This is a genomic window from Actinomyces sp. zg296 (assembly GCF_009829695.1).
In the GTDB taxonomy this organism is placed as follows: domain Bacteria; phylum Actinomycetota; class Actinomycetes; order Actinomycetales; family Actinomycetaceae; genus Actinomyces; species Actinomyces marmotae.
Genome location: NZ_VWPG01000001.1, coordinates 57,672 through 99,898 on the forward strand (window position 1 = coordinate 57,672; position 42,227 = coordinate 99,898).

General features: G+C 71.4%; 35 protein-coding genes (1 of these 35 only partly in view). 13 read left to right on the forward strand and 22 right to left on the reverse strand.

Translation table 11 applies throughout. The features are described from left to right. Positions 1 to 1,086 carry the 5' portion of a protein kinase domain-containing protein gene (locus GVV76_RS00225; RefSeq protein ID WP_159624056.1) on the reverse strand. It extends 1,035 nt beyond the left edge of the window, so only the first 1,086 of its 2,121 coding nucleotides appear in the window; the start codon lies at positions 1,084 to 1,086; its stop codon lies beyond the left edge, outside the window. A gap of 270 nt (positions 1,087 to 1,356) precedes the next feature. On the opposite strand from GVV76_RS00225, the gene GVV76_RS00230 reads away from it, so the two are divergent. Both GVV76_RS00230 and GVV76_RS00235 read left to right on the forward strand, forming a co-directional pair. Then, positions 1,357 to 2,484 carry an ABC transporter ATP-binding protein gene (locus GVV76_RS00230; protein WP_159522516.1) on the forward strand — a complete coding sequence of 376 codons (1,128 nt, stop codon included), beginning with the start codon at positions 1,357 to 1,359 and terminating at the stop codon, positions 2,482 to 2,484. 779 nt (positions 2,485 to 3,263) lie between these two features. Further along, a complete protein-coding gene (locus GVV76_RS00235) occupies positions 3,264 to 4,637 on the forward strand; it encodes a DUF4032 domain-containing protein (protein WP_159522515.1) in 1,374 nt (457 codons plus the stop codon). Between the two features lie 187 nt (positions 4,638 to 4,824). Here the strand turns inward: GVV76_RS00235 and GVV76_RS00240 are convergent, their stop codons facing one another. From GVV76_RS00240 to ispF, 4 genes are all read right to left on the reverse strand, one after another. Further along, entirely contained in the window at positions 4,825 to 6,060 is a 1,236-nt protein-coding gene (locus GVV76_RS00240; RefSeq protein ID WP_159522514.1) for a hypothetical protein, read from the reverse strand. Between the two features lie 185 nt (positions 6,061 to 6,245). Further along, positions 6,246 to 7,241: a 23S rRNA (guanosine(2251)-2'-O)-methyltransferase RlmB gene (gene rlmB, locus GVV76_RS00245; RefSeq protein WP_159624058.1), complete on the reverse strand. Its 996-nt coding sequence runs from the start codon at positions 7,239 to 7,241 to the stop codon at positions 6,246 to 6,248. An 82-nt stretch (positions 7,242 to 7,323) separates the two neighbouring features. After that, the gene (cysS, locus tag GVV76_RS00250; protein WP_159624061.1) at positions 7,324 to 8,850 is read right to left on the reverse strand and encodes a cysteine--tRNA ligase; all 1,527 of its coding nucleotides are present in this window, start codon (positions 8,848 to 8,850) and stop codon (positions 7,324 to 7,326) included. A gap of 60 nt (positions 8,851 to 8,910) precedes the next feature. Further along, positions 8,911 to 9,474: a 2-C-methyl-D-erythritol 2,4-cyclodiphosphate synthase gene (ispF, locus tag GVV76_RS00255; RefSeq protein WP_159624063.1), complete on the reverse strand. Its 564-nt coding sequence runs from the start codon at positions 9,472 to 9,474 to the stop codon at positions 8,911 to 8,913. Between the two features lie 243 nt (positions 9,475 to 9,717). Here ispF and GVV76_RS00260 point away from each other — a divergent pair, with 243 nt between their 5' ends. Further along, positions 9,718 to 10,902, forward strand: coding sequence for a methyltransferase domain-containing protein (locus GVV76_RS00260; protein WP_159624105.1), 1,185 nt, complete (start codon positions 9,718 to 9,720; stop codon positions 10,900 to 10,902). A gap of 342 nt (positions 10,903 to 11,244) precedes the next feature. Then, positions 11,245 to 12,210 carry a hypothetical protein gene (locus tag GVV76_RS00265; RefSeq protein ID WP_159624065.1) on the forward strand — a complete coding sequence of 322 codons (966 nt, stop codon included), beginning with the start codon at positions 11,245 to 11,247 and terminating at the stop codon, positions 12,208 to 12,210. A gap of 221 nt (positions 12,211 to 12,431) precedes the next feature. On the opposite strand, the gene GVV76_RS00270 is transcribed toward GVV76_RS00265, so the two are convergent. Further along, positions 12,432 to 13,889 (reverse strand): chemotaxis protein, encoded by a 1,458-nt coding sequence (locus GVV76_RS00270; protein WP_159624067.1) that lies wholly within the window; start codon positions 13,887 to 13,889, stop codon positions 12,432 to 12,434. A gap of 187 nt (positions 13,890 to 14,076) precedes the next feature. On the opposite strand from GVV76_RS00270, the gene GVV76_RS00275 reads away from it, so the two are divergent. Then, the gene (locus tag GVV76_RS00275; protein ID WP_159624069.1) at positions 14,077 to 14,532 is read left to right on the forward strand and encodes a GNAT family N-acetyltransferase; all 456 of its coding nucleotides are present in this window, start codon (positions 14,077 to 14,079) and stop codon (positions 14,530 to 14,532) included. A 128-nt stretch (positions 14,533 to 14,660) separates the two neighbouring features. Here GVV76_RS00275 and GVV76_RS00280 read toward each other — a convergent pair whose 3' ends face one another. The 9 genes from GVV76_RS00280 to GVV76_RS00320 form a co-directional block, all read right to left on the reverse strand. Continuing rightward, positions 14,661 to 16,217, reverse strand: coding sequence for an NlpC/P60 family protein (locus tag GVV76_RS00280; RefSeq protein ID WP_159624071.1), 1,557 nt, complete (start codon positions 16,215 to 16,217; stop codon positions 14,661 to 14,663). A 98-nt stretch (positions 16,218 to 16,315) separates the two neighbouring features. After that, entirely contained in the window at positions 16,316 to 16,957 is a 642-nt protein-coding gene (locus GVV76_RS00285) for a hypothetical protein (RefSeq protein ID WP_159624073.1), read from the reverse strand. A 37-nt stretch (positions 16,958 to 16,994) separates the two neighbouring features. Continuing rightward, on the reverse strand, positions 16,995 to 17,792 hold the full coding sequence (locus GVV76_RS00290) for an HAD family hydrolase (protein ID WP_159624075.1): 798 nt from the start codon (positions 17,790 to 17,792) through the stop codon (positions 16,995 to 16,997). 145 nt (positions 17,793 to 17,937) lie between these two features. Further along, positions 17,938 to 18,783 (reverse strand): PTS system mannose/fructose/sorbose family transporter subunit IID, encoded by an 846-nt coding sequence (locus GVV76_RS00295; protein WP_159522497.1) that lies wholly within the window; start codon positions 18,781 to 18,783, stop codon positions 17,938 to 17,940. A 19-nt stretch (positions 18,784 to 18,802) separates the two neighbouring features. Further along, complete coding sequence (locus GVV76_RS00300; RefSeq protein ID WP_159624077.1) at positions 18,803 to 19,735, reverse strand: PTS mannose/fructose/sorbose transporter subunit IIC; 933 nt, start codon at positions 19,733 to 19,735, stop codon at positions 18,803 to 18,805. 38 nt (positions 19,736 to 19,773) lie between these two features. After that, on the reverse strand, positions 19,774 to 20,265 hold the full coding sequence (locus GVV76_RS00305) for a PTS system mannose/fructose/N-acetylgalactosamine-transporter subunit IIB (RefSeq protein WP_159624079.1): 492 nt from the start codon (positions 20,263 to 20,265) through the stop codon (positions 19,774 to 19,776). Continuing rightward, entirely contained in the window at positions 20,265 to 20,705 is a 441-nt protein-coding gene (locus GVV76_RS00310) for a PTS sugar transporter subunit IIA (RefSeq protein WP_159624082.1), read from the reverse strand. The genes GVV76_RS00305 and GVV76_RS00310 overlap by 1 nt, the downstream gene beginning before the upstream one ends. Before the next feature lie 377 nt (positions 20,706 to 21,082). Beyond that, positions 21,083 to 23,296 (reverse strand): NAD(+) synthase, encoded by a 2,214-nt coding sequence (locus GVV76_RS00315; protein WP_159624084.1) that lies wholly within the window; start codon positions 23,294 to 23,296, stop codon positions 21,083 to 21,085. A 121-nt stretch (positions 23,297 to 23,417) separates the two neighbouring features. Beyond that, positions 23,418 to 24,428: a LacI family DNA-binding transcriptional regulator gene (locus GVV76_RS00320; RefSeq protein WP_328703552.1), complete on the reverse strand. Its 1,011-nt coding sequence runs from the start codon at positions 24,426 to 24,428 to the stop codon at positions 23,418 to 23,420. An 88-nt stretch (positions 24,429 to 24,516) separates the two neighbouring features. Here GVV76_RS00320 and GVV76_RS00325 point away from each other — a divergent pair, with 88 nt between their 5' ends. Continuing rightward, positions 24,517 to 25,296, forward strand: coding sequence for an HAD family hydrolase (locus GVV76_RS00325; RefSeq protein ID WP_159624086.1), 780 nt, complete (start codon positions 24,517 to 24,519; stop codon positions 25,294 to 25,296). Continuing rightward, positions 25,293 to 26,132, forward strand: a complete 840-nt coding sequence (locus GVV76_RS00330) for a glycerophosphodiester phosphodiesterase family protein (RefSeq protein WP_201292162.1) — start codon at positions 25,293 to 25,295, stop codon at positions 26,130 to 26,132. The genes GVV76_RS00325 and GVV76_RS00330 overlap by 4 nt, the downstream gene beginning before the upstream one ends. A 585-nt stretch (positions 26,133 to 26,717) precedes the next feature. Here GVV76_RS00330 and GVV76_RS00335 read toward each other — a convergent pair. Then, positions 26,718 to 29,465 (reverse strand): ATP-dependent Clp protease ATP-binding subunit, encoded by a 2,748-nt coding sequence (locus GVV76_RS00335; RefSeq protein WP_159624088.1) that lies wholly within the window; start codon positions 29,463 to 29,465, stop codon positions 26,718 to 26,720. Between the two features lie 256 nt (positions 29,466 to 29,721). On the opposite strand from GVV76_RS00335, the gene GVV76_RS00340 reads away from it, so the two are divergent. From GVV76_RS00340 to GVV76_RS00355, 4 genes are all read left to right on the forward strand, one after another. After that, complete coding sequence (locus tag GVV76_RS00340) at positions 29,722 to 30,429, forward strand: hypothetical protein (protein WP_159624090.1); 708 nt, start codon at positions 29,722 to 29,724, stop codon at positions 30,427 to 30,429. A gap of 165 nt (positions 30,430 to 30,594) precedes the next feature. After that, positions 30,595 to 31,551 (forward strand): hypothetical protein, encoded by a 957-nt coding sequence (locus GVV76_RS00345; protein WP_159624092.1) that lies wholly within the window; start codon positions 30,595 to 30,597, stop codon positions 31,549 to 31,551. A 137-nt stretch (positions 31,552 to 31,688) separates the two neighbouring features. Next, positions 31,689 to 32,114, forward strand: coding sequence for an MmcQ/YjbR family DNA-binding protein (locus GVV76_RS00350; protein ID WP_159624094.1), 426 nt, complete (start codon positions 31,689 to 31,691; stop codon positions 32,112 to 32,114). A gap of 179 nt (positions 32,115 to 32,293) precedes the next feature. After that, positions 32,294 to 32,518: an Rv0909 family putative TA system antitoxin gene (locus tag GVV76_RS00355; protein ID WP_159522486.1), complete on the forward strand. Its 225-nt coding sequence runs from the start codon at positions 32,294 to 32,296 to the stop codon at positions 32,516 to 32,518. Positions 32,519 to 32,674: 156 nt separating this feature from the next. Here the strand turns inward: GVV76_RS00355 and GVV76_RS00360 are convergent, their stop codons facing one another. The 4 genes from GVV76_RS00360 to GVV76_RS00375 all read right to left on the reverse strand — a co-directional run bounded on the left by GVV76_RS00360 (position 32,675) and on the right by GVV76_RS00375 (position 38,050). After that, positions 32,675 to 33,508 carry an alpha/beta fold hydrolase gene (locus GVV76_RS00360; protein ID WP_159522485.1) on the reverse strand — a complete coding sequence of 278 codons (834 nt, stop codon included), beginning with the start codon at positions 33,506 to 33,508 and terminating at the stop codon, positions 32,675 to 32,677. After that, positions 33,501 to 34,130, reverse strand: a complete 630-nt coding sequence (locus GVV76_RS00365; RefSeq protein WP_159624096.1) for a DUF998 domain-containing protein — start codon at positions 34,128 to 34,130, stop codon at positions 33,501 to 33,503. Before GVV76_RS00365 ends, GVV76_RS00360 begins: the two co-directional genes overlap by 8 nt. After that, positions 34,127 to 37,339 carry a bifunctional lysylphosphatidylglycerol synthetase/lysine--tRNA ligase LysX gene (lysX, locus tag GVV76_RS00370; RefSeq protein ID WP_159522481.1) on the reverse strand — a complete coding sequence of 1,071 codons (3,213 nt, stop codon included), beginning with the start codon at positions 37,337 to 37,339 and terminating at the stop codon, positions 34,127 to 34,129. The genes GVV76_RS00365 and lysX overlap by 4 nt, the downstream gene beginning before the upstream one ends. A gap of 243 nt (positions 37,340 to 37,582) precedes the next feature. Further along, positions 37,583 to 38,050, reverse strand: coding sequence for a hypothetical protein (locus tag GVV76_RS00375; protein WP_159522479.1), 468 nt, complete (start codon positions 38,048 to 38,050; stop codon positions 37,583 to 37,585). 642 nt (positions 38,051 to 38,692) lie between these two features. Here GVV76_RS00375 and GVV76_RS00380 point away from each other — a divergent pair. Both GVV76_RS00380 and GVV76_RS00385 read left to right on the forward strand, forming a co-directional pair. Next, positions 38,693 to 39,352 carry a response regulator transcription factor gene (locus GVV76_RS00380; RefSeq protein ID WP_159522477.1) on the forward strand — a complete coding sequence of 220 codons (660 nt, stop codon included), beginning with the start codon at positions 38,693 to 38,695 and terminating at the stop codon, positions 39,350 to 39,352. After that, positions 39,349 to 40,581: a sensor histidine kinase gene (locus GVV76_RS00385; protein WP_159624098.1), complete on the forward strand. Its 1,233-nt coding sequence runs from the start codon at positions 39,349 to 39,351 to the stop codon at positions 40,579 to 40,581. The genes GVV76_RS00380 and GVV76_RS00385 overlap by 4 nt, the downstream gene beginning before the upstream one ends. Before the next feature lie 5 nt (positions 40,582 to 40,586). Here GVV76_RS00385 and GVV76_RS00390 read toward each other — a convergent pair whose 3' ends face one another. Both GVV76_RS00390 and GVV76_RS00395 read right to left on the reverse strand, forming a co-directional pair. Next, positions 40,587 to 41,030 (reverse strand): heat shock protein transcriptional repressor HspR, encoded by a 444-nt coding sequence (locus GVV76_RS00390; RefSeq protein ID WP_159522473.1) that lies wholly within the window; start codon positions 41,028 to 41,030, stop codon positions 40,587 to 40,589. After that, positions 41,027 to 42,058, reverse strand: coding sequence for a DnaJ C-terminal domain-containing protein (locus GVV76_RS00395; protein ID WP_159522471.1), 1,032 nt, complete (start codon positions 42,056 to 42,058; stop codon positions 41,027 to 41,029). The genes GVV76_RS00390 and GVV76_RS00395 overlap by 4 nt, the downstream gene beginning before the upstream one ends. Between the last annotated feature and the right edge of the window lie 169 nt (positions 42,059 to 42,227).

Sequence of the window (42,227 nt, forward strand, 5' to 3'; positions counted from 1 at the left end):
CGGCGCGGGGACCCTCCCATAGGCTCCCGGGGCGGCGCCGTAGCCGGAGGCCGCAGGGGTCATCGTGGGGCTGCCCCCCGGCCGCTGGACCGACGTCAGGCTCGGCCCGCTCGCCGGCGGCACCCCGTAGGCGCCGTCCGACGCTCCCGAGGATGGCAGCGGCGCGGCGCCACCGGCCCCGGGAAGAACCGCGGCGAGCGCCCGGGAGCCGTCCCCGCTGTCGGCGATCTCATCGAGGACGGAGAGAAGCCCGTCGATCGAGAGGCGGTCCGCCACCTTGGGCTCCAGGGCGGCGCGGAAGGCCCGCGCCAGGGCCGGGCACTCCTCGGGAAGATCGCCGAGCTCGGGCGTGCCGGCGTAGACACGGCGGAAGACCACCTGCCAGGGGCCGGAGCCGAAAGGCGCGCGCCCGGTGACCGCGAAGAGGAGAACACCCGCGCAGGCGTACCAGTCGACCCCCGGGGAGGGCTCATCGCCGTCGAGCATCTCGGGCGGGATGAACCCGGGAGTCCCGGTGACCTGGCCGGTCTGGGTGAGGCGGACGTCGTCGGCAACCTGGGCGATGCCGAAGTCGATGAGGACCGGGCCCTGGGCGCCGAGCATGACATTGGAGGGCTTGAGGTCCCTGTGGATGACTCCGGCGTCATGCACGGCACGCAGGGCGTCGACCAGGCCATGGGCGAGATCGGACAGGTCACGGGCGTCGGTGACGAGGTCGTAGGCCCCCTCGCGGTCGACCTCGCGCTGGAGGGTGGGGCCCTCGACGAGCTCGGTGATGACGAAGGTCATGCCGTGAGCGGACTCGGAGTCGCCGGTCTCGATGTCGAGGATACGGGCGACGCGGGCGTCCCGCACCCTGGCCAGGACCTGGGCCTCCCGATCGAGGCGGCGCCTCGCCATGGGGTCGGCGGCGATCTGAGGATGGAGGATCTTCATGGCGACGCGGTCGCCGGCCTCATCGGTCACCTCCCAGACCGCACCCATGCCCCCGGCGCCAAGGCGCCGCAGGAGCCGATAGCCGCCGACGGTGGCGCCCGCCCGCAGTCCGCTGATCGACGGAGGAAGAGAGACAGGCGGCTGCGTCATGCGGCCAGGGTACCGGCCAAGCAGGACCGACCATAGTATGTGATGTAGTTCACAGGTGTTTGTCCAGGTCTCATTCTGACAGGTGTCGCGCTCGGGAGTGCGCCATGACACTATGTCTCCCGTCGAGGGCTTCCGCCCCGGCACCGTGCCAAGGACGCCACGCGCTGCCCGGCTCGACCGATCTCCGTCATCCTCCGTCAACGCTCACATCCCGGCACCTCTCCACCACGGATCGTCCGGCACGTACCTGCCGGTGAAGGGAATAACTCCATGGCTACCGTGACCTTTGATCACGCCACCCGCATCTACCCGGGCAATGACCGCCCCTCGGTGGACCAGCTCAACCTCGAGATCGCCGACGGCGAGTTCCTCGTCCTCGTCGGCCCGTCCGGCTGCGGGAAGTCGACGTCGCTGCGCATGCTCGCCGGCCTGGAGGACGTCAACTCCGGCCGCATCCTCATCGGCGACCGGGACGTCACCGATGTCCAGCCCAAGGACCGCGACATCGCCATGGTCTTCCAGAACTACGCCCTGTACCCGCACATGAGCGTGCATGACAACATGGGCTTCGCCCTGAAGATCGCCGGCACCCCCAAGGAGGAGATCGACAAGCGCGTCCGCGAGGCCGCCAAGATCCTGGGCCTGACCGAGTACCTCGACCGCAAGCCCAAGGCCCTGTCCGGCGGCCAGCGCCAGCGCGTGGCCATGGGCCGCGCCATCGTGCGCAAGCCCAAGGTCTTCCTCATGGATGAGCCCCTGTCCAACCTGGACGCCAAGCTCCGCGTCCAGACCCGCACGCAGATCGCCTCCCTCCAGCGCTCGCTGGGCGTCACCACGGTCTACGTCACCCACGACCAGACCGAAGCCCTCACCATGGGAGACCGCATCGCCGTCCTCAAGGACGGCCTCCTCCAGCAGGTCGGCACCCCTCGTGAGATGTACGACAAGCCCGCCAATGAGTTCGTGGCCGGCTTCATCGGCTCCCCCGCGATGAACCTGGGGCACTTCACCGTCAACGGCGATGTCGCCTCCATCGGCTCCGCCAAGATCCAGTTGAGCCGCGCCACCCTCGACGCCATCAAGCCAGAGGACGGCGGCAAGATCACCATCGGGTTCCGCCCCGAGTCCCTCGAGGTGGTCTCCGCCTCCGATGAGCACTCGATCCCGGTGCGCGTGTCCTTCGTCGAGGAGCTCGGAAGCGACGCCTACATCTACGGCGAGCTCGTGGGCGCCGAGGGCTCGGAGGACAAGCTCGGCAGCGGCGAGGACTCCAGCCAGATCATCGTCCGCGTTCCCCCGCGCACCGCTCCGGGCGCTGGCGAGACGGTCAACGTGCGCATCAAGCCCGGCCAGGAGCACATCTTCTCCGCGGCCACCGGTGAGCGCCTGCCCGCTTGATCACAAGCCCCACGACCCTCTCAGGTCATCGTCGGAGCCCCGTTCCCGCCACGGCGGGGGCGGGGCTCCGCCGTGGCGCAGCGGAGAGCGCTGGCGCGGCTGTCGGTCGTGCGCCGTCGGGTGGCGCCATCCGCACCGACGGGCGCCATCCACACCCAGTGGAGCGCCCCAACCCACACCCACAGGCGCCATCCACACCCACAGGTGCCATCCACACCCAGTGGCGCGCCCCAACCCACACCCACAGGAGCCACCCACACCCAGTGGCACGCCCCAACCCACACCCACAGGAGCCACCCACACCCACAGGCGCCATCCACACCCAGTGGAGCGCCCCAACCCACACCCACAGGCGCCATCCACACCCACAGGTGCCATCCGCACCCAGTGGAGCGTCCTACCCGCACCAGTCGGTGATTTCCGCACCAGTGGGTGCGAGAAGCACCGGTCAGGGCGAAAACGCTTGTTATCGCGGGGCGCCGGGGCGTGAACTCCGGGACGGGCGGGGACGCCCCGGCAGCCAGGGGCCTCCTCAAGGCCTACGGCGTCGAGCCCGGTGCGGGTCATCACCGACAACGCCGCCCTCAACCACCACGGCAGCTGCCATCGGCCCCGCACCGCCCACCACAACCGGCCACCCACCACAACCGGCCACCCACCGCCCGCCTCGCCCACCCGCCTCGACCAACTGCCCGCCTCTCGGCTCACCACCCGGGCAGCGTCATGCCCTCAGGCATTTGGTCGGCCCGACAGCACGGGATTCCTGCAAGAATCGTCGCATGCTCATGTCCATGCAGATCTCGGCCGCGACGATCGATCCGGCCCTCCTCGACCTGCCCTGGGAGCTCCCCCTGGAGGAATGGCCCCAGGATGTTCTCGCCGCCCTGCCGCGCGGCCTGTCCCGGCACGTCGTGCGCTTCGTCAACCTCTCCGAGCGCGTCATCGCGGTCAAGGAGATCGGCGAGGCGGTGGCGCACCGCGAGTACCAACTGCTGCGCGACCTCGTGCGGCTGGGCGCCCCCTGCGTCACCCCGACGGCAGTCATCACCGGCCGCATGAGCGCCGACGGCGAGCGCCTGAACTCGGCCCTCGTCACGGAGCACCTGTCCTACTCCCTGCCCTACCGAGCCCTGTTCAGCCAATACATGAGCCCCGACACGGCCACGCGCCTCATCGACGCCCTCGCCGTGCTGCTCGTGCGCCTCCATCTGCTGGGCTTCTACTGGGGGGACGTCTCCCTGTCGAACACGCTGTTCCGACGGGACGCGGGAGCTTTCGCCGCCTACCTCGTGGACGCCGAGACGGGAGAACTCTACCCCGAGGGCGGCCTGACGGAAGGCAAGCGCCTGTACGACATCGACGTCGCCCGAACCAACATCATCGGTGAGCTCATGGACCTGCAGGCCGGAGCCCTCCTGGAGCCGAGCGTCGACACGATCGAGGTCGGGGACCGGATCGTGGAGCGCTACCACGATCTGTGGGAGATCCTCACCGGTGAGGAGTCCTTCTCCATGAGCGAGCGCTGGCGGGTGCGCCTCCGCATCGAGCGGCTCAACGAGCAGGGATTCGACGTCGGGGAGCTGACCATGCGCACGGACGAGACCGGGGAGCACCTCGTCATCCAGCCCAAGGTGGTCGACGCCGGCTACTACCACCGCCGCCTGCTGCGCCTGACGGGACTGGATGTCCAGGAGCGCCAGGGGCGCCGCATGCTCAACGATCTGGAGGCCTACCGGGTCACCCGCGGGATGCGGGATCGGCCGCTCGAGCAAGTGGCGCATGCCTGGCTCGCCGAGGTCTTCGAGCCAACCATCCAGTCCGTGCCGATCGAGTTGCGCCGCAAACTCCAGAGCGCGGAGATCTTCCACGAGGTGCTGGAGCACCGCTGGTACATGTCCGAGGCGCAGCGACGGGATATATCCATCGATGAGGCCGCTCAGGACTACATCGCCAATGTGCTTCCCCAGCACTGGGACGAGGAGTCCTACCTGTCGCTCGGGGACAGCCAGGAGATGGAGGCGATCTTCACCGATGACGACGAGCCGCTCATCGAGGACGACGCCGAGTTCGCGGCCCGCGACGAGGAGACGGCCGAGGCCTACAGCGCCAACCCCTTCGGCTTCACCGCCGGCATGAAGTTCAAGGGCGAGTAATCACCTCCCCCTATATGCGAGACCGGTCGAAAATAGGAGCGAGACCGGTCAGTTATCCACAGGCCGCTCCGGTGCGCCAAGGGCGCCGCCACCCTGCGCACCGCGGACCGGTCTCGTGCCTGATATCGACCGGTCTCGACGCCGTTTTCGACCGGTCTCGCTCCTATTTTCGACCGGTCTCGGCGGATTAGTCGGAGACGAGCTCGGTCTCGACGAGGCGCGTCTCCTCGTCCGCGCGACGGCGCAGCTCGCGATGACGCACGACGGAGGCCAGCGAGGCCTGGAGGACCGCGTCGACGAGCACCATCGCGCCCACCGCCGCCACCCCCTTGTTGATCCCACCGCGCCGGCGCAGCGCCGCCCCGAGCAGCGCCCCGCCGATCCCGCCCTCCAGCACGAGCGCGGCTCGCACCGTCCACGGCTTCTCCGTGACGGTCTCCACGTAGGCCTGCCGGATCGCCTGGCCGGGTGTTCCCGGATCGCTCACCATGAGACCGACGGAGCGGGTCACGGCATTGGCCAGGCCGCGGGGCTCATGGACGACGACGCCCGGTACCTCCACGGGCGCCAGCGCCCCGGAGAGCACGCTGTCCACCCAGCCCGGCAGGCCCAGGGCCTTGATCATCGCGGTCAGACCCGCGGCGCCCGGGGTGGCCAGGGCCTTGGCAACGGCCTCTGCATCGGCTCCCGGGACGGCGGCGGTGATCGCCGACGCGTCCGTGACGTCGGTGAGGAGGCCGTCCACCACGGCGCTCAGCGCGGGCCCGGGCTCGGCGACCCCGCCCCACACGTACTGGGAGGTCATGCCCCAAGAAAAGACGGCGTCATCCTCGGACTCACCGGTGGTCACGGCGCGAACGGTCATGTCGCCCTCGTCTACCGTCAGGACGAGCGCGGGCAGGGACTCCTCGTCCCAGCCGAACATCCCGAGCGACAGGCCCTCACCGGAGTGCAGGACGATGCGCCGATCGATCTCCGGGACAGTGGCCACCGCCAGCGGCCGCTCGAGGAGCGTGGCCTGCAGGGGCACCATATAAGCACTGATCGGGGAGACGATGACGGTGCGGGCCGTCGGCGTGCCATGGCGGGCGAGCCCGGGCAGCTCTGTGTCAGCGGGGAGCGCGTTGAAGGAGGCGGGGCCGATCGTCACCGAGGCGCCGAAGGCGCGCGCGAGGGACTCGGCCAGCTCGCTGACCCCCATGCCGGGAACGACGCCGCCGCGACTGGGCGGGGTGACGGCGACCCGCGCCTCGGCGTCGGCGAGCAGGGTGATGGACAGCAGGTGGGGGGTGCTCGGGTACCACTCGAGGCGCGCGACGACGCGCTCGGAGTCCAGGCGCTCGGCCACTTCCTGGGGCGCTGTGCCGGGGGCGATGACGACGCCCTCCGTGCGGTTCCAGCGCTGCGATGCGTCCTGTGCCATGGCGGTCTCCTCGAGGTTGGCTGCGGCCCATTGTGGCAGTAATACGGCCCGCGTGTGAATGAGGGCGGCTCCAGGGCCCGCGCCAGGGGCGCCGCGCCTGAGCCCGGTCGCGACGCCCGGTCGCGGCGCCCGGTCGCGGCGCCCGGCCGCGATCAGCCAGGGATGGTGAGCCCCGAGCCGCCCACTCAGCCCTCGGCCGCCGCGCGGCGCAGGCGGTCCACCTCGTACAGGGTGATACCCGTGGCCACGGCGGCGTTGAGGGACTCCACGCTCGTGGAGATCGGGATGGAGGCGATGACGTCGCAGGTCTCGCGCACGAGTCTGGATAGCCCCGAGCCCTCGGCGCCAGTGACGACGACGAGGGGGGCATCGGCCAGGGAGAGCCCCCCCACCGGGGTGTCGCCCCCGCCGTCGAGCCCGACGACGAAGCACCCCTCCTTCTTCAGTTCCCGCAGGGCCCGCACCAGGTTGGTCTCGCGGGCCACGCGCACGCGGGCGGCCGCGCCGGCGGACACCTTCCAGGCGGTGGCGGTGACCCCGGCGCTGCGGCGCTCGGGGATGATCACGCCGTCGGCCCCGAAAGCCCCGGCCGAGCGCAGGACTGCCCCCAGGTTGTGGGGGTCGGTGACCTGGTCGAGGGCGACGAGCAGGGGCGTGCGACCGAGCGAGCGGGCGCGGTCGAGGAGGTCAGCGGCGGTGGTGTACTCGTAGGCGGGGACCTCAATGGCCACCCCCTGGTGGGCGGCGCGGTCGGTGAGGGCGTCGAGGTCGAGGCGGGTGGTCTCCAGGACGGGGGCGCCCAGCAGCGCCGCGCGACGCACGACGGCGCCGAGCCGGTCATCGGAGGAGGCCGAGACGGCCATGAAGACCCGGCTGATGGGCACGCCCGCGCGGGCGGCCTCGGCCACGGCGTTGCGACCGCAGACGATCTCGAATCCCTCGGGCACGCGGAAGCCCCTCTTGAGGCGCTCCATCTGGTTGACCCGCTGATTGGCCCCGGAGGCGCGGGCCTCGGCGCGGGCCTTGGCGAGCGCCTTGGGGTGGCCGACGCGGTTCTCGGCCTTGGGCGTGGGGCCCTTGCCCTCCAGGCCCTGTCGGCGATTTCCGCCCGAGCCCTTTGTGGGGCCCTTCTTGGATCCGGGGCGGCGCCGGGGGCCGGGGTACTGCTCGTTGCCGGGCATCGCGTGCCCTCCTGTCTTACGTTTCGTGGGGTTGCGGCGCGGGCGGTGATCCGCGCCCGGGCCGGGATGGTTCAGGCGGTGGTCACGCGAGGTGCCAGCGGGCGCCGCCCGCGGAGTCCTCGACGACGACGCCGGCCGCCGCGAGCTGATCGCGCAGGGCGTCGGCGCGGGCCCAGTCCTTGGCGGCGCGCGCGGCGGAGCGCTCGTCGAGGAGCGCGGTCACGAGGTGGTCGAGGGCGCCCATGGCGGCGTCGGAGCCGTCTGCCCCGGCACTGCCGAGCGTGCCCGCCCGCCAGGGCTCGGAGAGGGGGTCGAGGCCGAGGACGTCGAGCATGGCGCGCAGGTCGAGGGCCGCGGCGGCGACTGCCGTCGGCTCGGGGGTGGGGGCGGCGAGCGCGGCGTTGAGGGCCTTGAGGGCGGCGTGGACGCAGGCCATGGCCCCGGCGAGGTTGAGGTCCTCATCCATGGCCGCGGTGAACTCGCCGGGCAGGGGCCGCGAGCGCAACTCAAGGGCGGGGGCGTCCACGGAGCCGGCCGGGCCGGCCGCCTCGCCGAGGACGAGCTCGAGCGCGCGGGTGATCGCGCCGGCCAGTCGCTCCCACAGGGCGGCGGCGTCGGCGAGGGTCTCCTCGGAGAACTCGACCGTGGAGCGGTGGTGGACGGCGCCCAGCGCCAGGCGCAGCACGGGGGCGGGGTAGGCCTTGAGCAACTCGGCCACGACCAGCGAGTTGCCCAGGGACTTGCTCATCTTCTCGCCCTTGACGGTCACCCAGGCGTTGTGGACCCAGTGGCGGGCGAAGCCCCAGCCGGCGCCGTGGGACTGGGCCTGCTCATTCTCATGGTGGGGGAACCTCAGGTCGATGCCGCCACCGTGGATGTCGAACTCGTCGCCGAGGTAGCGCCGGCTCATGGCGGAGCACTCCAGGTGCCAGCCGGGGCGGCCGCGCCCCCAGGGGGTGTCCCAGGCGGCGTCGTCGGGCTCGCCGGGCTTGGCGGCCTTCCACAGGGCGAAGTCGCGCGGGGAGCGCTTGTCCGCCTCGACGTCGGCGTCGATCTGGGCCTCATCCTCTGTGGTGGCCAGGTCCTCAGGGCGCTGGTTGGTCAACGAGCCGTAGTCGGGCAGGGAGGCGACATCGAAGTAGACGTTGCCGGGCGAGCCGACATAGGCGTGACCGGCGTCGATGAGGCGGGAGATGAGGTCGATCATCTCGGGGATGTGGCCGGTGGCGCGCGGCTCGTAGGTGGGCGGCGCGATGCCCAGGGCGCGGTAGGCGGCGTCGAACTCGCGCTCGAAGCGCTGCGCCCAGGCCCACCACTGAACCGGTGGCTCGGCGGCGGCGGACTTGGCCAGGATCTTGTCGTCGATGTCGGTGACGTTGCGGATGAGGACGACCTTCTGCCCGCAGCGCTCCAGCCAGCGGCGCAGCACGTCGAAGGCGATGCCGGAGCGCATGTGGCCGATATGCGGGGAGCCCTGGACGGTGGCGCCGCACAGGTAGATGCCGACCACCCCGGGGGTGACGGTGGGGGCCAGGGGAACGACGTCACGCGCGGCGGAGTCGTACAGGCGCAGGGCCAGTGCTGGGGCGTCGGTGGTCTCGGTGCTCACGGGGGCAGCCTATCCGGTGGGCGCGTCGAGGGCCGGGGCGGCCCGGGGCGGGGACCTGGGTCAGGGGCGCGCGGACGGGTCGACAGGGTAGACGAGGGCGGTGGCGATGGCGAGCAGCCCCTCAGCCCGGCCAAGAAAACCGAGGTGGTCGGTGGTGGTGGCGGAGAAGTGGACGGGCGCGGCAGCGGCCCGGCTGAGCGCGGCGGTGGCCTCGGCCATGCGGGGGGCGATTCGGGGGCGCTCGCCGACAAGTTGGACGGCGATATTGCCGATCTCGAAGCCGGCGGCCCGCACCCGCCGCGCCGCCTCGGCCAGGAGCGCGCTGCCCGCCGCGCCCTTCCACTGCGGCTCGGCGGTGCCGAAATTGGAGCCGAGATCGCCCAGGGCGGCGGCGGAGAAGAGGGCGTCGCAGCAGGCGTGGGCGACGACGTCGCCATCGGAGTGCCCCGCCAGCCCGATCTCACCGGGCCAGTCCAGGCAGGCCAGGCGCAAGGGCGTGCCGGAGTCGGCGGCGGCGAAGGCGTGGACGTCAGTGCCGATCCCGGTGCGCGGGAGCACGAGGGGGGCAGAGGTGGGGGCAGAGGTGGCGGGCGGGGAGCTGGGGGTGGCGTCGGATGGGCTCATGGGAGCAGTGTGCCGCGCGCGGGCGAGGCGGGATAGGCGGGCGGGGCGGCGGGGCCGGCATTGACCCCGGCGCTGACGCCAGCCCTGACCCGGACGACCGGGATATCCTCGGGCGTGCCCATCGACCGTCATGTCGACCGTATCGTCGGCGCCCTCGGCCCGGACGCGCCGCCCGCGCCGGCGACGCCGTCGGGAGCCTCATGCGCGCTGCACGACTCGGGCGACTGCCGCTCCTGCCCGCGGATGGGCATGGAACTTCCCGATCAACTGGCGACCAAGCAGGGCGACGTCGCCCAGCGACTGGGCGCGCGCGTGCCCAACACCGCCTGGGCCGCCCCGGCCATGAGCGAGCCCTCGCGCTTCCGCAACAAGGCGAAGATGGCGGTCAGCGGGACGGTGGACGCGCCGATCCTGGGCCTGGCGGATCGCTGGGGCGGCGCCGTCGACCTGCGCTCCTGCCCTCTCCATGCGCCGGCGATCGAGGAGGCCCTGCCGGTGCTCGCGGGCTTCATCAGTTGGGCGGGCCTGGAGCCCTACTCCATCCTGAGCCGGCGCGGCGAGCTCAAGCACCTCCTCGTCACCGCCTCCCCTGACGGCGACCTCATGGTCCGCTTCGTCCTGCGCAGCCGACGCCTGGTGGGGAGGCTGCGCGACGGACTGGCGCGCCTGCGGGGCCTCCTGCCAACGCTCGCCGTGGCCAGCGCGAATATCCAGCCCATCCACCAGGCCATCCTGGAGGGGGATGAGGAGATCGTGCTCACCGAGGAGGACAGCCTTCTCATGCGCCTGTCACTGCCAGACGGGGCACGGACGGCCCCGGGAGGGGCGACGGCATCCGCTCCGCGCGAGCTGGCGCTCTATCTGCCGACGCGCTCCTTCTTCCAGACGAATACCGCCGTTGCTGAGGCGTTGTACGCGACGGCCCGCGACTGGGCGGGAGACTCCCCCGATGGCGCGGCGCCGGCGCGGCGAATATGGGACCTGTTCTGCGGAGTGGGCGGTTTCGCGCTGGCGCTCGCGGGGGCTGCGAGTCAGGGAGGGGATCCCGGGCCAAGCGTGCTCGGGGTGGAGATCTCGTCGTCGGCGATCGACGGGGCACGGGCCTCGGCGGCGCTGGCGGGACTGCCCGCTGATCGGGTCCGGTTCGAGGCTGGCGATGCCCGCGTGCTCGATCCCTCGGCAGCGCGTGAACTCGGCGGCCTTCCGGATCTTCTCGTCGTCAACCCGCCGAGGCGCGGGATCGGGGAGGAGCTAGCGGGGCGGATCGAGGCCTCGGGGGTGGAGCGGGTGCTGTACTCCTCATGCAATCCGGCGACGCTGGCCGTCGATCTGGAAAGGATGCCGTCGCTGCGCGCCCGCCGCGCGCGCCTATTCGACATGTTCCCGCACACCTCGCACGCCGAGGTGCTCGTCGAGCTCGCGCGCTAAGGCGGCCCATCCGCGCTGAGAGGTGCCACCCGCGCACCCGCGCCCAGCACCGCCACCCACACCCAGAGGTGCCATCCACACCGAGAGGTGCGGCCCACACCGAGAGGTGCGTCCTGCCCGCACCGGTCGGTGATTTCGGCTCCTGTCAGTGCGAAACGCGCCAGTCGGCATCGCGATCCACGCCGTCCCACCGGCATCCGCCCGATCTCATAGAGACCTCCCACCAATGCGCGGCAACGGTCACGGCGGATCGGGAACCACAGGGAGCGCCGCGCACACTCAAGGCCCGCTTCTGGGGAAGGGATACCCAAGAGCCGCGGAAGACGCCGCACGCTCGACTCCATGAACGCAGCCCAACCGGGACCCGCCCGGCTCACTTCCCCACCAGCGCCGGTCATCGTGATCGCCAAGGAGACGGCGACACTGGACAACGGTCCCCGGCACCCCGAGCGGATCGATGGCCTGATACGGATCGCCTCGGGGATCTACACGGAGGCGGCCTCCTGGGGGACGATGGCGCCGCGAGAGCGCCACGAGGTTCTCATCGAGGCGGTGCGGCGCATCGAGCAGGGCACGATCCTGATCGGGGCCTCGGCCGCGGTCGCCTACGGCCTGCCGATCGTCGGGATGCGCCTGGGCCGAGTGGAAGCGCTGCGCGTGTCCGGCCAGCGGAGCGCGACCACGCTGCTTCACCGCCGCCATAGGGAGGGGCTGACGGGCATCTCGGAGAACCAGGGCCTCCTCCTGTCGTCGGTCGCGGACACCGTCATCGACATCGCTCGCTGGGGCGGTCTCATCCCGGGCGTGTGCGCGATGGATGCCGCCCTCCATGAGGAGCTGTGCGTCTGGGAGGAGATCCAAGAGGCGCTGGAGCGGCTGCCGGCCGGCAGCCGGGGAGTGCGGACCGCGCGGACCGCCCTCGGCCTGGCCGATAAGCGCTCCGAGTCGCCGGGCGAGTCCGTGTCGCGGGTGCGTCAATGGCAGGGGCGCTTGCCGCGGCCGGTCCTGCAGTACGTGCTGGACGTCGGTGGCCGGGTGATCCGCGTCGACTTCTTCTGGGCCCAGATCAACCTGGTCGGCGAGTACGACGGCAGGATCAAATACGACGCCGCATCCTTCGGGAAGGACCCGCGGGCGGTGCTGCTCGATGAGAAGGACCGGCAGAACGACCTCGAGGACCTGTACGGCGTCAAGGTGCGGCGGTGGCGCTGGGCCGACGCCTGGTATCACGACGGCGCGGCGATGATCGAGCGCCTGGTCAGAGCCGGTCTGGAACAGATGCCCGCGCCATGGCCGTTGCGCGCGTGACCCTGGCGGCACTCCTCACCAGTGCTGCTCAAGAAGGGCCAGGGCCCAGCGCGGCCGAACCGAGCGGTGCCGCCTCCACCCAGCGGTGCCATCCGCGCCGAGCGGTGCGTCCTACCCGCACCGGTCGGTGATTTCGGCTCCTGTCAGCGCGGAACGCGCCGCACGGCTCAGCGCGGAACGCTCCGCACGGCTCAGCACGGCTCGGGGCAACCCGACGCAACTCAGCGCAACTCAGCCAGGGCGCGCCGCACGGCGGTGATGCGCTCCTGGATCTCGGCGGCCAGCATGGGGATCTCCAGATCACGGATGGCACCGGCCAGATCCGCCAGGTCGCGCGCCTCGGGGAAGCCGTCCTCGCAGAGCGAGGCGGCCCTCCGCACAACCTCGCTCTCCCCGACGCTCGCCGCGGCGGCCTCGGCCAGGAGTTCGGTAAGTGGGCCTCGCGTGGCCGTGAGTTCCTCGGCGACGGCGTCGAGCTCCCCACCGACGAGCTCTCGCCGGGCCTCCAGCAGGGCCCGGTGATCGGTGAGCCGCGTGATGCCCTCGCTCAGGGCGCTCGTCAACTCCTCGAGGGAGCCGACGGCGTCGTTCTCAGCCACGTCGTCATCCCCGGCGAGGATCTGGGCCGCGAAGAACCCCGAGGCGAGGTTGTGCAGGCGCATGAGGGCGATGGCGAAGCGCACGGAGTAGGCATCGCCGCGCAGCTCGGAGACCTGCCCGGCCAGGGGCCGCAGTTCCTCGGCGCATTCCAGGACGAGGGCGTCGACCCTCCGGTAGCGCTCCTCGAAGCCCGCGGCACCAGCGCCCGCACCGATGGCGCTGGCATCCCCGCCCGCATCGGGCCGCAACGCGTCGAGGCGCGCGACCTCGTCGCGCGTGGCACGCAGGGCGGCGCGCAGCTCGGCCAGCCTCGTCGAGAGCGCCTGGATGTCGGTGGCGCGGCGCTCCAGGAGGCGCACGAGGCGGGCAAGCTCGTCGAGGAGGGCGAGGTGCCCACTGGTGGCCTCCTCGATCGCCTGCATCTCCGCCAGCACGCGGGCCACCGGCCCCTCAGCCCCCTCCGCGCTCGGGATGCCGACCCCGGCGGCCACGAGCGCGGCCACCTCGGAGGCCACGGCCTGCCGGGTGAAGTCGACCGTCGACTCGTACCCCAGCGCCTCCAGCTCGCGGCTCAGCGCCGCCTGCCCGGCGGCGGCGACCTCCCGCCGGGTCGAGCCGCCGGCGGCTGAGGCCGCCTCGACCTCCCGCACCCGCTCGAAGGCCCGCTCGAAGGCGTCGCGCTGCTCGGTGAGCTGGGGGAGGGTGCGGATGGACAGGTAGCCGCTTCCCGAGGGGACGATGGTGGCGAATACCCGGTAGTGCCCGCCGTCGGAGGATCGGTTGGTGATGTAGGCGCTGGCGGCGTGGCCGGCCTCGATGTCCTCCCACACCCCGCGGAAGAGCCCGGCGGGCATGACGGCGTGGCGCACCACGTTGTGGGCCCGGCCCACGAGCGCCCCGCGCGGGTAGCCGGACAGCCTCATGAAGATCGAGTTGGCGCGGCGGATGCGACCGGCCGCGTCGGTGGTGGAGAAGAAGATCTCGTCGGCCTCGAAGACGCGCTCCGGGGCGGGCGGCGCGCCGTCCCCGGCCGACTCGCTCCGGCCCGCTGTCCGGGTCAACTCGGTGTGCTCAGTCATGGCGGGGCCTCCTCCGGCCGAGTGCTCGTCCCAACGGTGCCGCGCTGGGCTCCCCGAGACTACCCCCGATGCCGACGCCGCGCTCCCGGACCGCCCGCGCCCCGGCCCATCACGGCTAGGCTCAGGGCAAACGCGCCGACCCTCAGACGGCGCGCGTCCCGCGGCAGTCACGCAGAGAGGCACCACGATGGCCACCGAGATCGTCACCCAGGCCGGACCCGAGCTCGTCGAGGCGATGGAGCGCCTCATCCCCCAGCTCTCCCGCAGCGCCCCCGCCCTCACCGCCGAGCAGTGCGAGGCGCTCCTCGCGCAGGACGGCGTCTATCTCTTCGTCTTCCGCCCGGACTCCCCCGCCGACGGCGCCCCCGCCCCGATCCTGGGCATGCTGACGCTGGCGACTTTCACGATCCCCACGGGCCTGCGGGCCTGGGTGGAGGACGTCGTCGTCGACGCTGAGGCGCGCGGCCAGGGCGCCGGCAGGCAACTCGTCGAGGCGGCGGTCGCACACGCCCGGGAGCTGGGGGCGCGCACCGTCGACCTCACCTCGCGCCCGTCCCGCGAGGCGGCCAACCGGCTGTACCAGCGCTGCGGCTTCGAGCTGCGCGAAACGAACGTCTACCGCCACAGCGCCCCCAAGAACTGAGCCCTCTGAAGATCGCGCCCCGGCACCGGCGGATCCCGCTCCAGAGGCGCCCCCGCCCCGTTCCAGGGCGGGGGCGCCTCATCGCTCCAACGAGCGGAAGGGCGGGGCTCGCCGCTCAGATCCCCGGATCAGTTCTCCGGGAAGGGGCGCACGACCTCGCCGACCATGCCGCTCCAGCCGTAGCCGACGGTGATGTGCTGGATGCGCGCGGGCCGTCCCATCCAGTCGGTGTGGACCACCTGGTCGCCGCCGAGGTAGATGGCCACATGCGTGATCGTGCCCGAGCCGTCGACGTAGAAGATGAGGTCGCCGCGCTGGCGCTGGGACAGCGGGACGTGCTGCATCCTGGGGTGGCGGAAGAGTTCCTGCGAGGTGCGGTAGTCCGGCCAGGCGTGCCGGTGGGTGTTGATGGGCTGGGGGTCGAGGCCGCCGGCGTAGAGGGACTGGAGGACCAGGCCGGAGCAGTCGTAGCCGAGGCCGTAGGGGCCGGCCCCGCCCCAGGTGTAGCTCGATCCGATCTGGTCTTGCGCGTAGCCGATCATCGCCTCGATGCGCTCGGAGCGGGTGGCGCTTAGGCGGATGGGGGTGGCGTGGTGGTCCTCAATGGCGAACCAGTCGTAGCCGGTTCCCAGGGCGTCCCAGGTGGCCTTGTCGACGACGCCGGTGGCCGGCAGCCCGGCACGGCTCTGGAAGTTGGCGACGGCGGACATGAGGGCGTCGTCCACCGAGGCGAGCTTCGAGGGGCTCCACAGGCCCAGGGACTGCTGCACGATCCTCACCTTGACGCCGTTCATCCCGATGGTGAGGTAATTGCTGGCGCCGTTGAGCGGGGTGATGGTCTTGGTGGGCTGGAGGAACCACGACGGCGCCCAGTAGGCCCACCAGGCCCCGGAGTCGTAGAACCAGTAGGTCTTGCCATCGATGCTCCGGCTGCCGGTGGCCATGATGCCACTGGAGGGGTCCATGTAATACCACTCGTCCAGGCCGAGCCACCCGGTGGCCATGGCTCCGGTAGAGGGGGTGTAGTAGCGCCAGCCATCGGCGTGCTTGATCCATCCGAGCGCCATGGCGCCGTCGGCGGCGAGGTAGTAGCGCGCCCCGTCCACGGTGAGGCTGCCCGTGCTCATGACACCACTGGAGGGGTCGAGGTAGTACCAGTGCCCGCGATCCTTGAGCCAGCCGGTGTACTGGGTGCCGGAGTCGCGGTTGTAGTGCCAGCCGGCGTCGTCCTTCCACCAGCCGGTGCGCATGTAGCCCTCGGCGTCGAAGCAGTAGATAGCGTAGTCGATGGGGGCGCACTGGGAGCGGGGGAAGGTGCCGTCGGGGTTCCTCCACCACCAGCGCCAGTCGGCCTTGACCCATGCGCCGGCGGGGTTGACGGAGGACGGGGCGATGGCGGGCACGGCGGCGGCCTGAGGCTCCTCCGGCCGAGGGGCCACGGCCGCGGGCCCGGCCGCCCCAGGATCGATCGCCGACGGCGTTGCGCCCGCGTCGGGCCGGCCCTCCGAGGGCGCGGGGCCCAGGCGGTTCCCGGCGCCCGGACCGGTGGTCGACGCCGGGGCGCTCGGGGATGGCGTCGCCCCCGGGTCATCGACCGCGCTCGCCTGCGCGGCGAGGGGAAGGGCGAGGGCGGCGGCGAGGCCCGCGGCCGCGAGTCGGCGGGCGGCGCTCCGTGTCCAGTGCATGGGTTCTTCTCTCGTGGGGAGGGGCGCTTCATCGCGCCGGCTGTGGAGTTGGGCGGGTTTCGTCTCAGGGCGGGGCCTGGGAGGAGCGTGGGGCGGGGTCAGAAGACTACCGGCCAGGTCGATAGGCAGCCGGTGAGGGCGATCTGCGCCTGCGCGCGGGATTCGGCGGCGGCCTGGTACTCGGGGTTGGGCGTCGGGGTCCGCCCGGACTTGATGTCGTCCTCGGCCTGGGCGGCGTCCGCATACTCGGAGATCTCGCCGCCCGAGAGCCTGCCGGCCACGCTCACGTAGGCGTCCAGGGAGGTCAGGGCGGCGGTGGCCGTCGGGTCGGAGCCGGCGGCGTCGGCCAGCTGGCCCCGGTGGCTCGACGCGAGCACTCCGGCGAAGGACTCCCAGGCTTTCTGCTTGGCCACGGGGTCCTTCGAGTCGGCGAGCGCCGTGTAGCGCTGCCCCTCGGGGGTCTCGGCCAGGGCCCTCCCGACGACGCCGTCCATCGCCGCGCACTGCGCGGAAGCGGTGACGGCAGCGAGCGGGGCGGGGGTCGTGGTGGCGGTGCGCAGCTCGGTGGGTAGCCCCGCGCCGGGCTGCTCGGCGCCGGCGGGTGCCGCCGTGGCCGCGGTGCTGGGGGCGGCGGCGGGCGTGGACTCAGCGCATCCGGCCAGTCCGACGACGGCGAGGAGCGCCGCCGCAGCGGCCCGGGGGACCGTGCTGGTGAGCAGGGTGTTGAGGCGGCGCGTCATGCGGTCAGAATACCAAGGTGATTACGGCTATCTCACCTCAGAGGACCGGTGGGACCTGGCCGAGGAGGTCGTCGATGAGCTCGGCCATGGAACCGACCACGCGCTCGCAGGCCCGGCTCACCTCGGGCGGGGCCCAGGGCAGGGTGATGGGGTGGTCCGCGAGGGCGTGCATGGAGACGTCGTTGTAGGAGTCCCCGAGCGTCCACACCTCAAGGCCCTCGGAGGCCCGGATGGGCGCCAGGGGGCCGGCGAGGAGCTCGGCGAGCCCGCCCCCCTTGGAGGATCCGGTCGGCACGATGTCGAGGAACTCCAGGTTGCGGTGGCACTCGATGCCCGCCCCCCAGCGCTCGACGGCCTCGATCTCGATGCGCTCGCGCAGGAAGTCGTCGGTGACGCGCAGCGGCACCCCGATGAAGCGATGCTCACTCATCAGCGCGGCGCTCATGGGCTCGAAGACCTGGAGGATGGGGGAAGTGTCGCCGTTGTTGTCGGCCAGGATGTAGTCCTGCGTGATCGTGGTGGCGTAGGTGGTCACGCCGGGTAGGCCGGCGGTGTCCTCGACGATGGCGCGGGCGACTCCGTCGGGGAGGTGGCGGGCCGCGAGGACCCGGTACTCGCCATCGATGAGGACGGCGCCGGTGAAGACGACGCCGTAGTCGAAGCGCACCCCTTCGGGCTCCAGGACGCCGCGCGCGGCGAAGATGGATTTGCCGGTGTCGATGGCGAGCAGGTTGCCGGCAGCTCGCCAGCGCTCCATGGCCTCGCGGTCGGCCCGGGCCACGGCGCGATTGAAGATGATGGTGGAGTCGAGGTCGGTGACGATGAGGCGTCGCATGGGCCCTCCGTTGGGCTTCTGGCTGGGCTGGCGGACTCAGGGCGAATCGGGCCTGGCGCGGGCGACGGCGCCTGCGCGCGCGAGGGGCGCGGGAGCGGCGCTCCACGCGCCCCTCGCAGCCTAGGGCATGGGGCCGCCCACCGGCTCAGCCAAGGAGGCCCGTCCAGGCGCCGAGGATGCCGACGACGAACATGCCCAGGATGATCCACAGCGCGTTGACCTTCTTGTTGAGCAGCCACATGCACAGGAAGGTCAGTCCCAGCGCGGCCACTCCCGGCAGCAGCTGATCGAGGATCATCTGCAGCGTCGTGTCGGTGACGATGCCGGTGTCCCGGTTTTCGACCGACGCGACCACGGCCGGGAAGTTGATCGTCGTCCACTTCGAGACCAGGGCGCCCATGACGAACAGGCCCATGACGGCGGCCATCTGGGTGATCTTCTTGAGCTGGCCGCCGCCGACCTCGGTGACCATCGCGGTGCCCCGCTCGTAGCCGAGCTTGAGCCCGTACCAGCGCGTAGCCACGCGCAGGACGTTGATGCCCAGGAAGAACAGCAGGGGACCCACGATGGAGCCATCGAGCGCCAGCGAGGCGCCCAGGGCCGCCAGAACGGGCCGGGCGGTTCCCCAGAAGATGGGGTCGCCAACTCCGGCGAGCGGCCCCATGAGGCCGATCTTGACGTTGGTGATGGTGTCGTCGCCGATGGGCTCGCCCTTAGCGCGCTGCTCCTCCATGGCGGCGGTGATGCCGAAGACGACGGAGGACACCCACGGGTGGGTGTTGTAGAACTCCAGGTGGCGCTCGAGAGCGGCGGCCTGCGCGGCCTTGTCGCCCTTGTAGACCTTCTTGATCACGGGCATGAGGGTGAAGCAGAAGCCCATCGCCTGCATGCGCTCGAAGTTGAAGGAGCCCAGGAGCGTCGTCGAGCGCCAGTACATGGACCGCAAGTCCCTGTTGGTCAGGGAGCGCTCAGCGGTCGTGGTGGAAGTCATGATCATGTTCTCCATTCACTCAGTCGAGCTCGTCGTCGAGGTCATCGTCCGCGTAGGCGCCGCCACCGGCGGGCGCGGGGACTGCCTGGGGCGCGGGGGCCGGCTTGGCGAACTCGGGGTTGAGCTGGGTGTAGATGACGGCGAGGCAGGCGCCCACGATGCCCAGGCCCACGAGCGTCACTCCGGTCGGCATGACCTGGAGGACCCAGTTCGCCATGTCCCCGGCACCCTGGGGGGCGGCGACGGAGCCCTTGCCGGCGATCGTCGTGGCGAAGGTGGCGAAGACGAAGCCCAGGAAGAAGAAGGGCATGAGTTTGCGGGCCTTCATCATGTTGATGACCATCGCGTATCCGACGACGACGATGAATCCACCGGCGATTCCCAGTCCCTTGGTGATGACCTCGGGGATGGCGTCCAGCGCCTTGTTGACGGCGTCGCCGGAGGCAAGCGCCGCGACGATCGCGGTGGGGATGGCCACGCGCAGGCCCTGGAGGCCCAGGGCGGTGAAGTGCATGGCCACGATGCCCCGGTAGTTGGCCTGCTTGGCGTATCGATCGGCTTGGTGGGCGAAGAACACGGCGATGGTTCGCACGAAGATCGTCAGGGCCTGACCGGCGACGGCCAGTGGGACGGCGACGCCGATAGCGGCATCGATGGCCGCCTTCGTGCCACCGGCGCCGTTCATGGAGGCGACGGCGATGACGGTGGAGATGGTCGAGGCCATGGCCGCGTCGGGGGCCATGGCGGCGCCGACGTTCAGCCAGCCCAGCGCGATCAGCTCCAGGGTGCCCCCGACGACGATGCCGACGGTGGGCTGGCCCAGGGCGAGTCCGGTCAGGGTGCAGGCGACGAGGGGGCGGTGGAACTGGCGCTCGTCGAGGACGCTCCCCAGCCCCGCGATGAAGGCGACGATGGTGACCAGGATGATCTGGATTGTGGAGATGTCATGCATGGGAGAACCTTTCGCGTGGGCTCAGCGCGAGGCCGGCCCTACGCCAGCCCCTTCGACTTGAGGGTGGGCATGAGGTCGGAACGACCCGTGGAGGGGACCTGCTGGATGTACTGGGGGATGCCCCGGGAGTCGATCTCGATGAAGGCGGCGACGTCCTCGGGGGAGGCGTAGACGGCCTGGGACACCTGTGAGGTCCCCTGCTTGAAGGTCATGCCGCCCACGTTGACCTCGCTGGCCTCGATCCCGAGGTCGAGGAGCCTCACGATGTCCGCGGGCGTCTCGACGACGATGATGGCCTTGAGAGCGGCGTACTTGGGGTTCTTGTAGACCCGCGCCGCCTTCTCCACACCCAGGACGTGGACCTTGACCTTGCCGCCGCCGGTTTGAAGGAGGAGGGACTTCCGCAGCTCGTCATTGGCGGCGCTGTCCGAGACCGCAAGGATGGCCTCGGCGCCCAGGGAGCCCGCCCAGTTGTTGGCGACCTGTCCGTGAACCAGGCGGGAATCGATACGCAGGAGCTTGATGTCCATCAGAGCTCGTCTCCTTCGTCGTCAGAGGTGGTGAAGGTGTTGGGGGTGTACTCCTCGGAGAGGATTTTGATGCCGGCCTGGCCGGCGGTGCGGGCGACCTCGACGAGCTCGGGCAGGTCCGCGCCGGCCATGCGGCGGGCGAGGACCTCGACGAGCATGGGCAGATTGGCGCCGGAGACGACGTCGGCGTCGGGGCGCGCCGCCGCGAAGCGCGCCGCGGCGTTGTAGGGGCTCCCGCCGAAGAGGTCGCACAGGATGAGGTGCTGCTCGGACGGCGAGGCCTCAACGGCCGCCGCGTACTTGGCGAGGAGGTCGTCAGGCCCCTCCGATTGCTCGAAGGTGACGGCGACGACGTCGTGGCTCGGGCCGACGATCATGGTGGAGGAGCCGAGCAGCCCCTCCGCCATGCGCCCATGAGCAGCGATGATCACGGATACCACGGATAACCGCCTTCCAGTCGGGCCGACGGCGAGCGAGCCCGACGCCGGCAAACGATGTGGCGACAGGGACGATAGGCGCTCTCACAAGCCAATAGAGCTCGATGCGCCCCGGTGATACCGGAGATAACGGGCGTTAGCAACGCGCCTCCCCAAGCGTTAGCAATGAGACGCCCGCCACGCCGTAGATATCGCATGGCTCACACGAGACGATCGCTAACTCGGACGCTAACCATGATCTTGGTCACATATGCGTCGATCCGACCGCCCTCCCCTCCCCCTCCTTGCCGAGACCGGTCGAAAACAGCAACGAGACCGGTCGAAAACAGCGACGAGACCGGTCGCAGGGGCCGGTCTCGGCGAGAGCGGCGGGCGGAGGACTAGGACTGGGGGACGTTGCGTTCGAGCTCGGCGATCCAGGCGGCACCGCTCGCGTCGGAGGGCATGCGCCAGTCCCCGCGGGGGGACAGCGACCCCCCGGCAACGACTTTCGGGCCGTTGGGCAGGGTCGAGCGCTTGAACTGGTTGGCGAAGAAGCGCTTGAGGAACAGCAGCTCCCAGCGCCGGATCTCCGGCAGCGCGTAGGCGACCCGATCCGCCTCGGGCAGGCCCTGCGGCCAATCGCCCTCGGAGGCGTTGGACCACGCCTTCTCCGCCAGGAAGGCGATCCGGCTAGGGCGCGAGCCCCTGCGCAGCACATGCCACAGGGTGAAGTCCTGGAGGGCGTAGGGGCCGATCCGCGATTGGGTGGACTGCATGGGCTCGTCCTGACTGCCGGGCACCAGCTCGGGGCTGATCTCGGTGTCGAGGATGGACAGCAGCGTGCGCCCGACGGCGTCGTCGAAGATCCGCTCGGCCACCACCCAGCGGATGAGGTGCTGGATGAGGGTCTTGGGGATCCCCGCGTTCACCCCGTAGTGGGCCATGTGGTCGCCCACGCCGAAGGTGCACCAGCCCAGCGCCAGCTCGGAGAGGTCCCCCGTGCCCAGCACGATCCCGCCACGGGCGTTGGCGATGCGGAACAGGAAGTCGGTGCGCAGTCCTGCCTGGACGTTCTCAAAGGTGACGTCGTAGACCTCGGGGCCGCGCTCGCCGCGCCCGTAGGGGTGCCCCATCTCAGTGAGCATCTGCGTGGCGGTGGGGCGGATGTCGAGCTCGGAGAAGGAGCAGCCGAGCCCGACGGCGAGGTCCTCGGCGTTGCGGCGGGTGGTGGCGCTCGTGGCGAAGCCGGGCATCGTGTAGGCCAGGATGTCGGAGCGGGGGCGGCCCAGGCGGTCCATGGCGCGGGCGGCCACGATGAGTGCCTGGGTGGAGTCCAGCCCCCCCGAGACGCCGATGACGATCCTGGGGTTGCCGATGGCGCGCAGGCGCTGGATGAGCGCCTCGACCTGGATGGAGTAGGCCTCGTAGCAGTCCTGCGCCAGGCGCGCCGGGTCGTCGGGCACGAAGGGGAAGCGGTCCACGCGCCGCCGCAGCCCGATATCCGTCCGAGGCGCGCGCAGGTCAGCGGCGGGGATCTCGATGCGCTCGAAGGCCCGCGGGTTGGCGAAGGAGGCGGGACCCGGGGCGTGCGCGCCACCGGCGGCGCGCGCTAGGGTGCGGGCGTTGTCCTCGAAGGTCCCCTGGCGCAGGCGCTCGGCGCGCATCCCCTCGATATCGACGTCGGCGATGGTGGCGCGCGGCCCGTCCGGGAAGCGCTCGGAGGAGCCGAGCAACTCGCCGTTCTCGTAGATCATGGTCTGACCGTCCCAGGCCAGGTCCGTGCTCGACTCACCCTGCCCGGCGGCCGCGTAGACGTAGGCGGCCAAGCCCCGGGCCGAGGAGGCGCGCGCCAGGAGGTGGCGGTCCTCGGCGCGGCCGACGGTGATCGGCGAGGAGGAGATGTTGAGCAGCACCGTGGCGCCCGCGAGCGCGGCCACGGACGACGGCGGGACGGGCACCCACATGTCCTCACAGACCTCCACGTGGAAAGTGAGGCCGGGGACGTCGACGACGTCGAAGAGCAGGTGAGGGCCGAAGGGCACGGTCGCGTCAGCGGTTCCCACGCCCCCCAGGCCCCCGGGCCCCCGCACTCCCCGCAGGCGCGCGCGGCGCTGGTCGGCCTCGGGGGCGTCGCCGGCGGCGAAGTGCCGGGCCTCGTAGAACTCGCGGTAGGTGGGCAGGTAGGACTTGGGGGCAACGCCGCGCACGGCCCCTCCGGCGATGACGACGGCGCAGTTGAACAGGCGGTTGCCCACGCGGATCGGGGCCCCGATGACGATCGCGGGGAGGAAGTCCTCGCTCGCGGCCCGGATGGTCTCGATGGCGGCGAGCGTCTCATCGAGGAGGACGTCGGCATGGAGGAGGTCGTCGATGGCGTAACCGGTCAGGCACAACTCGGGGAAGGCGGCGAGGCAGACGCCGTCCTCCCCGAGCGCCCGGGCCCGGTCGATGATGGCGGCGGCGTTCTCACCCGGGTCGCCGGGGACGACGGGCAGGGTGACGGCGGCGACGCGCGCGAACCCCTGGTCGTAGGCGGAGCGGAAGGCGATGCTCGGGCGGTCGGCGGCCTCGGCCTGCGGGGCCGCCGAGTCCTGGGTGTCCTGGGTTGCCATGCCCCGATCCTGCCATGATCCTGCCGCGATCCGACGCCGACTCGGGCCCGCCCGAGCGCCCCGGTCCACCCGGCCGGCCCGGTCCACCGCCCGCCGGGCCCGCGCCCCCTCGGACCGGGCCTCAGATGGAGGCGCGGCGCACGAGCCGCCCTGGCAGCAGGGTCTGGGCGGGCACGCTCTCGCCCCTCAGCATGGCCGCCAGGCGCTCGACGCCGACCCTCCCCATCTCCTCGAAGGGAAGCGCCACGCAGGTCAGGCCGGGGCGGAGCTGGGCGGGGGCGAGGTCCTCGTCGTCGATGCCGATGATGGCGACGTCGTCGCGCACGCGCAGGCCGCGCTCGCGCACGGCGTCGTAGGCGCCGATCGCCATCCTGTTGTTGCCGCACAGGAGGGCGGTCGTCCACGGGTTGGCGTCGAGGAGCTGGCCCGCGGCCCGGTAGCCGCCCTGGATGGTGCCGTACCCGACGGCGGTGGCAACGCCATCCCAGTCGATCCCGGCGCGCGTGAAGCTGGCCCGGTAGCCGTCGCGCCGCGGCTGGTTGCCGACATCGGCCCCGGAGATCTCGATGACGCCGATGTCCCGGTGCTCCCCGGTCAGGAGCGCATCGGCCTCAAGACGGGCGATGCGCTCCTCATCGGGGCGGACGCTGGGACGCCCGCCGTCCGATGACTGGCAGTTGACCAGGATCGTGGGGATGTCGCGGGCCTCGGCCGGCACGGCGACCTGGCCGCCGCTGGCGCGCGCCTGGAGGACGGCGCCCACCCGGTGCTCCAGGAGCGAGGCGACGGCGCGGCGGTCGTCCTCCGCGCGCCCCGTGGTGGGGATGAGGAGCAAGGGCATGCCCTCGCGCAAGGCGGCGTCCTGCATGCCGCGGATCATGGAGGAGGCCTGGGGTCCGGTGAGGATGTCGGTGACCACGCCCAGGGCGCTGCGGGAACGGGCCTGGACGAGGCGCGCCGTGCCCTGCGGCCGGTAGTCGAGGTCCTTCGCGGCCTGGAGGACCCTCGCCCGCGTGGCCTGGGGGATGCGCGAGTCCGGGCGGTCGTTGAGGACGAAGGAGACGGTGGTCCGCGACACCCCGGCGGCGCTCGCGATATCCGCCATCGTCGCCCGGCGCTCAATGCGGCTCACGGGCGGGCCTCCTCCCGGATCGATGCTGCCATCCCCACGATGCCATAGGAAAGCCCCATGGGCGCGCGCCGCGCGCTACGCTCGCGGGATGGCGATCACAGTTGCTCCCTCCCGTCCAGGCTTCACGATCCGGGCGGTCCTGTGGGACATGGATGGCACTCTCATGAACTCCCAACCGTTCTGGGATGAGGCCTTCGTCGCCCGCACCCGCGCGGCCGGGGGCACCCCCACCCCGAGGATCGTGGAGCGCCTCACCGGAGCCTCCATCGAGACGGTGCGGCGACTCATGGCGGAGACGGGAGCCGTCCCCGACTGGACAGACCCCGCCGCCGGGGCGCTCTTCGCCGCTATCGCCGACGACGTCGAGGCGCGCGTGGCGGCCGCCCCTCCCCTGCTCCCCGGGGCGGAGCGGATCACCTCGGCCCTGGCGCAGATCGGGGTTGCGCAGGCGATCGTGTCCGCCTCCCCCCGCCGGATCGTCGAGAGCGTGGCGCGCGCCCTCGGGGACGTGTTCGCCGTGACCGTCACGGGGGACGACGGCGCGGGCGCCAAGCCCGACCCCCTCCCCTACGCCACGGCGGTCGAGCGACTCGGCCTGACCCCCGCGGAGTGCGTCGTCGTGGAGGACTCGGCGACGGGCGCGGCCTCGGCCCGCGCCAATGGGATCCATGTGGTCCAGATCGGCGCGACCAAGTCGTTCCCCGCCGATCCCGGGCTCATCGCCGTGCCCGACCTGGCTTCGGTGACGCCCCACACCCTCCTGTGGGAGGAGTGGTGGAACGCCCCCGCTGGCAGTGCCGGCTGCGCTGACCGCGCTGCCACCGCTAGGCGCCGCGTCCCCGCCGGATCAGCGCCGGGGGCGCGATGACGGCCGTTGAGCGCCCCAGCCCCGCCCCTCCCTACGAGCCCCTCCCCCTCCCCCGGCCGGTGCCGGCGGGCACCCGGGTCGTGCTGGGCCATCGGGGCGCCCCCTCCCTCGCCCCGGAGAACACGCTCGCCTCGATCCGTCGCGCGGCGCGGGCGGGGGCCTCCTGGGTGGAGATCGACGTCGATGTCATCGGCGATGGGACGCCCATCGTCATCCACGACTCGACCCTGGACCGCACCACCGACCGCATGGGCCCCTACTACGCCCTGTCCCGGGAGGACCTGGAGGGCATCGACGCCGGGGCGTGGTTCATCGCCGAGGATGGCTCGCGCCCGTACGCCGGTGAGCCCCTGCCGACGCTCGGGCAGGCGCTGGGGGTGATCGCCGCTGAGGGCCTGAGCGTCAACGTGGAGATCAAGCCCTGCGAGGCGGGCGCGCGAGCCTGCGCGGATCTCGTCGACGCCGTCGCGGAGCATCTGGACCGATTGGCCTCCTGCGCGCCGAGCAGCCAGGTGGTGGTCTCTTCCTTCAACCCGCTGCTCCTGGAGCGGATGGCCCGGCGCCGCCCCGCCACTCGGCTCGCGCTCCTGATGGAGGCCGGGATGCCGGTCGGGGACTGGCGCAGCCGGGCGGAGATGCTGGGGGTTGAGGCGGTCAACCCCGCGGACGAGGGCCTGGAGAGGGCACTGGTCGAGGAGATCCGCGCCCTGGGCTACGGGGTCAATGTCTGGACGGTCAATTCGCCCGAGCGCGCTGAGGAGCTCTTCTCATGGGGCGCCTCAGGCATATTCACCGACCGGATCCACGAGCTCGGACGTCTCGTTACGGAAATGTGATCCCATGGGCGTCAGGGCCCCGATCTGGCGATTCTCCGCCGTTTTGAACGGACTGAGGCTCGGCGCGATCCCATTCCGCGCCAGCTTCTGAGACGCGAATGTGCTTCGCGGCGATCGGGTCGCATATGATGACGCCGTCGGGAAACGCCCCGGCACGAGGAGATCAGGGACTCCGATGACATGCCGCGGCGTTCGGGACTCGCGCGATTCAGGGACCGCGCCCCCGTACCCGACCGGGGCCCCGCACCGTGCTGAGGTGCGGGGCCCCCTTTTCATCCCTCACGGACGATGCATGTGAAATCGGGCATATGACGCTCGCGTTCTTCAGGACCGCCTCTTGCGTCAATAATTACGGAAAAATAACATCCTGATATGAATCCCGAATTTAGTGGGATGCCACCATCCTTACGGTCGTCTGACATACATGGCTGACGTTCAGGATCGCCCGCCACCCATACCCCTACAGGTATCCGGTGTCCGTTCACCCGCTCTCCTCTCAGGGCCGAGGGGAGGCGCCACGAGCGCTATGCGCGAGGGCGCGCCCGAGTTTTTCCTACCCGGGCGCGCCCTCGTGATGTGTCGCTCTTATGCGAGCGGCCCCGCTGGGGCGCTTGACGCGCTTGGCGCGCGCCCCTCGCCCACGGCGCGCAGGGCCAGGCCGGCGGCCGGGCCGTCAAGACTGAGATCGACGACGACCTCCTGCCCGTCAGCCACCTCACCGGACAGGATGAGCCTGGCCAGGCGGTCTCCGATCTCCCGCTGAACGAGGCGGCGCAGGGGCCGCGCCCCGAAGGCGGGGTCATATCCCTCGTCGGCCAGCCACTGGCGGGCGGCGTCGGTGACGGTGAGCGTGAGGCGCCGGTCCGCCAGGCGCTCCCCCATCCGGGCGAGCTGGATGTCCACGATCCCGCCCAGCTCCTCCTTGGTGAGCGGGTCGAAGACGAGGGTGTCGTCGAGCCGGTTGAGGAACTCGGGCTTGAAGTGGGCGCGGACCCGCGTCATCACCTCGTCGCGCTTCTCGTCGGGGCTGAGCAGAGGATCGATGAGGAACTGCGAGCCGAGGTTGGAGGTGAGCACGAGGATCGTGTTGCGGAAGTCCACGGTGCGCCCCTGCCCATCGGTGAGGCGGCCGTCATCGAGCACCTGGAGGAGCAGGTCGAAGACCTCGGGATGGGCCTTCTCCACCTCGTCGAGCAGGACCACGGAGTAGGGGCGGCGCCGCACGGCCTCGGTGAGCTGACCGCCCTCCTCGTAGCCGACGTACCCGGGAGGGGCGCCGACGAGCCGGGCCACCGAGTGCTTCTCGGAGTACTCGGACATGTCGAGGCGCACGATGGCGCGCTCGTCGTCGAAGAGGAAGTCTGCGAGAGACTTCGCCAACTCGGTCTTCCCCACCCCCGTGGGGCCCAGGAACAGGAAGGAGGCGGTGGGGCGGTCCGGGTCGGATACCCCGGCGCGCGAGCGCCGCACGGCATCGCACACGGCCGCGACGGCGGCCTTCTGGCCGATGAGCCTCTCCCCGATGATGCCCTCCATGTGGAGGAGCTTGGCGGACTCGCCTTGGAGTAGGCGCCCCACGGGGATGCCGGTCCAGGAGCCCACGACCTCCGCGATCTCAGCGGCGCCGACCTTCTCGGCGATCATCGGCTCAGCCGCCCCCGTGGCGTCTCGCGCGACGCCGTCAGGGCCGGCGACGGCGTGCTCGGCGGCCTCGGCCTGGCGGATCTGCTCCTCCAGGGAGGGCATCTCGCCGTAGCGCAGGCGGCCGGCCTCCTCGAAACGGCCCTCGCGCTCGGCGAGGTCGGCCTTGGTGCGCAACTCGTCGAGAGCGGCGCGCAGCTCGCCGATGCGGTTGTGGCCGGCCTTCTCGGCCTCCCAGCGGGCGGTCAGCCCGGCGAGCTCCTCAGAGGCGTCGGCAAGCTCGGCGCGCAGGCGCTCAAGGCGCTCACGGTCAGCGGCGGCCTCGACGGAATCCGCGCCGCCGCCCGTGGAAGTGCCATCACCGCCAGCGTTCCCGAGAGACTCGGCGAGGTAGGACTCCTCCATGCGCATGCGGTCCACACGACGGCGCAGGGCGTCGATCTCCTCGGGACTGGAGTCGAGCTCCATGCGCAGGCGGGAGGCGGCCTCGTCAACGAGGTCGATGGCCTTGTCGGGCAGCTGGCGGCCGGTGATGTAGCGGTCGGACAGGGCGGCGGCGGCCACGAGGGCGCCATCGGAGATCGTCACCTGGTGATGGGCCTCGTACTTGGGGGCGATGCCGCGCAGGATCGCGACGGTGTCGGCCACGCTCGGCTCGTCGACGAGGACCTGCTGGAAGCGGCGCTCAAGGGCGGGGTCCTTCTCGATGCGCTCGCGGTACTCGTCTAGGGTGGTGGCGCCGACGAGCCGAAGCTCACCGCGGGCGAGCATGGGCTTGAGCATGTTTCCGGCGTCCATGGAGGAATCAGCGCCCGAGCCCGCTCCCACGACAGTGTGCAGCTCATCGATGAAGGTGACGACCTCGCCGTCGGAGTCCTTGATCTCGGCCAGGACAGCCTTGAGGCGCTCCTCGAACTCGCCGCGGTACTTGGCGCCGGCGACCATGCCGGCCAGGTCGAGGGAGATGAGGCGCTTGCCGCGCAGTGAGTCGGGGACGTCGCCGGCGACGATGCGCTGGGCGAGGCCCTCGACGACGGCGGTCTTGCCCACGCCGGGCTCGCCGATGAGGACCGGGTTGTTCTTGGTGCGCCGGGACAGGACCTGCACGAGGCGGCGGATCTCGGCGTCACGGCCGATGACGGGGTCGAGCTTGCCCTCGCGGGCGGCCTCGGTCAGGTCGGAGCCGTATTTCTCCAGCGTCTTGTAGGTGCCCTCGGGATTGGGGGAGGTGACGCGGGCGCCGCCGCGCAGGGCGGGCAGGGCGGCGCGCAGGGCGTCGGGCGTGGCGCCCTCGGCGCGCAGGAGCGAGGCGACGGGGTCGCCGGAGGCGCCCGCCGCCAATCCGATGAGGAGCATCTCGGCGGAGATGTAATCGTCCCCGGCGGTCTTGGCCTCGCCAGCGGCGGTCTCAAGGGCGGCGAGGAGCGCCCTCGAGGGCTGGGGCTGGGAGACGGTCGAGCCCGAGGAGGCGGGCAGGGAGGTGAGGACGCGGCGGCAGGCCGCGCCAATGCGCTGTCGCCGGGCAGGGTCCGAGTCGACGGCGGTGAGCAGGGCCAGAGCCGTGGAGTCCTCGGAGCCAAGGAGTTCGGCGAGCAGGTGGGCCGTGTCCACCTGGGGGTTGCCGGCGGCGGCCGCCGCCTGCATCGCCCCGGAGATCGCCTCCTGGGAGCGAGTGGTGTAGTTGGTGTCCATGCGGTTCTCCTTGGGGTTTCATGCCTGGTGGGCGAGTCCGGGCGGGAGGGGCCCGGGAGGGGCCGTGACGCGGGCCGCTCCCTCCGAGCACCTCAACCGCCGACGAGTTGAGTCTATTCCACTCAACTTTCGCGCGCGCCGGGGCGCCTCTTCCTCGATGGGGAGATCTTCCCAGGTCCGCGCCTCAAGACGGCGGGACGGGAACAGCGCGGCCCGGGATAAGGTGACCGCACGTCGTTACCCTGAGGAGATCTTCATGAAGATGACCCGTCCCCTGGCCACCGTCGCGGCGCTCGCACTGACGCTCCCGCTCGCGGCATGCTCCTCCGACAAGTCCGAGGACGCCAGCCCCACCAGTTCCGCAACTGCCACGACCGCCACCGCGATGGCTTCAGCCGACGCGATGGCCGGCTCCAGTTCGGCCGCCCCGGCCGCCTCGGCCGACGGCCAGGAGGTGACCGCCTCAACCGCCGGCGTCACCTTCCTCGCCCCCAGTAACTGGATGGTCCTCTCCGACCCGTCCAACCTGGATGAGAACACCCTGAGCGCGGCCGCGAAGGCGGTTGGCCAGGACCCGGCAATCTACAAGGCCAACTTGAAGCAGGTTGACCTGCTTGTCTCGAGCACAGAGGTCAAGGAGATCGGCAGCACCCCCTTTACCGACAGCATCCTCGTCGCCCGTCAGACCCTCCCCGGGTCACAGGTGCCAGCGGACGAGATGAGCGCGGCTCAATTCGCCAAGGTAACCGGCGCGAGCAGTATGACGAAGTACGAGAAGGTCAGCACCACCAATGGTGAGGCCACCGTGGTCCACTACGGCGTCACGGTGAAGGATGGCACGGCCTACGGGGCCGTCGTCTTCGCCCCCGCCTCCGACGGCGACTACGCGGTCATCACCATCAACGCCACCGAGGCCTCCACGGTCAACGAGCTCGTCACCCAGGTGACCAGCAGCGTCAAGTGACGCCCCATCCTTGATCCCTTCTCCCGCTGAGGAGACCCGCCCCGGCGCGCCCCTTCGGCTCGCCGGGGCGGATCATCCCCTCGACACCACCACCCCGCCAGCGCCCCCAGCCTCAGGCGGCCTTCGGCGCCGCTCTTAGTCCCCCGAACCCCCTAGGATCAACACATGTCCCAGTACCCTCCGAATGGGCAATACCCCGGTCAGTATCCGGGGCAACACCCCGGCCAGCCCGCCTCGCCCGCCTCGCAGCAGCCCACCCAGGCCTACCCATGGCACGGCCAGACCCACCCGGGCCATCCCCAGGCGGGCTACGGCTCCGGCTACCAGCCCGGGCTCACCCCCTCCTCCCACATCGGGGCCCAGACGGGAGCCCAAGGCCCCTTCCAGCCCGTCGACCCCGCCTTCGGCTATGGCGGCCCCAGCCAGGGCCCCCACCAGCCCCAGAAGAGCACCGGGCTCATTGTGGGCATCGTCAGCGCCGTCGTCATCGGCCTCATCGCCAGCAGCGTCGGCGCCTTCCTCCTCCTGCGCGGCGACGACGACGCCGCCAACGCCACCGCAACCGCCCAGGGAACGAGCGCCCACCCCGAGTCCGCCGACACGGCCACCCGCGCCAAGCGCCCCTCGGAGTCGCCAGCGCCGTCAGCGACCCCGGGTGCGGCGGCGGGCTCACAGGAGGTCACCGGCCCGGCCACGGGCGTGACCTTCTCGGTCCCCAAGAACTGGACCACCGGGGTTGGCGGAGCCCCCGACCCGGGCGGCATTCTCACTGCCGACATCACCTCCGACCTTGACGCCTACGCCTACAGCGGTTCGGGGCTCAAGCAGGTGCAGCTCCACAAAGACGTCGAGTCGTTGAGCAGCGCCCTGAGCGAGGACCTGCTCAAGGCGGCCCTCTCCCAGCAGCCGGGCACGACCTTCTCCTCATACGAGAAGTTCACGACCCCCAACGGCGATGGCGCCATGGCGTATTTCACGGTCAATCAGGATGGGATCACCATTTACGGCGCCCTCATCACGCCCAAGACCAGCTCAGGAGGGTACGCGACGCTCACAACCGTGGCCTTCACAGAGGCGCAGAGCAAGGAGTTGACTCAGAGCGTCATCGCCTCGATCCGCTGAGCGCTCGCGCCCGGCGCTCATCGACTGGCGCGTTTCGCTCCGACAGGCGCGTCCTGCCCGCACCACTCGGAGCGCAGCGCACCAGTGGGGGCGCATCGCACCGGTGAGCGCCTGCGCCAGAGACGTAGCCTTCTGCCATGACATCCGCCGAACCGGCCCTCGACCGGGCCTCGGAGCTGCTCGACTACGCCGCCACGCTCCCCGGGGCATGGGTGGGGCACAAGCCCGAGTGGAACACGAGCGTGGCGAGCATCGGGCCTCGGCTCTTCGCTCTGCTCCTGACCCACACCGACGGCCGGCTCATCGTCAACGTCAAGCTCGATCCGGAGGACGCCGTCGCTGTGCGCCGCTCGATCCCCTGGACGGAGCCCGGATTCCACCAGGCGAAGAAGCACTGGGTGAGCATCGACCTCACCGCGCCGGGATACGACGCCACCACCGCCCACGAGCTCGTCGAGGACTCCTACCGGCTCGTCCACTCACTGCTCCCCCGCGCCGTCCGTGGGGCCCTGCGCCTGGCCGTCGCCGCCGGGGAGGCGCCGCGGCCCACCTGGCAGTGGTGATCCCGGGTGATTCCGAGCGCCCTGGGCGAGCCGCGGCACCGGTCGGGCCCAGCCACCTCCTCGCGCTTCCCGTGACAGGGCGAGGAACTCGTCGGCTTGCCCGATGGGACTGTGTCTGATTCCATCAGGTCAGACGCCGCGCCGCCCGGCGCTGCGTCCCCCGAGGAAGGGAGCACATCATGGGAATCGATGACCTCAAGGACAAGGCCGGCGACCTCGCTGGCAAGGCGGGCGACCTCGCCCACAAGGCCGGCGACGCCCTCAAGAGCGACAAGGCCGAGGCCGTCAGCGACAAGGTCCTTGGCGCCGCCGCTGGCGCCGCCAAGAAGGTCACCGGCGGCAAGTTCGACGAGAAGATCGACTCCGCCGTCGAGGCCGCCGACTCCAAGATCGGCAACGAGTGACGACCCGCGGCGCGGCGGTGCTGTGACGCGCTCGTTCTGACGAGCGCGGCCGTGCGGCCGCCACGACCTGGGGCCCCGCACCACGCGTGCGGGGCCCCACGCGCGTTGGGGACGGTGGCGCGGGCGCCTCGCGCCGCGTCCCACCGCGCCGCCGCGTCACGACGCGGTGGCCTGGCTGAGGTCGTCGACGGCGCGGGCGATCTCCCCGGGAGCGTCGAGCATCATGAGGTGGCACGAGCCCGGTAGCCGCCGGATCTCCAGATGGGAGAAGGCGGAGGCGAGGGCCTCCTCCTGACTGGCGGAGTGGAAGGGCTTGCCGTCCAGGAGGATCGCGGGCACCGCCGCGGGCGCCGCCTGCTCGGCTCGCAACGCGGCCAAGTCCGCGGCCTGGCCGCCGTAGGAGACGAACTCGGCAGCCGAGGCCGCCAGCGCCTCAGGGGAGTCATGGCAGGCGCGCCACAACTCGTCGTCGAGGACCTCGGGATGGGAGGTCTCATGACGCATCCCGTAGCGGACCGCGGCCGCCGCGAGGCGCCGCACCGGCTCGACCCGGACCGCCGAGCCCAGCGCGCGGGCTATCCCCGCCGCCCCCGCGCGGCGCAGATAACCGGAGCGGGCGCTCACCTCGACCGCCGGGTCGGCGAGCACGATCCCCCGCGCCGAGCGGGGGTGGAGACGGACCAGCGCCTCGGCCTGGAAGGCGGCCATGGAGTGGGCGACCACGATCGCCGGGGCGTCGTCGCCGATGATGCGGGCGAGGATCCCGGCCTCCTGGCGCAGATCGGGGAGGCCGTCATTAACGGTGCCGCAGCGGCCGGGCCGGTCGACGGCGATGATGGCGCGCCCGGGCAGGGCCTCGACGACGGCGTCCCAGGCCACCGAGGCCAGCCCGCACCCGTTGAGCAGGACCACGGTGGGCCCCTCGCCCGGGCGGCGGTGGACGGTGTGCTCGGCGAACCGGCTCTCCCACCGATCCTGCGCGTCAGTCATGCTGCTCCTGAGGTAGCCGCCACGCCAAGTAGGCGATCCAAAGCGAGCATAAGAGGATCTGCACGACCTGGATGGGGCCCTGCGCGCCGGGGAGGGCGTAAGGCGCCGCCGCGCTGATGAGCAGCAGCACTGTCACCAGCCCGGCCAGCCAAGCCGCCTGTCGTGCCCGCAGGGTCCACCCATCGCGGGCCGCGAGCGCCAGGGCGACGATGGCGATCATGGCGACCTCCGCCGTCGAGGTGATGGCGGAGGCCGCCTCATGCAGGTGCCGCTCAATGCTCGGCATGGCGGCGCAGGCGTCGTCCCAGCTCTCAGCGCAGGGCAGGTTGAAGATGATGTCAAGGGCCGTGCCCACGGCCACCACCAGCAGGGAGAAGCCGAGACGACGGCTCCAGCGGGCGCCGAGCCAGGCCTGCCAGCCCCGCCTGCCCAGGAGGCCGGTGATCGCAAAGACGACGGCGGCGGCGATGTCGGCGGCGCGGAAGAACCAGGCGAAGGGCTGGTCATCGGCGGCGAGCTCGGAGACGTACCCCAGGAGGGCGTCAGGGCGGCCGTTGAGGGGCCAGGCGAGCCAACTGTTGTAGAGGACGACGGATCCGACCGCCAGGAACCAGCGCCTCACCGGCCCGGCCTCACCAGCGGGAAGGCGATGGTCTCGCGGATGGAGGCGCCGGTGAGCATCATGACGAGGCGGTCCAGGCCCATGCCCAGGCCGCCCGAGGGCGGCATGCCCTGCTCCAGCGCGGCGAGGAAGGCCTCATCGAGCTCCATGGCCTCCAGGTCCCCTCCTGCGGCGGCCAGGGACTGGGCGGTGAGCCGCTCCCGCTGGATGACGGGGTCGACGAGCTCGGAGTAGGCGGTGCCGACCTCCGAGCCGAAGATGATGAGGTCCCAGCGCTCGGCCAGGCGGGCGTCGCGCCGATGCTGGCGGGTCAGCGGTGAAGTGTCAGCCGGGAAGTCGGCGAAGAAGGTCGGCTCCACCGTCGTGCCCTCAGCCAGGTGCTCGTAGAGCTCCTGCATCATCGTCCCCCACCCCCACTTGGGGTCGTAGGGCATGTCGATGCTCTCCGCGTGGCGGCGCAGCGCGGCCACCGGGGTGTCGGTGCCGATCTCCTCGCCGAGAGCCGCGGAGACGGCCTCGGCGATCGTCACAGTGCGCCAGGGCGCGGCGAGGTCGATCTCGTGCTCGACGCCGCCCACGCTCCCCCGCACGATCGTCGAGCCGGTCGCGGCCCGGGAGGCCGCAATGACCATGTCCCGCATGACATCCTTCATGACGTTGTAGTCGGCGTGCGCCTGATAGGCCTCGAGCATCGTGAACTCGGGGTTGTGGGTGGCGTCGGCGCCCTCATTGCGGAAGTTGCGCCCGATCTCGAAGACCCGCTCCAGGCCGCCCACCATGAGCCTCTTGAGGTAGAGCTCAGGGGCGATGCGCAGGTAGAGGTTGAGGTCGTAGGCGTTGATGTGGGTGCGGAAGGGCCGGGCGTTGGCGCCGCCGTGGACGGGCTGGAGGATCGGGGTCTCGACCTCCAGGTAGTCGCGCCCCAGAAGGGTGGAGCGCACGGCCTGGATGGCGGCCGAGCGGGAGCGCACCATCTCCCGCTGGCGCTGGTTGACGATGAGGTCCACGTGGCGCAGGCGCACTCGCGCCTCGGGGTTCTGGATGCCGTGGCGCTTGTCCGGCAGGGGGCGCAGCGCCTTGGAGGTCATCATCCAGGAGTCGGCGAGCTGGCTGCGCGTGCCCGTGCGGGAGTCTCCGATCTCGCCGACGACGGCGATCTGGTCCCCGCTGCTCACCAGGCGCCGGAAGGAGGCGAGGGACTCGGCCCCGGCGCGCCCGGCCTCGAGGATGATCTGGAGATCACCGCTGGCGTCGCGCAGCGTGGCAAAGATGACGCCGCCGTGATCGCGGATCGTCAGCACGCGCCCGGCCACGGAGCAGGCGCCCTCAGCGGTGGCACAGGTGGCGTCAACCATCACCGACGCGGGGTAGGGATCGATGCCATCGGCGATCATGGCCTCGCGGGTGGCGGCGCGGGCGATGAGCTGGTCGGAGCGCTTGGGCTCCGGGCGGGCGATCGTCGATCCGGCGGTGACGGCCAGGAGCGCGGCGGACTCCTGAGCGCTGCGCTGGTCCTGGTCCGGGATGGGGCAGAGCCATCGGGGCGCGTTGACGAAGCCCTCCGCGACACCCATGGCCGCGGCGACCCGGGTGAAGTCGCTCGGGTCGGGGTAGCAGATGAGGCGCGGCACCCATTCCGGGTCGTACTTGGCATTGGAGCGGTAGAGGGCCTCAAGCTGCCACCAGTGCGAGGCGAGCAGGAGGACGCGCCGCCACAGCCGCTGGATGGGTCCGGCGCCGATCCGGGAGCCCTCGGTGAAAGCCGAGCGGAAGACGGCGAAGTTGAGGGAGACGCGGTGGATGCCGAGCTCGCGGCCGTCGTTCATAAGCGCGGCGACCATGAACTCGGTGACGCCGTTGTCCACCTGGGGATGGCGCCGCATGACGTCGAGGCTGACGCCGTCGGCGCCCCAGGGGGCGAAGGAGAGCAGTCCGGCGATCTTCCCGCGCTCATCGCCCTCGGGGAAGAGGGCCTCCACCATGATGCACTCGCCGTCGGAGGGATCGGCGAAGCGGCCCAGCGCCATGGAGAAGCCGCGCTCGGGCTCGCCGTCGAGCCAACGACCGGCTAGGCGGGACAGCTGCTCCAACTCCGCGGTGGGGATCGAGGCGTGGCGCCGGATGCGGGTGGTGTAGCCGAGTTCGGTGAGTTTCAGGACGGCGCGGCGCACCTCGGGAAGGTTGTTGATGCCGAAGGAGGCGGTGGACAGGATGGCCTCGTCGCCCAGGCGCAGGGCGCGCAGGCCGGCCTCGGCGTAGGCCCGGGCGCCGGCCTCGGAGGCCCCGATGACGGCGGGCACCCAGCCGTAGGACTCGGCATGGCGCTTGAAGGCCAGGGCGGAGGCCGGCCAGCCGGCGGGATCGCCCAGTGGGTCGCCGGAGGCGAGGGCAACGCCCAGGCCCACCCGGTAGACGACGCCGCCGTGCTCGGTGAGGAACGCGGACTTGTCCCGCCGGGTGGCGAAGTAGCCGAGGGAGTCGTTCGGGCTGGCGGCCAGGAGCTCGCGCACGCGGGTCTCCTCGTCGACGCTCAGGCGCGCCTCGCTGCGCTGGGATCGCAGCATGACAGCGAAGGCCATCAGGAAGCTGAGGGCGAGGCCCAGGCCGACGAGCGCGAAGAGCAACTCGGGCACCGGTGAGGGGGTATCGGGATCGCTGACGAGCTCGAGGAGGAATCCCTTGACCTGGTTGATGCCGATCCCCGTGTAGAAGAAGGCGCCCAGAATCCCCACCTGGAGGACGATCGCGATGCTCACGATGAGGACGAGGAGGACCCGCCCAGCGTTGCCGCGCGGTGAGCGCACCGTGAAATCCCGTCGGTGGCTCACCAGGACGATGAGCAGAGCGATGAGGATGAGCAGGTTGATGGCCAGGGCCCATAGGGTCTCCTCAGTGAAGACGACATTGGGCGGGGCCAGGTGGAAGGAGGCGAGCAGGCTGGTGAAGACCAGCAGGCTGAATACCACGCCGATGACCATGATGATCCACGCCGCGCGCTTGCGCCTGGCGATGCCGGAGGCCAGGAGCAGGAGGATGACGCCTGAGAGCCAGTCGACGTTGGGAACGGGGATAAGCCAGTTGATGAGGCCGCCAAGGGCTCTGCCGATCCCGGGCGCCGTGCCGAGGAAGGTGTAGAGGAGGCAAACGAGTCCCGCGGCGAACAGGTATCGGGACAGAAGGCGGGCGGCGCTGGGGGCGCGGTTGGTCACGACCGTCCTCCTCGGGTAGCGGTGTTGGGGGCAGGGAACATGACGGGATTCTCTCCCAGGACGGGGGATCGGGCGTCATCGCGATGAATGACGCTGCTGGGGGACGGTCCGCCGCGAGGATGACCGAAGGCTGTCGCCCCCCGCGCGATGCGGGAGGCGACAGCCCTCACGATCAGCGCGCCGCGCACGACGAGGCAGGAGGAGCGCCTCCGTCCTCGGAGCGGGCAGTCACGGCGCGGCGGCTCAGCGCCGGGCGCCGTTGCGAGCGATGTCGAGCAGGAGGCGCAGGGTCAGCAGGGAGACCAGGGACAGGCCCGCCCCGCCGATGCCGCGCACGAGGATGGCGTCCCACCAGGACACGGTGATCAGCTTGGCCTTGGAGTAGGCGGAGCCGAACTCGACGCCGGTGGCGGCGTCGATGATGCCGGTGAGGAACCACAGGGCCCAGGCCACGATCACGCCGATCACCGCGAACTGCATGATCTGCTTGCTGTGCCTGGCGCTGAAGTCGGTGGTGCCGTCGAGAAGGGCGCTGAGCATCGAACTGCCCGCAGGCTTGGCCGGGACGGGCTGGCCGGGCATCTGCTGGCCAGGGACGTACTGCGCCGGCTGGGGCTGCTGGTACTGGGCCTGGTACCCACCGGGGACGCCGGGCGCGGAAGGCGCGGACTGCGGCTGGTAGGGCTGGCCGGGTGTCATCGGCTGAGACATTGTGGGATCTCCTTGATTGGGGTGACCGCATCAGACTACAAGGTCCTCAAGCGGTCATGACATGATGCTCCGCACAGCGCCTAAGGCCCCGGGGACGAGGGCCCCGCACTGAGTTGTGCGGGGCCCTCGCGGGGTCCCGGCCCACCTGAGCCCCTCTCCCGTGCGCCCACGACGCCCATCACCGCAGTCCGGCGTCGTCAGCGCGAAGGCTCACAGTGGTTTCGCCGGGACGTCTCTATCGCCTCCCCTCGGGTTTCCCGGCTCCCCCCTACCGCGCGTTGAGCACAGCGGTCGGAGGAGTGCGGGAGGCTCGAACGGCCGGGTGCGCCCCGGCCGAAGCGCCGATGACGATCACGCGGCCCAAGGTGATGCCCCGGGCGTTGAGGCTCATCTTCATGGGAAAGGGTCCTTTCGGCCGCGTCAGGGGGATGCCCCTTCGATCAAGACGCAGCCAACCGGTGACGGCGTTGTCGGGGCGTTCAAGGATTCGCTTACGCCGCCGCAACACGCGGTGTCACCCCAGGGGCAGGGCGACAATGCGGGCCGCGAGCGGGTAGACAAAGGGGCATAACCTCAGCCGGGGCCCCGGGCCAGGCCCTGCGACGGGAGATCGACCGAGCCCACAGCGAAGGAGACAGGACAATGCGTGTGCTCGTCGTGGAGGATGAGGAGTACCTCGCCGAGGCCATTGCCACCGGGCTGCGGCGTGAGGCGATGGCGGTGGACGTCGTCGGCGACGGGGCCAGCGCCCTGGAGCGGGTGGCGACCAACGACTACGACATCATCGTCCTGGATCGTGATCTTCCTATCATCCACGGCGACGAGGTCTGCCGACGGGTGGTCAATGAGCACCCCGAGGTCCGCATCCTCCTGCTCACCGCGTCCCGGACCCTGGACGCGCGCGTGGGCGGCTTCGAGTTGGGCGCGGACGACTACCTCACCAAGCCCTTCGAGTTCCCCGAGCTGGTGGCGCGGCTGCGGGCCCTGGGGCGGCGCATCCACCCCGCGCGCACCCCGATCATCGAGGCGCACGGGGTGCGTCTGGACCCCTTCCGCCGGGAGGTCACCCGGGAGGGGCACTTCATCCGCCTGAGCCCCAAGGAGTTCGCGGTCCTCCAGGTCCTCATGGAGGCCGACGGCGGGGTCCTCAGCGCCGAGACGCTTCTGGAGAAGGCGTGGGACGCCAACGCCGACCCCTTCACCAACTCCACCCGGGTGACGATCTCCCACCTGCGCCGCAAGCTCGGTAAGCCGTGGGTCATCCAGACGGTGCCCGGCGCGGGCTACAGGTTCAGCGCATGATTAGACGGGAGGTGGTGGCCGGCGACGGACGGCGCGCGGCCGAGCGGGCCACCGCGGCCCCGGGCGGGAGGAAGCGCTCGCGTCGCCCCAAGCGGCTGAGCATCCGCACCCGCCTGACGCTGACCTACTCCGGCCTGGTGATGGCGGCCGGCGCGGCGCTTATCGCCGTCGTCTACATCTACACCCGATACGTCGCGCTCCAGATCAATATCAACGCGCCCACGAAGGACGGCACCGTCCCCCCGGCCGCGCAGACCACCGCGGCCCCCCAGGTCGACACGAACCTCTTCGAGCTGCTCAGCAGCATCATGCATTCGGCCGTCGGCGTGCTGGCGCTGCTCGTGGTGCTCTCGGGAACCGTGGGCTGGGTCCTGGCGGGGCGGATGCTGCGGCCGCTGTCGTCGATGAACACGGCCGCCAATCTCGCCGCCTCGGGAGACCTCAGCCAGCGCCTGGCCCTGGTCGGGCCGCATGACGAGATTCACGACCTGGCGGACACCTTCGACCACATGCTGACCTCCCTGGAGCGGTCCTTCTCCGCGCAGCGGCGCTTCGCCGCCAACGCCTCGCACGAGCTGCGCACGCCCCTGGCGACGACTCAGACCATGATCGAGGTGGCGTTGTCCGACCCGAGCGCCTCAGCCGAGGACCTGCGCCGGGTCCTGGGCCGCGTGCTGGAGGCCAACTGCTCTCACCGGGAGACGATCGACGCCCTGCTGGACCTGGCGGACGCCCAGTCGGGCAGGCTCGCCCGCGAGGACGTGGACATGGAGGCGACGGTCCGCGACGCCCTGGGGCTCCTCGCCCCGCAGATCGCCGAGCGCGGGCTGAGGCTGTCCACCCACCTGCTGCCCGCCCGGGTCCCCGGCGACCCGGTGCTGCTGCGCCAGGGGGTGACCAACCTGCTGCGCAACGCCGTGCGTTACAACAACGACGGCGGGCGCATCACGGTGGGGATGGCGCACCTGGCCGACGGCGTGCGGCTGACGATCCGCAACGACGGGGCCCAGGTACCGCCCCAGAGCGTCGAGTCTCTGCGCGAGCCCTTCGTGCGCGGCGAGGGCCGGGGCCGCACCCGGGGCTCGGGGCACGGCCTGGGGCTGGCCATCGTCACCGCGCTGGCCACCGCCCACGGCGGCCAGTTGAGCCTGAGCGCGAACCCCACGGGTGGGATGACGGCCATTCTGGAGATTCCCGGCGAGGAGGCGCGGGCCGAGCCGCAGCGCTGAGCGGCTCAGGCCTGCGTGCCGGGGCGGCCCGTGGCCCCCGGGAACCGGCGGCCGGCGGCGAGGACCTGGACCTCGCCGTCGGCGGCTGCGGCGAAGATCCGCTGGACCGCCGCATGGCGCAGCCGCAGCAGGCGGTTCTCGTCCTCCAGGTCCTCCAGACGGGCCTCAAGGGCGAGGATTCGGGCGATGCCCTCCAGGTTGACGCCCTCCTGGCTCAGCGCCTGGATGCGGCGCAGCTGCTCGACGTCGCGGTGGGAGTAGCGCCTCCCCCGCCCGGGCGTCCGGGCGGGGCGCACGAGGCCGAGGCGGTCGTACTGGCGCAGGGTCTGGGGGTGCATGCCGGCGAGCTCGGCGGCCACGGAGATGACGTAGACGGCGCGGTCGGCCGCGTCGTCGGCGAGGAAGCCGAGGCCCTGCCCGGTGACGCGCGAGGCTCGCCGAGCGCTCATCGCGCGGCCTCCTCCCTCAGCGTGGCGCGCGGGTCAGTGCCGCCCATGGCCGCGTCGAAGTCCTCGAGGGCCTTCTTGGCGGCCTTCGAGAGCTTCTTAGGCACGGCCACCTCGACGGTGACGAGCAGGTCGCCCGTGCGCTTGGCGGTGGCGATGCCCGCGCCGGGGATCCGCATGACTGTCCCCGAGGGGGTCCCCGGCTTGATGCGGACCTTCTTGGCGCCCCCGTCCAGGAGCGGGACCTCGACGTCGGCGCCGAGCGCGGCCTCGGCCAGCGAGACGGGCAGGCTCATGCGCAGGTTGGCGCCGTCGATGGAGTAGACGGGGTGCTTGGCCACGGAGATCGTGACGATCATGTCCCCATTGGGGCCTCCGTGGTTGCCGGGGCGGCCCTTGCCGGCCAGGCGGATCCTCTGCCCGTCGTGGACGCCGGCGGGGATGCGCACGGTCATGGTGCGCTTGTCAGCGGTGAGCTCGACGGTGGTGCCGGCCACGGCGTCGCGCAGGGACAGCGTCGCGCTGGTGATGACGTCGGGGCCCTTGGTGGCCTCCGGCGCGCCGCCGAAGCCCCCGAATCCCCCGAAGTTGAAGGCGCCGGGGCGGCCGTTCCTCCGGGTGGGGCTGGGCGTGCCGCCGAACATGCGCAAGAGCTCATCGAGGTCGGGCTCGGCGCCGCCGCCCGCGCCGCCGGTGGAGAAGCGGACGTTGCCGCCCCCGCCGAACATGGAGGACAGGATGTCCTCGAAGCCTCCCCCGCCGCCGGCGCCCCCGGCGGTGAACCGGGCACCGCCGCCGGTCATGTTGCGAATGGCGTCGTACTGCTCGCGCTCCTTGGCGTCGGACAGGACCGCGTAGGCCTCACCGACCTCCTTGAAGCGCTCGGCGGCGACGGCGTCGTCGGGGTTGCGATCGGGGTGGTACTGCTTGGCGAGCTTGCGGTACGCCTTCTTGATGGTCGCGGAGTCGGCGTCCTTGGCGACGCCGAGGACCGCGTAGAAGTCCTTGGTCATCCAGTCCTGGCTGGCCATGGGTCACCTCCTCCTCACTGGGGTGATCGTTGGTTCGTTCCTTGTGGCCGCGCGCCGCCCGGTGGGGCGAGCGCGGGCCCGGTGGCGGGGGGGGGCGCCGGGGGGGGCCCCGCCCCCCCCCCCGACCCCACCCCCCGGGTGCCGGCCGGGGGGGAACCCGGACACCCGG

Bases quoted from the DNA above. Each gene is read 5' to 3' on its own strand.
- GVV76_RS00315 (WP_159624084.1), bottom strand. From the start codon at position 23,296: ATGGCAACCCAGGACACCCAGGACTCGGCGGCCCCGCAGGCCGAGGCC.
- GVV76_RS00300 (WP_159624077.1), bottom strand. From the start codon at position 19,735: ATGCATGACATCTCCACAATCCAGATCATCCTGGTCACCATCGTCGCC.
- GVV76_RS00230 (WP_159522516.1), top strand. From the start codon at position 1,357: ATGGCTACCGTGACCTTTGATCACGCCACCCGCATCTACCCGGGCAAT.
- GVV76_RS00390 (WP_159522473.1), bottom strand. From the start codon at position 41,030: ATGAGCGCTCGGCGAGCCTCGCGCGTCACCGGGCAGGGCCTCGGCTTC.
- GVV76_RS00285 (WP_159624073.1), bottom strand. From the start codon at position 16,957: ATGACGCGCCGCCTCAACACCCTGCTCACCAGCACGGTCCCCCGGGCC.
- GVV76_RS00335 (WP_159624088.1), bottom strand. From the start codon at position 29,465: ATGGACACCAACTACACCACTCGCTCCCAGGAGGCGATCTCCGGGGCG.
- rlmB (WP_159624058.1), bottom strand. From the start codon at position 7,241: ATGCCCGGCAACGAGCAGTACCCCGGCCCCCGGCGCCGCCCCGGATCC.
- GVV76_RS00360 (WP_159522485.1), bottom strand. From the start codon at position 33,508: ATGACTGACGCGCAGGATCGGTGGGAGAGCCGGTTCGCCGAGCACACC.
- GVV76_RS00345 (WP_159624092.1), top strand. From the start codon at position 30,595: ATGTCCCAGTACCCTCCGAATGGGCAATACCCCGGTCAGTATCCGGGG.
- GVV76_RS00280 (WP_159624071.1), bottom strand. From the start codon at position 16,217: ATGCACTGGACACGGAGCGCCGCCCGCCGACTCGCGGCCGCGGGCCTC.
- GVV76_RS00290 (WP_159624075.1), bottom strand. From the start codon at position 17,792: ATGCGACGCCTCATCGTCACCGACCTCGACTCCACCATCATCTTCAAT.
- GVV76_RS00295 (WP_159522497.1), bottom strand. From the start codon at position 18,783: ATGACTTCCACCACGACCGCTGAGCGCTCCCTGACCAACAGGGACTTG.
- GVV76_RS00355 (WP_159522486.1), top strand. From the start codon at position 32,294: ATGGGAATCGATGACCTCAAGGACAAGGCCGGCGACCTCGCTGGCAAG.
- GVV76_RS00380 (WP_159522477.1), top strand. From the start codon at position 38,693: ATGCGTGTGCTCGTCGTGGAGGATGAGGAGTACCTCGCCGAGGCCATT.
- GVV76_RS00325 (WP_159624086.1), top strand. From the start codon at position 24,517: ATGGCGATCACAGTTGCTCCCTCCCGTCCAGGCTTCACGATCCGGGCG.
- GVV76_RS00305 (WP_159624079.1), bottom strand. From the start codon at position 20,265: ATGGACATCAAGCTCCTGCGTATCGATTCCCGCCTGGTTCACGGACAG.
- GVV76_RS00385 (WP_159624098.1), top strand. From the start codon at position 39,349: ATGATTAGACGGGAGGTGGTGGCCGGCGACGGACGGCGCGCGGCCGAG.
- GVV76_RS00240 (WP_159522514.1), bottom strand. From the start codon at position 6,060: ATGGCACAGGACGCATCGCAGCGCTGGAACCGCACGGAGGGCGTCGTC.
- GVV76_RS00265 (WP_159624065.1), top strand. From the start codon at position 11,245: ATGAACGCAGCCCAACCGGGACCCGCCCGGCTCACTTCCCCACCAGCG.
- GVV76_RS00235 (WP_159522515.1), top strand. From the start codon at position 3,264: ATGCTCATGTCCATGCAGATCTCGGCCGCGACGATCGATCCGGCCCTC.
- GVV76_RS00395 (WP_159522471.1), bottom strand. From the start codon at position 42,058: ATGGCCAGCCAGGACTGGATGACCAAGGACTTCTACGCGGTCCTCGGC.
- GVV76_RS00270 (WP_159624067.1), bottom strand. From the start codon at position 13,889: ATGACTGAGCACACCGAGTTGACCCGGACAGCGGGCCGGAGCGAGTCG.
- GVV76_RS00330 (WP_201292162.1), top strand. From the start codon at position 25,293: ATGACGGCCGTTGAGCGCCCCAGCCCCGCCCCTCCCTACGAGCCCCTC.
- ispF (WP_159624063.1), bottom strand. From the start codon at position 9,474: ATGAGCCCATCCGACGCCACCCCCAGCTCCCCGCCCGCCACCTCTGCC.
- GVV76_RS00340 (WP_159624090.1), top strand. From the start codon at position 29,722: ATGAAGATGACCCGTCCCCTGGCCACCGTCGCGGCGCTCGCACTGACG.
- GVV76_RS00275 (WP_159624069.1), top strand. From the start codon at position 14,077: ATGGCCACCGAGATCGTCACCCAGGCCGGACCCGAGCTCGTCGAGGCG.
- GVV76_RS00375 (WP_159522479.1), bottom strand. From the start codon at position 38,050: ATGTCTCAGCCGATGACACCCGGCCAGCCCTACCAGCCGCAGTCCGCG.
- GVV76_RS00260 (WP_159624105.1), top strand. From the start codon at position 9,718: ATGGGCATGGAACTTCCCGATCAACTGGCGACCAAGCAGGGCGACGTC.
- GVV76_RS00350 (WP_159624094.1), top strand. From the start codon at position 31,689: ATGACATCCGCCGAACCGGCCCTCGACCGGGCCTCGGAGCTGCTCGAC.